Genomic DNA, 53,761 nt, shown 5'->3' on the forward strand with positions numbered 1-53,761 from the left:
GCGGACCACCACTACCGCTCCGCACTGGACCTGCACGCGCGGGGAACTGCGCGACCAGCCCCCACTCAGCCGCACCCGGCCGACGGCCCGCCCTGCCCCTACGGCGCTTCCCGGCCCCGGAACGCCTCCGCGTCCCAGCTTCCGTCCAGCCGCGGCGACAGCCAACTCGGCGCCACCGCACGGAAGTCGGCGGGGGAGAGGGCGCCCGCCCCGGCCGGCAGCGCACCCAGCAGCGGCGCCCCGGCCACCTCCGGCAGGTCGGCGACATTGCACCGCGACGCCAGATCGGGGGAGTCCGGCCAGCTGCCGATCACCACGCCCAGCAACTCCAACTCCCGGCGCCGCAGTTCACGGGCCGTCAGCTCGGTGGTGTTCAGCGTGCCGAGCCCGGCCGACGCCACCACCAGCACCGGCGCGTTCAGCAGCCGGGCCGCGTCCGCCAGTGTGCCGCCCGCCGCGTCGAACCGGACGAGCAGCCCGCCCGCACCCTCGACCAGCACCAGCTCGTGCTCGGTGGCCAGCTTGGCGGCGGCCTCGGCCACGTCCTGCGGCCGCACGGCGGCCAGCCCCGCCCTGCGGGCCGCCGTGCCCGGTGCCAACGGCTCCGGGAAACGGGCGACTTCGGCCGCCGTCACGGCACCCGCGAGCCGCGCGACCTCGTCGGCGTCCCCGCGCTCGTCGGGCCGTACCCCCGTCTGCGCGGCCTTCAGGACCGCCACCGAGCGGCCCGCCGCGAGCGCGGCGGCGGCGACCGCGGCCGTGGTGACCGTCTTGCCGACCTCCGTGCCCGTCCCCGTGATCACCAGGATCGGCATGCTCATCCCTCCCGCGCGGCGGCGCACACCGCGCGCGCGATCCGTGCCACGTCCGCGTCACCCGTGACGTACGGCGGCATCGTGTACACGAGGTCGCGGAACGGGCGCAGCCACACGCCCTCGCGCACGGCGGCGGCCGTGGCGGCCAACATGTCGACCTCGTGGTCCAGCTGGACCACCCCGATGGCGCCGAGGACCCGGACGTCCCGGACCCCGGCGAACTCCCGGGCAGGTGCCAGGCCCTCCCACAGCCCCGCCTCGATCCGCTTGACCTCCGCGAGCCAGTCCTGGCCGAGCAGCAGCCCCAGCGACGCACAGGCGACCGAGGCCGCGAGCGGGTTGCCCATGAACGTCGGCCCGTGCGCCAGCACCGGCACCTCGCCCCGCGAGATCCCGTCGGCCACCCGGGGAGTGCACAGGGTCGCGGCCATCGTCAGGTAACCGCCGGTCAGCGCCTTGCCGACGCACATCACGTCCGGGGTGACGGCCGCGTGGTCCGCCGCGAACAGCGCGCCGGTGCGCCCGAAGCCGGTCGCGATCTCGTCGAACACCAGCAGCACGTCGTGCGCGTCGCACGCCTCGCGCAGCACCCGCAGGTAGGCGGGGGAGTGGAAGCGCATCCCGCCGGCGCCCTGCACCACCGGCTCCACGATCACCGCGGCCAGTTCGTGCGCGTGCCGTTCGATCGTCGAGCGCAGCTGCTCGGCGTAGGACTCGTCGTACTCCGCCGGGGGCGCGTCCGCGAACACCTGGCGGGGCAGCACGCCGGACCAGAGCTCGTGCATCCCGCCCTCGGGGTCGCACACCGACATCGGCTGCCAGGTGTCGCCGTGGTAGCCGCCGCGCCAGGTCAGCAGGCGCTGCTTCGCGGGGCGGCCGAGGGAGCGCCAGTACTGCAGGCACATCTTCACCGCGACCTCGACCGACACCGATCCCGAGTCGGCGAGGAAGACGTGCTCAAGGCCGGCCGGCGTGATGTCGACGAGGAGCTTCGCCAGCCGGACGGCGGGCTCGTGGGTGAGCCCGCCGAACATCACATGGCTCATCCTGCCGAGCTGGTCGTGCGCGGCCTCGTTGAGCACCGGGTGGTTGTAGCCGTGGATCGCCGACCACCAGGACGACATCCCGTCGACCAACTCGCCGGAGCCGTCCGCGAGCCGCAGCCGGACCCCGCTCGCCGACTCCACGACGAGCGGTTCGGCCCGGCCGGGCATCGGGCCGTACGGATGCCAGACGTGCCGGCGGTCGAGCGCCAGCAGCTCGGGGACGCCGAGGCCGGGCTCAGGCATTGGGCGCGAGATCCGTTCCGGCGCCCCGGCGGCGGACCGCGACCAGGTCGGTGCGCGGTTCGTTGACGGCCGGGACGGCCGCACCCTCGGCGGCACCTTCATGGGAGCCGCACACCGAGCCGCAGCCGTCCTCGGCGTGGGATCCGCACCCGGCGCCCTCGGCCCCCTGCGACCCGCAGCCGCCCCGGACCTCGGCCCGGTGCTGCGGCAGCGTCACCTCTTCGGCGCCCTCCACCGTGAACCCGGCGTCCGCGATCATCTCCAGGTCGGCCTGGCCCGCCTGACCCTCGGTGGTCAGGTAGTCGCCGAGGAAGATCGAGTTGGCCAGGTGCAGCGCGAGCGGCTGCATGGTGCGCAGATGGACCTCGCGGCCGCCCGCGATGCGGACCTCCACGTCCGGGCAGACGAACCGCACCATCGCCAGGATGCGCAGGCAGCGCTGCGGGGTGAGGTTCCACTCCTTGGCCAACGGGGTGCCCTCGACCGGGATCAGGAAGTTCACCGGAACGGAGTCCGGGTCCAGCTCGCGCAGCGAGAAGACCACGTCGACCAGGTCCTCGTCGCTCTCGCCCATGCCGGCGATCAGGCCGGAGCAGGCCGACAGGCCCGCCGCGTGCGCCTTGTTGACCGTGTCCACCCGGTCGGCGTACGTGTGGGTGGTCGTGATGTCCCCGTACGTCCCCTCGGACGTGTTGAGGTTGTGGTTGTAGGCGTCCGCGCCCGCCTCGCGCAGCCGCTCCGCCTGGCCGTCGGAGAGCAGGCCGAGGCAGGCGCACACCTCGACGCCCTCGTTCTGCTCCTTGATGGCCTTGATGGTGCCCGCGACCCGGTCCACGTCCCGGTCGGTCGGACCGCGCCCGCTGGCCACCAGGCAGACCCGCTTGGCGCCCCCGGCCAGGCCCGCGGCGGCCGCCTTGGAGGCCTCGTCGGGTTTCAGCCAGCTGTACTTCAGGATCCCGGTGGAGGAGCCCAGCCGCTGCGAGCAGTAGGAGCAGTCCTCGGGGCACAGGCCCGACTTGAGGTTGACCAGGTAGTTGAGTTTCACGCGCCGGCCGAACCACTGCCGGCGCACCTTGCCGGCCGCGGCCACCACGTCGAGCACGTCGTCGTCGGAGGTCGCCAGAACGGCGAGCGCTTCCTCGCGGGTCGGCAGCTCGCGCCGAAGCCCCTTGTCCACCAGCGTGTTCAGCAGGTCCATGAGAGCCGATCCTGTACTACGAGGCTGCTCTGGGCCAAGGAGAGTTTGCACAACCCTGTCAGTTCGACGTGTGGGTATTGCCACACAGTGGGCGCCTGATGATCCCGCTAGGGTCTGTCCACTGCCTACAAATTCACCGGAGGGGCCATGGCGTTCGGCTGGATCGACGAACAGGCGGAACAGCGCCGCCGCGCCGGACTCGTACGGACCCTGCGCCCCCGCCCCGCCGACTCGCCGCTGCTGGACCTGGCGAGCAACGACTACCTCGGCCTCGCCCACCACCCGGAGGTCGCCGAGGGTGCCGCCGGGGCGGCCCGGACCTGGGGCGGCGGCTCCACCGGCTCCCGGCTGGTCACCGGCACGACCGAACTCCACACCGAGCTGGAGCGGGAGCTGGCCGGATTCTGCGGGTTCGAGGCCGCCTTGGTCTTCTCCTCCGGTTACGCGGCCAACCTCGCCGCCGTCACCACGCTCGGCCCGCACGGCTCCCTGATCGTCTCCGACGCCCTCAACCACGCCTCCCTGATCGACGGCTGCCGGCTGGCCCGGGGCGCCACCCAGGTCGTCGGACACGCCGACCCGGACGCCGTGCGCAAGGCCCTCGGGACGCACGAGGGGCCCGCCGTGGCCGTCTCCGACACGGTGTTCTCGGTCGACGGGGACGCGGCACCGCTGGCGGCGCTCGCCGAGGCGTGCCGGGAGCACGGCGCCGGGCTGCTCGTCGACGACGCCCACGGGCTCGGGGTGCTCGGGGACGGCGGGCGGGGCGCGCCGTACGCGGCCGGGCTCTCCGGGGCCGACGACGTGGTGGTCACGGCGACCCTGTCGAAGTCGCTGGGCAGCCAGGGCGGGGTGGTGCTGGGGCCGGCCCGGGTGATCGACCACCTGGTCAACGCGGCCCGGACCTTCATCTTCGACACCGGTCTTGCCCCCGCCGCGGCGGGGGCGGCGCTGGCTGCCCTGCGGCTGCTGCGCCGCGAGCCCGCGCGTGCGGCGCGGGCCCGGGAGGTGGCCGCGGAACTGCACGCACGGCTGACCGCCGCGGGTCTGGAAGCGGTACGTCCGGACGCCGCGGTGGTCTCCGTGCGGGCCCCGTCCCCGGAGCAGGCCGTGCGGTGGGCGGCCGACTGCCGGACGGCAGGCCTGGCCGTGGGCTGTTTCCGTCCGCCGTCGGTGCCGGACGGCATCTCACGGCTCAGGCTGACCGCCCGTGCGGACCTCTCCGGGGCCGAGATCGAACGCGCTGTACGTGTGATCGGCAAGACACGACCATGAGTCGGCGTGACACGGCCGGGCCTGGCTCGCGAGCGGATACGGAGTCGGGAACGGATGGATGTGAGTCTGATCGATCTCGTGCGTGTCCGGTCAGACTCTTCTGGGGCTGATCAGTCGGCGAATGCCGCCGTGAAACCCGCCCAGCTCTCGGGGGAGAAGAGCAGTGCGGGTCCGGCCGGAGCCTTGGAGTCGCGCACGGCGAGCAGTCCGGCCGACGGGCCGGAGCGCGGCCGTGCCGTCTCCACGCAGTTGTTCGCTCCGGTGCTGTAGCTGCTGCGCAGCCACCGCAGTCCGTGCAGATCAGCACTTGAAGGTACGTTCCGAGGCAGTGCAGTCATGGTGCCTCCTTACGCGCCGTCAGCTATTGCGGCGATGTAATCCAACGAGTCCTCGGGCGAAAGGGCGTGGATCCGGAGCGTGTCGAAGGCCTCCGTGTAGGCCTGGAGGTCTTCTTTCCGCTCCAGGTAGAGGCTACTCGTCAACTGGTCGATAACAACCACGTCCAGATCAGAAGTGCTCGGAAATGAGAAGATTACGAAAGGTCCGGTGATGCCGATATGCGCTCCGGCCGCGAACGGCAGCACCTGGAGCCGTACTTGGGGCAGCCGGGCCGCCTCCACCAGCCGCTCCAGCTGCCGTGCCATCACACCGGGACCGCCCACCTCCCGGCGCAGCACCGCCTCGTCCAGCACCGCGCTCAGCTCCAGCGGCGGATCGTTTCGCAGCACGTCCTGCCTGGCCAGGCGCACCTCCACCAGGGTGTCCAGGGAGTCGTCGGCGCGCCCGTCCATGGCCGCCCGGGTCACCGCGCGCGCGTACTCGGGGGTCTGCAGCAGCCCCGGTACGACCAGGGTCTCCAGCGTGCGCATCGTGCCGGCCTGTGACTCCAGGCTGATGAAATCGCGGTAGGCGGGCGGCAGGACCCCACGGTAGGCGTGCCACCAGTGGTGCCGGCCCGCCGTGTCCTCCGACCCCGCCAACACCAGGAGCAACTCGCGTAGTTGGCCCTCCACCACGCCGTAGGCGTCCAGAAGTAACCGCACATCGGCCGGTTTCACACCGCTGGCGCCGGTCTCGATCCGGCTCACTTTCGACTGATGCCAGCCCACCAGACGGGCGGCCTCACCGCTCGTGAGGCCGGCGCCGGTGCGCAGTGTGCGCAGTTCGGCGCCCAGTTTCCGGCGGCGTACCGCGGGACCGTTCTGCATGGGCTACTCCTTACTCCTTCCGAGCCGCCCAAATACGGTCTGAGGTCGCAGAGTTCACCGCTTCGAGCGACAGATATATGCATATCTTGGTGGATCGCTCCCCGTGACCGGCCCGGTAATGGCAGTCTGGCGAAGAAGCACCAGTCCGGGACCGTACTCGAACCATCCGCTCCGTGTCGGACTCCGGTCCCGAGGAAAGGGACGACGTCGCCATGGCAGACCACCAGGAAGCATCCGTCACCCTGCCGAGCGATCCCGCCTCGGTCTCCGCCGCCCGCTCCTACGTGCTGGACACCCTCGCGGAGTGGGGACTGCCACCGGAGACGGAGACCGCGGACACCGTCCGCCTCATCGTCTCCGAACTCGCCACCAACGCCGTGCAGCACACCTTCGGGCAGTCACCCACCTTCACCGTGGACCTCGTGCTCGACCGCGACGAACAGCTGAGCATCGGCGTCACGGACAGCCATCCGCGCTTCCCCAAAAGACTCCCCGCCGCGGTTCAGCAGGACAACGGGCGCGGCATGGTCATCATCCGCTGGCTGACCGCGGAGTGCGGCGGCAAACTCCGGGTACGGCCCACCCGGGAGGGCGGCAAGACCGTCTCCATCGAACTGCCCTGGACGGTCCCGGCGGGCACCGTCACGGCGGCCGGCCAGCAGGAACCGTAGCCCTGAGTTCCTGCCGGCCGGCCGACGCGGGAACGGGTCAGCTGACCCGGCCGTACCAGACGCTGCGCGTCCAGATCTTCTGGAGCTTGACCACGTCCCCGGTCTTCGGGGCGTGCCAGATCTTTCCCTTCCCGGCGTAGATGCCGACGTGGTAGACGCTGGACCCCGAGTGGAAGAAGACCAGGTCCCCGGCCTTGCGGTTGCCGGCCGAGATGTGACGGGTCTTGTTGTACTGCTGGGCCGCCGTACGCGGCAGGGTCTTGCCCGCCTTCTTGAACGAGTACAGCGTCAGCCCGGAGCAGTCGAACCTGTTCGGTCCGGTGGCGCCCCACCTGTAGGGCGAGCCCTTCTTCGAGGCGGCGATCTGCAGTGCCTTCGTCGCCATCGTGGCGGCCGAGGCGTCGGAGGCGACACCCGGTATCACGATCGAACCGCCCACGGCGGCGATGGTCAGTGCCGAGGCCGTACCGGCCCGGGCCATCAGCGACGGAACACGATTGAGCGCAGTCATGCGCAACCCTTCGTCAGCCGCCTGTGAAGGATGACCTGTCGGATTCGGGCTGGCGAAGTTGCCCGGCCGTGTCGCCACGGCTTCACCCCAAGGGCTGCTCGGCCCGGTCATGGCGCGACCGTGCCGGCGACCCGTCGTGCTTGGGTCCTCCACTCCTGCCGATGCACTTCTGTCGACGGGTCAATCCGGGCGGCGGCAGGACTCGGCGTCCGCCCGGACCGCCCCGCCGCTGTGGCGAGGGCTTGTCGTCAGACAGGGATCTTCACTCACGGGTGTCCGAAAATCCCAACGGAACCGGGGATTTGTGGGGTTACTCACCACCCACCCGTTCGGGTGGACAGCCCTGTGTTCGATTTTCCGTCAACTGCCCTGCGTAGCCCCGGACCTGCGCGGAAGCCGCCCGCGGGCACCCCCGCACAGGCAACCCGAGCGGCTTCCCCGGTCGGGTAAAACCACGCCACGCTCCGCCGAACGGCGGTAACCCCTTTGGGTCGTTTCGACTCCGCCCCGTCCGTCCCGTCGACGGCACGGACCGGAGTCCGGCGGGTGTCACCGTACGCAGTCGGGCGGGAGTACGACGCGAGCGGTCCGGCGCTCGCCGTCGAGCACCCGCAACGCGCGTGCCAGCGTGTCGCCGTGGAGCTCCGTCTCGCCCCGCAGATGCATCAGGGCCAGGGCGTCACGCAGCTCGGACGCCGCGCGTACCAGCGCCTGCGCGGCGCGCAGCCCGCGGTAGGTGTCCTCGTTGCGCGCCGGATTGATCCGGCCCAGTAAATCCACCACGTCCAGATAACGGTCGATCAGCTCGCCCTCGGCGCGGGTCAGCGCGGGCAGCGGCGGCAGCTCCGGCGGCAGCATCGGCCGCTCACCCCGCGTCCGGCAGGCCGGGCAGCGTCCGGCGGGTCGGCATCACCCGGTCCACCAGCCCGTAGGCCAGCGCCTGCGGCGCGTCCAGGACCAGGTCCCGCTCCAGGTCCTGGTGCACCTGTTCGGCCGTACGCCCGGTGTGCCGGACGAGCATCCCCTCGACCATCACCCGGACCCGGTCCAACTCCGCCGCCTGGATGGCCAGATCACTCGGCTGGCCCATTACCGGTTCCGGCAGCGACGGCTGCTGCAGCACGATGCGCGCGCCGGGCAGCACGGACCGCTTGCCCGGTGTGCCGGCCGCCAGCAGCACCGCGGCCGACGCCCCGGCCTGCCCGAGGCAGACCGTCTCCACGTCGCAGCTCACGTACTGGACCGTGTCGTAGACCGCGGCCATCGCGCTGTAGGACCCGCCCGGGGAGTTGATGTACAGCGAGATGTCCCGCTCCGGAGCCGCGTACTCCAGATACATGAACTGGGCCATCACGTCGTTGGCCGAGACCTCGTCGACGGGCGTGCCGAGGAAGACGATCCGCTCCTCCAGCAGCTTCGAGTACGGATCCAGGGTGCGCTGCCCCGAGGTCGTGCGTTCCGTGAACTCGGGCAGGACGTAGCGGGCGGACGGTCGGGTCATGGCGTACCCCTCCTCGCGACTGAGGCAGCCCGGGGGGCCGGGCTCTCTGTTGAAAATGTACAGGACGTACAGATCATCGAGAGGGGATTCCGCTGTCACCGAACAAGATGTGATGTCCGGGGTGCCCCGTAAGCTGGGTTCATGGCCTACGAGATTCCGGTGACCCAAGCCAGGGCTGAGCTCGCCGAACTGATCAACAGGGTGGTGTACGGCGGTGAGCGCGTCGTCGTGACGCGCCACGGCAAGCCGCTGGTCGCCCTCGTCTCCGCCGCCGACCTCGAACGCCTCGAAGAGCTCCCGGAACCGGCCGAGGAGCACGTGGACCACGTCGTCAGCTCGGTCTCCACGGTCCGCGAGACCGCCGCGGCCCGCCCCGAACGCGGCCGCTTCGGCATCGCGGCGGAGCACCGGGGGGCCGCGGGCTCCTGAACAGGCGACGCCCCTGAGGGAGCGCCCCCGAAGGGGCGCGAGGAACTGCGCGACCAGCCACGACGGCGCTGCGGACGAACAACTGCGCATCGTGGCACCCCTGGTTGAGCACCCGGTACGTATCAGGACGCGTCCCGCCGAGCTGCTCCTGCGCCCCCCGGACCATCCGGGTGAGGGCCGTTCAGGTGTCATGGGCCCGCGGGCGGCCTCCGGCGCGGTGAGACGCGCCTCTTCTCGCCCCCGCCGTGAGGCCCATGCGCCGGTCATGAAGTGATCAAGGTCCGGTTAACGTCGCCGAAACTCCGGCGAACTAGCCTGCCGATCCACGCCACCTGGGGTTTTCCCAGCCGGATCGGGTCCGTGAGCCCAATTCGTCGCGGTGGCCGCGGCAACCGGGCCCCGCACGGTCCGGAGCGAGGACTGTGAGGTGGGACGTGCAACTGACCCCGCACGAGCAAGAGAGGCTGCTGATCCACGTGGCGGCCGACGTGGCCGAGAAGCGCCGGGCCCGCGGGCTCCGGCTGAACCACCCCGAGGCGATCGCCCTCATCACGTCGCACATCCTCGAAGGCGCGCGGGACGGCCGAACCGTCGCCGAACTCATGGCCTCCGGGCGCAAGCTGCTCACCAGGGACGACGTCATGGAGGGCATCCCCGAGATGATCCACGACGTCCAGGTCGAGGCGACCTTCCCGGACGGCACCAAGCTCGTCACCGTCCACGACCCGATCGTCTGAGGAGGCCGCCGATGATTCCCGGAGAGGTGCTCTTCGCCGACGGGCCCGTCGTATTCAATGCGGGCCGTGAGGTCACCCGGCTGACCGTCCTCAACGCCGCCGACCGGCCCGTCCAGGTCGGCTCCCACTACCACTTCGCCGAGGCCAACCCCGGACTGGAGTTCGACCGCGACGCGGCCCGCGGCAAGCGGCTGAACGTCGCCGCCGGCACCGCCGTCCGCTTCGAGCCCGGCATCCCGGTCGACGTCGAACTCGTCCCGCTCACCGGCGCCCGGGTGGTCCCCGGGCTGCGCGGCGAGACCGGAGGTGCCCTCGATGCCTGAGATCTCCCGGGCCGCCTACGCCGACCTGTTCGGACCGACCACCGGTGACCGGATCCGGCTCGCCGATACCGACCTGATCGTCGAGATCGAGGAGGACCGATCCGGCGGCCCCGGACTCGCCGGGGACGAGGCGGTCTTCGGCGGCGGCAAGGTCATCCGCGAATCCATGGGCCAGTCGCGTGCTACGCGCGCAGACGGCACCCCCGACACGATCATCACCGGTGCCGTGATCATCGACCACTGGGGCATCGTCAAGGCCGACATCGGCATCCGCGACGGCCGCATCACCGGCATCGGCAAGGCCGGCAACCCCGACACCATGGACGGCGTCCACCCCGACCTGGTGATCGGCCCCGAGACCGAGGTCATCGCCGGCAACGGACGCATCCTCACCGCGGGCGGTGTCGACGCGCACGTCCACTTCATCTGCCCGCAGATCGCCGACGAGGCGCTGGCGGCCGGGATCACGACGCTGGTGGGCGGCGGCACCGGGCCCGCCGAGGGCTCGAAGGCGACCACCGTCACCCCCGGCCCGTGGCACCTCGCCCGGATGCTGGAGGCGATGGAGCAGTACCCGCTCAACATCGGCTTCCTCGGCAAGGGCAACACCGTCTCGCACGAGGCGATGCTCTCCCAGATCCGCGGCGGGGCACTGGGGCTGAAGCTGCACGAGGACTGGGGGTCGACCCCGGCCGTCATCGACGCGGCCCTCACCGTCGCCGACCGGACCGGCATCCAGGTCGCCATCCACACGGACACCCTGAACGAGGCGGGCTTCGTGGCGGACACCCTCGCCGCGATCGGCGGGCGGGGCATCCACGCGTACCACACCGAGGGCGCGGGTGGCGGGCACGCCCCGGACATCATGACCGTCGTCTCCGAACCGCACGTGCTGCCGAGCTCGACCAACCCGACCCGGCCGTACACGGTGAACACCGCCGAGGAACACCTCGACATGCTGATGGTGTGCCACCACCTCAACCCGGCGGTGCCGGAGGACCTGGCCTTCGCCGAGTCGCGGATCCGGCCGTCGACCATCGGGGCCGAGGACATACTCCACGACCTCGGCGCGATCTCGATCATCTCCTCCGACGCACAGGCCATGGGGCGGGTCGGCGAGGTGATCCTGCGGACCTGGCAGACCGCGCACGTGATGAAGCGGCGGCGGGGCGCGCTGCCGGGCGACGGGCGGGCCGACAACCACCGGGTACGGCGCTACGTCGCCAAGTACACGATCAACCCGGCGCTCGCACAGGGGCTGGCCCGCGAGATCGGCTCGGTCGAGACCGGGAAGCTCGCCGACCTCGTGCTCTGGGAGCCCGCGTTCTTCGGGGTCAAGCCACAGGTCGTCCTCAAGGGCGGCCAGATCGCCTACGCGCAGATGGGCGACGCCAACGCGTCGATCCCGACGCCCCAGCCGATCCTGCCGCGCCCGATGTACGGCGCGATCGGTCGGGCGCCGGCCGCCAACTCCTTCAACTTCGTCGCCCCGCTGGCGATCGAGGACGGCCTGCCGGAACGGCTGCAGCTCGGGAAGCGGTTCGTCGCCATCGAGTCGACCCGTGGGGTGACCAAGGCGGACATGCGGGAGAACGACGCGCGCCCGCACGTCCGGGTCGACCCCGACAGCTTCGCCGTGCACATCGACGGGGAGCTGGTCGAGGCGACACCGGCCGCCGAACTGCCCATGGCCCAGCGTTACTTCCTCTTCTGAGAGCGGGTGGGTGCGGTGTCCCGTGCAGCGTTGCTGGTGCTGGCCGACGGCCGTTTCCCCGCCGGAGGGCACGCGCACTCCGGCGGGGCGGAGGCGGCCGTCAAGGCCGGCCGGATCACCGGGGCCGCGAGCCTGGAGGAGTACTGCCGGGGGCGGCTGCACACGGCGGGGCTGGTGGCGGGTGCGGTCGCCGCGGCTGCGGTACTGGGCGCGGACGTACGGGAGCTGGACGCCGCGGCCGACGCGCGGACGCCGTCGGCCGCGCTGCGGGGCGCTGCGCGCAGGCTCGGGCGGCAGCTGCTGCGGGCCGCGCGGGTGGCCTGGCCGTGCGCCGAACTCGACGCCCTGGCCCGGGAGTTCCCCAAGGGAGCGCATCAGCCGGTGGTGTTGGGGGTGGTGGCCGGGGCGGCCGGGCTCTCGGCTCAGGACGCGGCGTACTGCGCGGCGTACGAGTGCGTGAGCGGGCCGGCGACGGCGGTGGTGCGGTTGCTGGGGCTGGATCCGTTCGAGGCGACGGGGGTGCTGGCGCGGCTGGCGGGGGAGGTGGACCGGGTGGTCGACCGGGGGGTGGAGGCGGCGCGGGGGGTGGTCGGCGGGGCTGGGGTCGAGGCGTTGCCTGCGGCTTCGGCGCCGTTGATGGAGATCGGGGCGGAGTGGCATGCGGGGTGGGCGGTGCGGTTGTTCGCGTCGTAGGGGTTTTCCCGCCCCCGCCGCCCCTACCCGTCCCGTCCTGCAGGGGGTGGGCCCCCTGCGACCGCCCGTTTCGGGGGCTGCCGCCCCCGGACCCCCGCATCGGCCTGCGGCCTCGTCCTCAAACGCCGGACGGGCTGGAGGATGGGGGCGGGCCGGTAGTTGTCCGCGAGGGGCGGGCGGGCTGAAACGCAGAGCTTGTTGAAAAGGAGCCGAATATGCATCTCGACCACGATCACCGGCACGGTCCGGCTGCGATCAGTGCCGACGCCCGGCGGCTCGACGGGTCCCGCCGTGCCCTCCGCGTCGGGCTCGGTGGGCCCGTGGGGTCCGGGAAGACCGCCACTGTCGCCGCGCTGTGCCGGGCGCTGCGGGCCGAGTTGTCGCTCGCCGTCGTCACCAATGACATCTACACCCGCGAGGACGCCGAGTTCCTGCTCCGGGAGGCGGTGTTGCCGCCGGAGCGGATCGCCGCCGTCGAGACGGGGGCGTGTCCGCACACCGCGATCCGGGACGACATCTCGGCCAATCTGGAAGCCGTGGAGGACCTGGAGGACGAGGTCGGGCCGCTGGACCTCATCCTCGTCGAGTCGGGCGGGGACAATCTCACCGCCACCTTCTCCAAGGGGCTCGTGGACGCGCAGATCTTCGTGATCGACGTGGCGGGAGGGGATGACATCCCGCGGAAGGGCGGGCCGGGGGTGACCACCGCCGATCTGCTGGTCGTCAACAAGACGGACCTGGCGCCCTACGTCGGATCGGACCTGGCGCGGATGGCCGCCGACGCCAAGGCGCAGCGGGCCGAACTGCCCGTCGTCTTCCAGTCGTTGCGCAGTGAGGCCGGCGTCGCGGAGGTGGCCGCGTGGGTGCGGGAGCGGCTCGTGGCGTGGGCCGTATGACGGCGACGGGCGTACGCGCCGTCGCTCGGATCGTCGCACGGGACGACGGGCGGGGCGGTACCTCGCTCCCGGTGCTGGAGGGCGAGGGGCCGCTCGCGCTGCGGCGTACCCGGGGGAGCGGGCCCGAGGCCCGGGTGATGGTCGTCGGGGCGATGAGCGGGCCGCTCGGCGGGGACCGGTTCGGGATCGAGGCCCGGGTCGAGGAAGGGGCCCGGCTGTCCGTCGGGTCGGCCGCCGCGACCATCGCCCTGCCGGGGCAGGGGAAGGAGGAGGCGCGCTACGACGTGCGCCTCGATGTCGCCGACGGCGGTGAACTGCGGTGGCTGCCGGAGCAGTTGATCTCGGCCAAGGGGAGTGAGCTGTGCGTGACGACCCGCGTCGAGGTCGGCGCGCGGGGGCGGCTCGTGGTGCGTGAGGAGCAGGTGCTCGGGCGGGTGGGGGAGGAGCCGGGGCGGCTCGGCAGCCGGCTCACCGTGCGGGTGGCCGGGAGGGCCGTGCTGGATCAGGAGCTGACCTGCGGGCCCGGGGCGCCGGGCGGCTGGGACGGGCCCGCCGTGCTGGCGGGACACCGTGCGGTCGGGCAACTCGTCGTCGTACGACCGGAGTTCGCGGAGCACCCGGTGGGGGCGCGGATGCTAGGGGAGGAGGCCGCGCTCACTCCGCTCGCCGGGCCCGCGGTGTTGGTGAGTGCGGTGGCCGGCGATGCGCTGCGGCTGCGCCGGGTCCTGGACGAGGCGTTGGCCCAATTGGGCGGTTGATCGCTCAGCGGGACCTCGACGTCCGGTTATCGGATTGGTAAAGACGGCTGTTGGGCCCTGTTCTCAGGGACCTCACAGCCGGAAGGATCTCCCCTGACCATTCGCCATGATGTACGGGGAGGGGCCCACTTGAGGGACAACTTCAGATCGAGGAGCCGGACGCTGGCGCTCGGTTCGGCCGGAGCGCTCGTCACGGCCGGCCTGATCGCCGGTGCCCTCGCGGCACCCGCCGCCGGCGCCGAGGCCCGGCACGGCGGCCAGGACCGCGCGCAGCAGGGCGCGGCGATCGCCGCCGCACGGGCCGCCAAGGCCGGGATCGACTGGGCCGACTGCCCGGCCGACTGGGCCCTGACCAAGCCCGTCCAGTGCGGCTGGGTCAGCGTGCCCCTCGACTACACCGAGCCCTACGGCAAGCAGATCAGGCTCGCCGTCGACCGAATAGGCAGCACGGGCACGCCGGCGGAGCGCCAGGGCGCGCTCGTCTACAACCCCGGTGGCCCCGGCGGCTCGGGCATGCGCTTCCCGCTCCGGGTCACCAACAAGAACCCCCTGTGGGTCAACGCCTCGAAGGCGTACGACTTCGTGGGCTTCGACCCGCGCGGCGTCGGCCACTCCGCGCCCATCTCCTGCGAGGACCCGCAGGAGTTCGTGAAGGCCCCCAAGGCCGACCCGGTGCCGGACACCGAGGCCGACAAGACCGCACAGCGGGGGCTCGCCGAGCAGTACGCGGACGGCTGTGCCGAGCGCACCGGCCGGGCGATGCTCCAGCAGATGACCACCGCGAACACGGCACGCGACCTGGACGTCATCCGGGCCGCGCTCGGCGAGCAGAAGCTCAACTACCTCGGTGTCTCCTACGGCACCTACCTCGGCGCGGTGTACGGGACGCTGTTCCCGGGCCACGTGCGCCGGATGATCGTCGACAGCGTGGTCAACCCGTCACGGAAGAACATCTGGTACCAGGCCAACCTGGACCAGGACGTCGCCTTCGAGGGCCGCTGGAAGGACTGGGAGGACTGGGTCGCCGCGCACGACTCCGCCTTCCACCTGGGGACCACGCGGGACGCCGTCCAGGCCAAGTGGCTCCAGCTGCGCGCCACCGGCAAGGCGAACCCGATCGGCGGGGTCGTCGGACCGGCCGAGCTGATCGGCTTCTTCCAGAGCGCGCCGTACTACGACTCCTCGTGGATCCCGGTCGCCACGGTGTTCGGCAAGTACTTCGCCGGTGACACCCAGGCCCTGGTCGACGCGGCCGGCCCGGACCTGACCGACACGGCAGGCAACATCACCTCGGAGAACGGCAACGCCGTCTACACCGCGGTCGAGTGCACCGACGCCAAGTGGCCCACCAGCTGGCGGAAGTGGGACCGCGACAACACCGAGCTCAACAAGCAGTACCCCTTCATGACCTGGGCCAACGCATGGATGAACCTGCCCTGCGCCACCTGGCCGGTCAAGCAGCAGACCCCGGTGAACGTCAAGACCCACAAGGGCCTGCCGCCGGTGCTGATCGTGCAGTCCACGCGTGACGCCGCCACCCCGTACGCCGGCGCCGTCGAACTGCACAAGCGCTTCAAGGGCTCCCGTCTCATCACCGAGCAGGGCGCCGGCTCGCACGGCGTGACCGGCCTGGTCAACCCGTGCATCAACAGCCGCGTCGACACCTACCTGCTCACCGGCACGCTGGACGGCGCGGACGTCACCTGCACCCCGCACGCCACCCCGCAGCCGTAACCACCGCTCCCGTACGACGACGAGGGGCGGCCGGAACAACTCCGGCCGCCCCTCACCGCTGCGTCCGCCACCTCAACTCAGCGGCGCCCGCGGGAACCTGCGCTCCTTCTCGCCCTTCGCCGCCGCCTGCCCGGCCTTGACGACGGCCGCGTACTCGTCGACGTACTCCTGCTCGGACAGCGACAGGATGGCGTACATGATCTCGTCGGTGATGGCACGCAGGACGGCCTTCTCGTGTTCCATCCCGGCGTACCGGGAGAACTCCAGGGGCTTGCCGAAGCGGATCACGACGGGGTGGACGTTCGGGATGACCTTGCCGGGCGGCTGCGCCTCGAAGGTGCCGATCATCGCGCAGGGGATCACCGGGACACCGGCCCGCAGCGCCATCACGGCCACCCCGACCTTGCCCTTGTACAGGCGGCCGTCGTGCGAGCGCGTGCCCTCCGGGTAGATGCCGAGCAACTCGCCCTTGGCCAGCACGCCGAGCCCCTCCCGGATCGCGGCCTGGCCGGCCTCCTTGCCGGAGCGGTCCACCGGGATCTGCCCGGCGCTGCGGAAGAAGAAGGCGGTCAGCCGGCCCCGCACCCCCGGCCCCGTGAAGTACTCGGCCTTGGCGAGGAAGGTGATGCGCCGCTTGAGGACGGCCGGCATCAGGAAGTGGTCGGAGAAGGAGAGGTGGTTGCCGGCGATGATCGCCGGTCCGGTCGCCGGCACATGTTCCAGGCCCTCGATCCGCGGCCGGAACACCACTCTCAACAGCGGCCCCAGCAGTACGTACTTGAGCAGGTAGTAGAACACGGCTCGCCCCTCAGTTCGCCGGCTCCCCTGTGAGCCGGTGTGTTTCGCCGTCCTCGAGCTGACCCTTGGCCGACCGGGGCGGATGCTGTTGAGATTTTCTGGATCTTCGGTTCAGTGTCCCAGCGATACGGGGCCGGGTCACTACAAGCGGACACCCTGGCGCACACCGGATGGCTGCCGACGACCCCCGGGCGCGTTCTCAGTCCGGCGGAGCAGGTTGCTGTTCCAGCCGGTACCCGTGCCCCCGCAACGTGGTGATGCGAGGCAGCCGGGCCGGCCGCCCGCCCGTCCGCGCCGCCTCGGTGAGTCTGCGGCGCAGCCCCGCCAGCGTCACGTCGAGGGTCTTGGTGGAGCCGAACCAGTTCTCGTCCCACACCTCGGCCATCAGCGTCTCGCGCGAGACCGCCTCGCCGACCCGCGCGGCCAGCACCGCGAGCAGGTCGAACTCCTTGGCCCGCAGCGGGACGTCGGCGCCGAGCAGGGCGCAGCGGCGGGCCGTCACGTCGACGACCAGATCGCCCAGCCGCACCGGCTCCCGGGCCGGCGCGGCTGTCACCTGCCGTCTGAGGTGCGCCCGCAGCCGGGCGAGCAGCACGGTCAGGCTGAACGGCTTGACCAGGTAGTCGTCGGCCCCGGCGTCCAGCCCGGCGATGATGTCGATGTCGTCGGTCCGCGCCGTCAGGACGACGATCAGCAGGTCGGGGAGGCGGGCGCGCAGCTGCCGGGCGACGTCCAGGCCGTCCATGTCCGGCAGCCCCAGGTCAAGCAGCAGTACCTCGTACGGTGCCCGCCCGGCCTCCGCCAGTGCGCCCGCTCCGGTGCGGCACCACGTCGGGGCGTAGTCGTGGCCGCGCAGGCCGGTTTCCAGGTGGCGGCCGATGGTGTCGTCGTCCTCGACGACGAGGACGCGCAGTCGGCTGCGGTCCGGTGCGGCGGGCGTGCGCATGGTCGACAGCCTAGGAGCCGCCGGGGCGAGGGGCTCGCCGTGGGGGCATGCCGCGTTCACAGGTCGCGGAGCTCCTCCACGGCCGGGCGGTGGCTGCCGCGGATGCCGTTGAGGGCCGCTGCCAGGATGGCGGCGACCGCGACTGCCCCGGTGAGTGCCAGGTAGGCACCGGGGATCGACAGGGCCGCGGGTGGCGGATCGAAGACGCCGGTGAGGACCTTGACCAGCATCTCGGACAGGGCCCAGCCGATGAGGGCGCCTCCGGCCAGGCCGGCGACGGCCAGCAACAGGGCCTCGGCGAGGACCATGCCACGCAGGTGCCGTGGCCGCGCGCCGAGGACGGTGGCGATGGCGAAGGTGCGGCGGCGTTCGGCGAGTCCGAGGGCGAGGACCAGGCCGCCGGCCCCGGCGGCGAGCAGGACGGCGAAGGCGAGCTCGATGCGGGTGAGCCCGGCCAGGTCGACGGAGGTCAGGCTGGTGCCGACGGTGCCGCGGGTCTGGGTGAGGTCGGTGACGGTGGCCCCGGTACCGAGCTGCTTCCGCAGGTGGGCGGCGATCTGCTGCTGGTTCGTGCCGCCGGTGTCGAGGAGGAAGGCACCGACCGAGTCGTCACCGGTGGCCCGGGCGATGTAGGCGGCGTTGGCGACGAAGAAGCTGTCCTTGGGAGCGGTGGGGAACTCCTTGGCGATGCCGGCGTAGTGGAAGGGGACCGTGCGCAGCGACTTGGTGCGCGCGTCCTGGATGCGCAGGTTGACGGTGTCGCCCGGGGAGAGCTGGAAGTCGTTGACGGTCTCGACGCTGACGAGGAGGTTGTCCGGCCGCTGGGCGAGGCGGCGCATCAGCTGGTCGGCGGTGCCGCCGGCGAAGTAGGCGTCCTGGAGCGAGGTGGCCCTGGCGACGCTGTCCGGCCGGACGCCGTAGAGGTCCTGCAGGTCGGAGCCGACGTAGGCGAAACGGTGCTGGAGGGGTTCCGCGTGCCGTACTCCGGAGACCTTCAGCGCTGCCCCGGCAGTGGGCGGGACCTGGGCGCCGGGCGGTTCGGTCACGGTGACGTCGGCGCCGTTGGTCAGCCGGGCGTCGACCTCGGCCTGCTGGTGGTAGGTGGCGTTGAAGACCGCGGTGGAGATCGCGAAGGAGACGGCGAGCGCGAGCAGCACCACCGACCGGGCGAACGGGCGGCGGCGCCGGGCCAGGACGGCGGCGGTCGTGCCGGCCAGGGTCGCGGTCAGCGGCCGGACCAGCCGGGCCAGGGCGGGCCGGCCGTGGGTGAGGGCGAGCAGGGTGAGACGCCACAGCAGCAGGGCCGCGCCGATCCACAGCAGGGCGGGACCGAGGAACGCCCAGTACGACACGGAGATGCTGGGGACGCCCTCCGGGGCGAGGACGAGTGCGTACTGGTTGCCGGAGGAGGCACGGAAGACGAGCCACGAGCCGATCAGGAGGGCGAAGTCCAGGCCGTAGCGCAGCCACCAGGGCGACCGGGAGCGTCGTACGGCCTCCTCCTGCTTGCGGGTGTCGGCGACGGTGACCGTGCGCAGGTCCCGCAGGGCGGGGACCAGGACCGCACCCGCGGCCACGGCAACCCCGAGTACGAAGGCGACGGCGTACCAGACGGACCAGGTGCCCGCGCTCGCCCCGAAGGAGGCCGTGCCGAAGGCGAGCCGGCCGGTGAGGGCGGCGATACCCAGCCCGGCGAGACCCCCGGCGAGGCCGATCAGGGCGGCCTCCAGACCGGCGAGGGCGGTGATCTGGCGAGGTCGCAGACCGCGCAGCCGCAGCAGCCCCTGTTCCTGCCTGCGCCGTTCGCCGCCGGCCGAGGCGACCGCCGCGGTGAGCGCGGCGGCCAGCACCGCGCCCGGCACACCGAGGAAGAGGAACAGGATCTGCGCGTACAGGGCGTCCTGGCGGGCCGAGTCGAGCGCCGCGCCGATGTTGTTGCCGACCAGGGCCGTACCGGCGGAGCGTGCTTCGAGGTTGTGGGCGGCTCCGGTGACGGCGGAGTAGGCGGAGGCCGGGTCGGAGGGCAGCCGGGTGTTGTCGCGAGCGGTGTGGATCTGGGTGGTGACACCGGTGGCGCCGCGAGTGAGGGCGGCGAACCGGGTGGCGGGCAGGAGGACGACGTTGTCGGGAGGCGCGGTCGGCTGGGACTGGCTCGGGGCTCCGACGGTCTGGAAGAGGGAGTCGGCCTGCGGCAGGTCGACCACGCCGTCCACCTTCACCTGGCGCAGACCGGCACCGGGAAACTGGATGCCGACGGTGTCGCCGGGTGCCGCGTGCAGGTTGGAGGCGGTCTGCTGGGCCAGCAGGACACCGGTGGACGAGCCGGAGAGCGTGCGGACGGCGTCGGGGAAGCGGGCGCGGTAGCCGTCGGGCAGGCCGAGGGCGATGCCCGGGCCGGTGGTCTGGGTGCTTCCCTGCACGCGGGCGGTGAAGCCGCTGGTGTGCGCGAAGCCGACGGGCAGGGCGGTACGGGTGCCCGGGGTCCTGGCCACCAGGGACAGGACCGTACGCGGGTCTGCGCCGGGCTGCACCTGGACCTGCCAGTCCACGGCGACCGAGCGCACGGCACGCTGGGTCATGGTCGCTTTCGACGCGGTGAGGAAGGAGCCGAGCGCGGCGACCAGGGCGACCGCGAGCGCGATGCCGGTCAGGGCGGCCAGCAGCCGTCCGGTGCGGTGACGGGCCAGTCCGCTCGCCCATGTGGTGATCACGACACTTCCTCGGGTGTGAGCAGTCGTCCGTCGCGCATGCTGCGGCGGACGGTGAGCCGGGCGGCGACGGTGGGGTCGTGGGTGGTGACGACGAGGGCCGCGCCGGTGCGGTCGGCGGCCGTCAGCAGTGCGTCCAGGACGTGGCTGCCGGTGGCGTGGTCGAGGCGCCCGGTGGGTTCGTCGGCGAGGATCAGACGTGGCGCCTGGGCCAGCACCCGGGCGGCGGCCACCCGCTGGGCCTGGCCGCCCGAGATCTCCTCGGGGAGCCGGTCGGCCAGGTCGGCGGCGTCCACCAGGGCGAGTGCCGCGAGCGCGCACCGTCGCGCCTCGCTCTCCGGACGATCGGTGAGGACCAGGGGCAGAGCGGTGTTCTCCGCCACGTTCAGGGCTGGTATCAGGCTGTCGCCCTGGAAGACCAGACCGATGTCGTTCGGCCCAAGGGCGGCCGTCCGGGTGACGGTGCCGCTGGTGGGCTGCTCCAGTCCGGCGAGCAGGTGCAGCAGCGAGCTCTTGCCCGACCCCGAGGGGCCGACGATCGCGAGCCGGTCACCGGCCCGGATCTCCAGGTCGGCCCCGTGCACGGCCACGACCGCCCGCGGCCCACGGCCGAAGGTCAGGGCCACGTCCGTGCAACCGACAAGTACCTCAACCGACGGCATCGTGTGCCTCCTCGTGGTCCTGCCGCCGGGCGTCGGTGGCCTTCCCGTCCGTCAGGGTGATCACCCGGTCCGCGATACGGACTGCTTCCCGGCTGTGCGTGACGATCAGCACCGCGCACCCCTCCGCGGCCCGCTCCCGCAGCATCGCCAGTACCAACTGCTCTGTCTCGCCGTCCAGTTCACCGGTCGGTTCGTCGGCGAGCAGGACGGCGGGCGAGTTGGCCAGCGCGACGGCGAGCCCGGCCCGCGCCAGCTCTCCGCCGGACAGCCGGCGCGGCAGGGTGTGCGCCCGGTCGGCGAGGCCTACCCGGGCCAGTAGTTCGCCGGCCGGGACGGGGGCCCTGCGGCCCTGTGCCCGCTGCGGCAGGCGGACGTTGTCGCGCACGCTGAGGTGCGGCAGCAGGTTGCGGGTCTGCAGCAGAACGCCGATGTGCCGGGCCCGCAGCCGGGCTCGCTCGGTCTCGGGCCGGTGGCTGATCCGTACGCCGTCGACGCGGACCTCGCCGCCGGAGGGCTCGTCGAGTCCGGCCAGGCACGCCAGCAGGGTCGACTTGCCGGCCCCGGACGGGCCCACGACCGCGACCGTCTCCCCCCGCCCCACTCTCAGCGACACCCCGCGCAGCGCGAGTGTCTCCTCCTCGCCGGCCCGGTAGAAGCGGTACAGCTCGCGGGCCGTGAGGACGTCGCCGGCGCCGCCGGTCCGGGTGCCGTCGGACATGGCGCTCACCGCCACGTGAAGGAGTCGCTGACGATGCGCCACGGATCGACGTTGTCGGCCTTGACCGGTCCGGACAGGGTCAGGTCCACCTCGTGCCCCGCGCGGTGGAACGCGTACCGCTCGAAGGCGTCCCTTACGACCTTGCCGGTGACCGGGTCCTTCGCCGAGTCGCCCTGATAGGTCAGCAGGACCACCCGGCCGGCGTGCCGGTTCACCTCACTCACCTTGGGCGAGGAGAACTTCGGTACCTGGGAACGGAGTTGGGGCACGACCGTGTTGGTGACCGAGCCGGTCGTGGGCGCGCCGGAGGCGGAAACGGCGGTGATCTTCACGGTGTTGAGCTTGTCGGTGAACGCGGTGGTGGAGCCCTGGCTGGTGCGGGCCCAGCCCTCGGGTACCTTCACGGTGAAGCCGGTGAAGGTACCGCCGGTGGGCCGGTAGGAGACGTACGCCTGGTTGTCGGGGATGTCGCCGGGCGGGTTGGACTCGGTGGGTGCCGGCTGCTGCTGGCCGCTGACGGTCGTCGACCCGGACGCCGGGCTGCCGGAGCCGGCGTGCGACCCGGATCCGGAACAGCCGGCGGTCACCGCCGCCGCGAGGGTGAGCCCGACGACCGCGTACGTCCTTGCGCGTGCTGCCATGGTCACTGCCCTCCAGAGGAGCCTCGGACCGGACGGTCATGGCACCGACGCTAGGAAGCGGCCGGTTAACGCCCCGCCCACCGCGGGTTAGACGACGGCAAAACCGTGTGGCGCAGTGCATCCGCCCAGGTGAGCGGCCCGCATGATGAGGGCATGAGACAGCGCGTGGTGCGAGTCGCCCTGACCGCCGCTCTGGTCGCCGTCGTCCTCCTCGCCGTCCCGCTGGCCCTGGCGATCAGATCGTCCCTGTACGCCGACCAGCGCGACACCCTGGAACGGTCGGCCCTGGCCGCGGCCGTACGGGTGAGCCCGGACTTCGTGACCGGCGACCCGGTGGAACTGCCCGCGCCACCGGCCGGCGGGCGGCTGGGCCTGTACGACCCGCACCTGCGACTGCGTGCCGGCAGCGGCCCGCGGCCCGGCGACACCCCGGTCCGTCAGGCCCTCGGCGGTGAGCTGGTGAGGGGCCGGGCGGGCGCCGACCTGGTGGTGACCGTGCCGGTCTCGCACGCCGAGAAGGTGATCGGCGTCGTACGGGCCTCGTCCAACGCCGTCGCCGTGCGCGACCGGGTCCTCGTCGCCTGGACGCTGCTGCTCGGTGTGTCCGCTCTCGCGCTGAGCGTCGCCGTCCTCGTCGCCCGCCGGCAGGCCCGGGCGCTGGCCGCCCCGCTGGAGGACCTCTCCCGCCACTGCCGGGCCGTGACCGAGGGCGACCTGACGGCACGGGCCGCCCCGAGCAGCGTCGCCGAGATCGACCAGGTCGCCCGCACCCACAACGAGATGCTGCACAGCCTCTCCGAACTCCTGCGCCACGAGCGCGACTTCACCGCCAACGCATCCCACCAGCTGCGCACCCCGCTCACCGGCCTGCAACTCGCCCTGGAAGCGGGCCTCGCCCAGGACGACGACGCCCGGCTGCGGCCCGTGCTGACCGAGGCGCTGGCCACCACCGAGCGCCTGCACCACACGGTGGAGGAGGTGCTGCGCCTGTCCCGCTCCCGGGAGACGGCCCGCCCCACCGCCGGGACGATTGCCGTACGACAGCTGCTGCGGGAGACGGAGGAACGGTGGCACGGCCTCTTCGCCCGGGACGGCAGACGCCTGGCGTGCGCAGGCCAGGACGTACCCGCCGATCTCCGCGTTCCGGGCGCGGCCGTGTCCGAAGTGCTCGGCATCCTGCTGGACAACGCCCGGGTGCACGGGCGCGGCACCGTCCGCGTGTCGGTGCGGGACCTGGACGACGCCCTCGCCTTCGACGTGAGCGACGAAGGTGCCGTGACGGGCGAGCCGTCCCGGCTCTTCGACCGCGGCCGCACCGGGGACGGGCACGGAACGGGCATCGGCCTGGCCCTCGCGCGTGACCTGGCCGTCTCCCTCGGCGGCAGGCTCTCCCTGTCCAGCAGACACCCGGCCACGTTCACCCTGCTCCTTCCTGTCGGACAGGACGGGACGCACGGGGCGGCGACGAGCGGGTGAGCATGCCGCGGGGCCGCCCCGGTCGATGTCACCTGGGCGGCCCCGTCCGGTGGGGATCAGCCGGTCGGTCCTGCCGGCGTCGTGGTGGTCTTGAAGCCCTCCGTCTTGTTGGCCTGGAAGGCGAAGTCGTTGGTGAACGTCTTGCTGAGGTCCACCGACCCCTTCACGTTGCCGACCAGCTGCTCCGTTGCAAGGGAGGTCTTCGGACCGCCGGCCGGCATGATGCCGTCCGGGAGGAACTGGCCCTTGTCCTCGGTCAGGGCGGTGATGTAGTCGGCCTTGGTCACCAGCTGGTTCGAGACGAACGACGCCGGCAGCTTGTTCGCGATGTCGGCCGCGCTGTGCGAGTTGATCCAGTGCATGGTGGCGACCAGCGCGTCGACGACCTTCTGCACCGTGTCCTTGTGCGCGTTCACCCAGTCGGTGCGGGCGAGCACACTGGCCGCGGGGTAGGCACCGCCCATCGCCGCCGTGGCGCCCTGCGTGGTGGCCAGGTCGATCGCGGAGGTGCCGACCCCCTTCTTCTGGATCGCGGCGACCGTCGGCTGCGTCGTCATCACACAGTCGACCTTGCCGTTCTGCAGCGCGGCGATGGCCGTGGAGCCCGCGCCGACCCCGATGCGGTGGAACTGGCTGGTCTTGACGCCCTTCTTGGCGGCCAGGAACTGGGTGAGCGTGTCGGTGCCCGAGCCCAGGTCGGTGACGCCCAGGGTCTTGCCCTTGAAGTCGGCGCCCGAGGCGACGCCCGACTTCTTGGTGCACATCTCCCGCTCGCCCGGCGCGCCGGACAGCTGGACGACGTCCTCGACCGCCTTGCCCTTCGCCTGGAACTCGATCGTGTGGTTGTACCAGGCACCCGCCATGTCGACCTGCCCCGAGGCCATGGCCTCCTCGGCGCCGACACCGCCGTCCTGCTCGGTGCTGAGCTGGACGTCGACGCCGTACTTCTTGTAGAAGCCGAGGTTCTGGGCGAGCTGGTAGGGCAGGTAGATCTGCTTGTCTATGCCGCCGACCATGAGCTTCACGGTCGGTGTGCCGCCGGAGCCGCTGCTCGCGGTGGTGCTGCCGGAGTTGCTCGAACAGGCGCTGACCGCGCCGAGGGCGAGAACGGCGAGGACGGACGCGGCAACGGTGGCGGGTCGTCTGGACATGGCTGGCCACATTCCTTTTCTGAGGTCTTCTGAGGTCGAACAGGGAAGAGCGGAGGAGGGGAAGGGAGGAGTCAGAGGGCGTTGGACGCCTCGGAGGGGGCCGGCGGACGCCAGGACAGCAGCCGGCGTTCGAGCTTGCCGATCACCCACTCGGCGCCGAGCACGATGACCGAGATGACGAGCATCGTCGCGAACACCCCGTTGGGATCGAAGTTGTTCTGCGCGGTCTTGATGACCAGGCCGAGGCCGCTCTGCGCGCCGAGCACCTCCCCGACCAGCGCGCCGACGATGGCGAAGCCGAAGGCGCTGTGCAGGCTGGCGATGATCCACGTGAGCGCGGAGGGCACGGTGACATGCCGGATGATCTGCAGCTGGGAGGCGCCGAGCACCCTGGCGTTGGCGAGGATGTTGCGGTCGACCTCGCGCACGCCCTGGAAGGCGTTGAAGAACACGATGAAGAACACCAGCACCGCGGCGAGCAGGATCTTCGGCAGCACGCCGATGCCGAACGCGACGATGAAGATCGAGCCGAGGACGATCCGCGGGATCGCGTTGACCATCTTGATGTAGGGACCGAGGACGTCGGCGAGGAAGCGGCTCTGGCCCAGCGCGACACCGAACACCACACCGGCGACGGCCCCGAGGGCGAAGCCGACGAGTGCCTCCTGGATCGTCGTCCAGATGTTCGCGTAGAAGGACCCGAACTCGGTGCCGTGCCGGAAGAGGTCGACCAGCCGCTTGGCGATGCCGGAGGGCTGCCCGAAGAAGAACGGGTCGACGATCCCCCAGGTGGTGAACGCCTGCCAGCCGCCTATGACCAGGACCGCGAGGCCGACGCGGCCCGCCCAGACCAGGGCGACGCGGCGCCGACGGGCGCGTTTGGCGACGGCTGCGGCCGAGGGAGGGGCGCCACCCTTGACGGGAGCGGGGGAAACAGCGGACGCCGTGCTCATGCGGTACCTCCTGCGGTGCGTGCGTAGGCGCGCTCCACCTCCTCGCGCAGCGAGTCCCAGATCTGGTGCTGAAGTTCGATGAAGCGGGGCTGGAAGCGGATCTCCTGGACCGAGCCGCGCGGGCGCGGCAGGTCGATGTCGAAGACCGCCTTGACCGAACCGGGGCTGGACGTCATGACGACGACCCGGTCGGCGAGCGCCACGGCCTCGTCGAGGTCGTGGGTGATGAAGATGACCGACGGGCGGATCTGCTCCCACAGGCCGAGCAGTTCGGTGGACATGATCGCCTTGGTCTGCACGTCCAGGGCGCCGAACGGCTCGTCCATGATCAGGATCCGGGGTTCGTTGATCAGCGCCGCGGCCATCGCCACGCGCTTGCGCATACCGCCGGAGAGCTGGTGCGGATAGCGGTCCTCGAACCCCGCGAGGCCCACCCGGCGCAGCCAGTCGCGTGCCGATGCCTGGGCCTGCTGCTTGGGTACCTTGCGGAAGACGGGGCCCATCAGGACGTTGCCGAGCACGGTCTTCCAGGGCAGCAGCGCGTCGGCCTGGAACATGAAGCTGACGCCGTCGGTGACGCCGTCCACCTCACGGCCGCCGACCTTGACCGAGCCCTCGCTGGGCCGGTCGAGCCCGGACACCATGCCCAGCGTCGTGGACTTCCCACAGCCGGTCGGGCCCACCACCGCGCAGAACTGGCCGGGCTCCACGGTGAACGAGACGTCCTGCAGCGCCGTGAACACCTCACCGGCGGGAGTCAGAAACCGTTTGGTGAGCCCGGAGATCTCGACTCGCGCGCTGTCCGGGCCGGCCTTCCCGGCGACCGGACTCACCGCGGCGTCGTTTCGCGAAGCCATCTGAGTTTGTCTCCTTCCTGACCTCGGGGGTCGAACCTCGGGGGTCGAGGAAGGCAGACGCTAGAGGCCCCCTGGTGTTACGTCGCTGTTTCCTCCGTATCTCGCGTAAGCCGTGTTAGCCGGACTTCTGCTCGTTCTGCTCAGCGAACCGGGGGTGGGCAGCAGACCGAGGCCGGGGGCACAATCACGCCACCACGGGTACGGCGCAGAGGCCGCATCCGGCAGCCGTACGACAGGCGAGAGACACGAGGGACCCTGGTGAAACCGATCCGTATCCCGGTCGGACGTGGCGGGAAGGGACGGCTCTCCGCGCGGATTCTGGCCAACCAGCTGGCCATACTGGCGCTGACCGGGCTGATCGGTTTCGTGCTGTTCGCCTTCGCGCAGCGCGGCGAGATCGACCGCGCCTACGAGCAGCGGGCGCTGGACATCGCGCAGATCACGGCCGCCGACCCGCAGATCCGGCACGCCATGGAGTACGGGGGCGGCGGCGACGTGGTGCAGACCGTGGCCCAGCGGATCCGCAGGGCGTCGAGGGCGTCGTACGTGGTCGTGCTCGACCTGCGCGGCATCCGCCACTCCCACCCCGACCCGGCGCTGGTCGGCGAACCGACGGGTGATCCGATCGTGGTGCTGGACGGCAGGACGCACGTCGGCACCGACCAGGGCGCGACCGGGCGGTCCGCCAACGGCAAGGCTCCGCTGCGCGGGCCCTCCGGCAAGCTGGTCGGCGAGGTGTCCGCCGGCATTCCCGAGCAGTACGTGCTGGGCGAGCTGTGGCACGAGCTGCCGACCTTCGGCCTGTACAGTGCCATCGCCGTGGCGCTCGGCTCGGCGGCCGCGTTCCTGCTGGCCGGGCGGCTCAAGCGGACGACGTTCGGGCTGGAGCTGGAGGAGATCGCCGGGTTGTTGCAGGACCGCGAGGCGATGCTGCACGGCATCCGTGAGGGAGTCGTCGCCTTCGACCCGGACGGCAGGATCACGGTCGTCAACGACGAGGCCCGCGACCTGCTCGGCCTCGGCACCGCGCTGGGCAGCACGCTGGCGGAGGTGCTGCCGGACGGGCGGCTGCGCCGCGCCCTGGACGGCACCCTGACCGGCAGCGACATCAGCGTGCTCACCGACGACCACTGCCTGGTCGTCAACCGGATGCCGGTGGCCCTGCACGGCCGTGAGCTGGGCGCCGTGGTCACCGTGCGCGACCGCACCGAGCTCATCGGGCTGCTGCGCGAACTGGACTCGGTGCGCGGGCTCACCGACGCGCTCCGCGCCCAGCAGCACGAGTTCACCAACCGGATGCACACGGTGGCCGGCCTGCTGGACATCGGCGACCACGACGCCGCCTACGAGTTCGCCGTCGAGACGGCCGGCGCCGAGCAGGCGCTGGCCGAGTCCGTACGGGAACGGATCGGCAACCCGCTGCTCGTGGGGCTGATCGTCGCCAAGACCACGGTGGCCGCGGAACGCGGGGTGCGGATCGTCCTCAGCGAGGACTCCGCGCTGGGCGAGGAGCCGCCGCATCTGCGCCGGCTGCTGACCATCGTCGGCAACCTGCTGGACAACGCGATCGACGCGTCGACGAACGGACCGGCGCGGCCGAGCGGCTGTGAGGTGCGGTTGTCGCTGATCGAGGCCGTCGACGTGGTGCGGGTGGAGGTGGCCGACACCGGGCCGGGCATTCCGCCGGGCGCCACCGAGTCGATCTTCGAGGACGGCTGGTCGACCCGTCCGGACCGGGGCACCGCCCGACGCGGCCTGGGACTCGCCCTCGTCCACCGGCTGGTGCAGCGGCACGGCGGCACGATCACGGTCAGCGAGGGGCCGGGCGCGGTCTTCACCGTGACGCTGCCCGTGCCCGACACCGCCCCCGCCCCGGGAGGCGCCCTGTTCACCACGGTTCTGCCGGTGCCGGTCGGCGCGGCGGAAGGCAGCGCGGGAGGTGACCGCTGGTGATCCGGACCCTGGTGGTGGACGACGACTTCCGGGTCAGCCGCATCCACTGCGACTACGCGTCCCGCGTCCGGGGCTTCGAGGTGGTCGGCCAGGCGGCGACCGTGGACGCCGCGCTCGACGCGGTGCGCACCCTCCACCCGGACCTGCTGCTGCTCGACATCTTCCTGCCCGACGGCAGCGGACTGGACGTCCTGCGCCGCCTGAGCGGGGACGAGGGCGGCGACCGGCCCGACGCCATCATGATCACCGCCGACCGGGACATCACCTCGGTACGGACCGCGATGAAACTGGGCGCCGTCGGCTACCTGGTCAAACCCTTCGGCGCGCCCGACCTCGCCGAACGGCTCACCGCCTACCGTGAGCTCCAGCACCGTATGGACGCCCTCGGTACCGTCCCGGAGACCGACCAGGCGGACGTGGACGCCCTGTTCAGCGCCGCCCGCCCGCCGGCCGTGCCCCGCGTCCCCGCCAAGGGCCACTCCGCACCGACCCTCGCCCTCCTGCACCAGACCCTGCGCACCACGCACGACGCCCTGTCGGCCGCGGAGGCCGCCGAACGTACCGGGGTCTCCCGTGCCACGGCCCAGCGCTATCTCTCCTACCTCGTCAAGGAGGGCATGGTCCGGCTCGAACTGCGCTACGGAGCCACCGGACGCCCCGAGCACCGTTACCGCGCCGCGCACTGAGGAGGATCAGGGCAGGGCGGCGGGAGCGAGCGCCGGGTGCGTGTCCGTGGCGCCGGTCGGGCGAGACGGCGCGAGGCAGCCGCCCGTCCCGGACATGGGGCGGCGGAGACTGTTGGGTCCTCGGCTACGCCGAGGTGGGCGGGTGCGGGGAGCGGAGTACGAGCAGGGTGATCTCGCTGGGCGCGAAGACGCGGAACGGCGGCCCCCAGAAGCCGGTGCCGCGGCTCGTGTAGAGGAGAGTGCGGGCGCCGTGCCGGCTCAGGCCGGCGAGGGCGGGCTGGTCGAGGCGGACCAGGTGGTGGAAGGGCCAGATCTGGCCGCCGTGGGTGTGGCCGGAGAGCTGGAGGTCGACGCCGGCGGCTGCCGCCCGGTCGACGAACTTGGGCTGGTGGGCCAGGAGCAGCACGGGCAGGTCGGGGTCGGCGCCGTCCAGGGCTCCGGCGAGGTGGGCGCGGTGGCCGGCCAGACCGGAGGACTCGGCGGTGACGTCGTCCACGCCGGCGACCACGAGGGTGTCGCCGCCGCGTTCGAGCAGCAGGTGGCGGTTGCGCAGCGGCTCCCAGCCCAGCTCGTCCATCAGGTCGACCCAGCCCTGGGCCTCGCTGTAGTACTCGTGGTTGCCGGTGACGTAGACCCGGGCCCGGGTGGCCCGCACGGTACCGAGGGGGGTGGCCTGGGCGCGGCGGCGTTCGGCCGTGCCGTCCGCGATGTCGCCCGTGTGGCAGACCACGTCGGCCTCCAGGGTGTTCACCGTCTCGCACACCCGTGCCGACCAGCGCGCGCGGTCGAGCGGGCCGTAGTGCGTGTCGGTGATGAGGGCGACGCGCAGGCCGTCCAGCCCGGCACCGAGGCGGGGGAGTTGCACGTCGAGGCGGCGCACGCGTGGCACCCGGCGGGCTTCGGCGTATCCCCAGGCGAGCAGTACGGCGGTCGTGCCGAGGACGGCCCACGTGACGATGCGGGCCCGGTCCTGGCCCCCGCCGACGCCGGCCACGGCCAGGGCGAGCCGCAGCAGGACGCCGAGCAGGACGGACCAGGTGAACAGGACCCAGCTGGTGCCCAGCAGGGTGTCGCCGGCTATCGCCGCCCGGTCCTGCTGGCGCCGGCCGTGGCCGCGCACCATCGCGAGCGGCATGCCGACGAGGCCGAGGGCGAACAGCGCGGTGCCGGCCGACGTGACGGGCAGCGGCCAGTGCTGGCCGGCGTACAGGAGCAGCCAGCAGGGCACGGCCCACAGCAGGACGGGGGCGATCAGGGGGAGAAAGCGCATCAGGCGGAGCAGCCGGCTCTGCCGTGGGGCCCGCGCTTCGCTGTCGGCGGGTCGGGTGCTGCTGGTGTCGGTCACGCTTGCCCTCTCTGCCCAGGCTGCCGTACCGCGCACTGTATCCGGTCGTCCGCGGGGCGTCTCCGCCCCGTGACCGCGGTCCGCTGCCGAGGTGCCGCCACCGCGATCCGCGACGGCACCGACCCACATCTCACGTTCTGCGGGCGGCGTACGTCTACCGGTCAGGAGAAGGGAGACGCCGATGAGCACGCGGCACCTCGTGACCGAGACCGCCTCGGACCGCGCACGCTCGTCGCCCAGGGCGACTCGTTCCGGCCCCGCCGTCGGCACCGGACGGTCGTTCTGATCCGAAAGCAACTGGAAAAAAGCTTTTGGCACCATAGGCACGTCTTCAATGGGATGGACATGAAACAACCGTTCGAGAACGTGGTCGCGCGGCACGGTACGACCGTGCTGCGCGTCTGCCGGGTCGTCCTCGGCCCGCACGACGCGGACGACGCCTGGTCGGAGACCTTCCTCTCCGCCATGCGCGCCTATCCCGACCTGCCCGGGACGGCGAACGTGGAGGCGTGGCTCGTGACGATCGCGCACCGCAAGGCGATCGACGTGCTGCGGGCCGCGCAACGGAACCCCCTGCCCGTCGACGAGGTGCCGGAGAGCCCGACCGGGCGGGGCATCCCGGACGCCGGGGACTGCGACCTGTGGGCCGCGGTGAAGGATCTCCCGCACAAGCAGCGCCAGGCCGTCGCCTACCGCTACGTGGCGGGACTGGCGTACGCCGAGATCGCGGAGATCCTCGGCGGCTCCGCCGACGCCGCCCGCCGGGCCGCCGCGGACGGGCTCAGGAACCTCAGGAAGGCATATCCGGGCGCGATCACGAAAGGAGCATCATCATGAACGGCATTCGCCACGACGACGACATGACCGCCCTGCTGTCGACGCCCGTGGACGCCGACACGCTCGGCCGGCTCCACCGCCGGCTGGAGCAGGCGGCCGAGCGAGCCGGTCTCGTGGACGTCGCGTACACCACCGTCGACTCACCCGTCGGCAGGCTGCTGCTCGCCGCCACCCCCCAGGGGCTGGTCCGCGTGGCGTACGCCGGCGAGGACCACGACCGGGTGCTGGAAGTCCTCGGCCGGCAGCTCAGCCCGCGCATCCTGCGCGCCCCGAAGCGGCTGGACGCGGCGGCCCGCGAGATCGACGAGTACTTCGCCCGGCGCCGCCAGGTCTTCGACCTGACGCTGGACCTGTCCCTGTCCCGCGGGTTCCGGCGCCTCGTGCAGACACGTCTGCCCGAGATCGGCTACGGCCAGACGCGCAGCTACCGGGAGATGGCCGAGCTCGTCGGCAACCCCAGGGCCGTCCGGGCGGTGGGCACCGCCTGTGCCACCAACCCGCTGCCGATCGTCGTCCCGTGCCACCGCGTGCTGCGTGCCGACGGCACCCTCGGCGGTTACGTCGGCGGAGTCGAGGCCAAGACCACGCTGCTGAACCTGGAGGCCGCGGCATGACCACCGCGAAGACGCCCGGGACGGAGACGGACCCGTGGGCCGGCCGCGTCGAGTCCGGCGACTGGGACGCGATCACCGCCGAGGTCGACGAGTACGGCGGAGCACTGCTGCCGCAGCTGCTGACCCCCGAGGAGACCGTCGAGATCAGGGAGCTGTACGGACAGGACGCCCTGTTCCGCAGCACCGTCGACATGGGCCGGCACCGCTTCGGCGAGGGCCGGTACCGGTACTTCGGCACGCCGTACCCGGAACCGGTCGAGCGGCTCAAGCAGGCGCTGTACCCGCGGCTGCTGCCCATCGCCCGCGACTGGTGGACCAGGCTCGGCCGGCCCGCGCCATGGCCGGACTCGCTCGACGAGTGGCTCCGGATGTGCCACGACGCCGGCCAGACGAAGTCCACGGCGATCCTGCTCCACTACGGCGAGAAGGACTGGAACGCCCTGCACCGCGACCTGTACGGCGACCTCGTCTTCCCGCTCCAGGTCGTGATCAACCTCAACGAGCCCGGAGTGGATCACACGGGCGGCGAGTTCCTGCTGCTGGAACAGCGCCCGCGCGCCCAGTCCCGGGGCACCGCCACGCTGCTGCCGCACGGCCACGGATACGTGTTCACCACCCGTGACCGGCCCGTCGCGTCCGCCCGCGGATGGTCCGCCGCGCCGGTCCGGCACGGCGTGTCCGCCATCCGCTCCGGCGAACGCCACACCCTCGCCCTCGTCTTCCACGACGCCGCGTGAGCGGCGCACGACCGAGACGACGGGGGGCTGCTGCCGGCCTGCCGGGTACCGACATGCCCCGCCGCCAACGGCACCCCACCGCACTGGGGGTCATCCAGCGATGTTTCGGCCTCCCCCTGCCCCGCAGACAGGTCCACGGGTCCCCCCGGCCGGCGCGGCTACCGTCCGTTGCCCGCCTGCTCCAAGGCGGCTTCGTAGGCGTGCAGGGCGGTGATGACCGTGGCGCGTTCCGCGGGGGCGAGGGTGCGCATGACGCCTTCCCAGGCGGAGGCGCTGCCGGACAGCCATTCGGTGATGGGAGCGGCGTAGGCGGGGGCGATGGCGACGATGCGGCGGCGGCGGTCGGCTGGATCGGCGGTGCGCTCCAGGACGCCCGGGCGTGACAGCTCGCTGACCATGAGGCTGACGGTCGTCGGGGCCACCTCCAGCCGGGCGGCCAGTTCGTTGACGCTGGTGGGGCCGTCGTACTCCAGGTGGGCCAGCAGTGCGAGATGCCGTGGTGCCAGGTCCAGGCCCCGGAGCGCCGGAGGGACGGGCAGGCGCTTGGCGCGGCCGACGAGCCGCGGCATGAGCAACAGCAGGGTGCGGACGGCCTCGTCGACGGCTGGACCGTCCGATTCCGTGGACATCGGCGACCTCTTCCAACTACCTTTAAATACAAAGGCTTTGAGTCCAAAGGGAACGGGGTCCACTATGCCGCACCTGACCGCCCACCTTCCAGAGAGCAGGCTGACCGGCAAGGAGGCCGTGCTCGTTGCCGCGCTCACCGACGCGATCGTCGGCGTCTACGGCGAATGGGCCCGCGACCTCGTGAGCATCCGCCTGGCCGGAGTCCCCGCGGGGCGTTACGCGCAGGGCGGCAGGGCCGTGGACACCAACGCCTCGGTGGTCCTGGGTGTCCGCGCCGGCGTCTTCGACCGCCCCGACGCCGCCCGGATCACCGCACGCCTCGGCGCCGCCCTCACGGACGCGATCGTGCGCGTCGCCGGCGACGACCTCCGCGCCGGCACCATGGTCGAACTCGTGGCGTCACCACCGGACCGGACCTTCCTCGGGGGCGTCCTCGCCGTGTGAACCCCTTTCCGGGCACCTTCACGACCGGTCCTGTCGCAAAGCGGTCGGCGGGGTCGGCCGGGGCGTGCCTGGGGCGGCCGGTTCTCAGGGTGTGCATAGGATGGGGCCGATGCGCCCCACCGAGCCGCAAGCCCCCCGACCGCCGCACCGGCGTCGGCGTGCCCTGCTCGTGCTGGGGCTGCTGGCCGGGCTGTTCGGCATGCACGCGTTGGCGCCCGGCGGCCTCATGGGCATGGGAGGCGGCCACGAGCGGACCGCTCCCCGTCCCGCGGTCGTGGTCACCGCGTACGACGGCTGCTCCGGCGGCGACGGTCACTGCGGCGGCGACCACGCGCACCACGCCGACGCGACCTGCGCCTCCGGGGCGGTGAGCGGCGGGCCGGCGCTGCCCGCGCCGGTCCCGGACCCGTTCCCCGTCCCCACGGCCGCCTGCCTGGCCACCGCCCGCCCGGCCACCGCGCCGGACGGCGCCCGAGCACCCCCCGACCTGGCCGAACTCCAGCTCCTGCGGATCTAGAGGCACCCGAGCCGGCCGTGCGCACACAGCGCAGCGGTCGTGCTCCCGCGTGCCCACTCACACTCACCGCAGGAGATCCAGCATGACCAGCACACGTACCCGTGCCGTCCTCGTCGCGCTCGCCGCGACCGCCGCCCTCGCGCTCACCGCGTGCGGCAGCGGCGACGACGGCGCCGACACCGCGCACGCGTCCCACTCGGCGGCGGCCGGCGCCACCGCCTCCGCCACCGCAGGTGCCCACAACGCGCAGGACGTGTCCTTCGCGCAGAGCATGATCCCGCACCACCAGCAGGCCCTGGAGATGGCCGGCCTCGCCGTCGACCGCGGCTCCTCCGCCCAGGTGCGCAGCCTCGCCGCCCGGATCGAGAAGGCCCAGGACCCGGAGATCAGGACCATGACCGGCTGGCTCAAGGCCTGGGGCGAGGACGTGCCCATGGCGGGCATGGACCACAGCGGCCACGCCGGCATGACCGGCATGATGTCCGACAAGGACATGACCATGCTGAAGCAGGCCAAGGGGACGGACTTCGACACGATGTTCCTGACCATGATGGTCCAGCACCACCGGGGCGCGGTCGAGATGGCCGGCACCGAGAAGGCCAAGGGCGCCTACGGCCCCGCCACGACCATGGCCGACGCCATCATCACCGCGCAGAACGCCGAGATCAAGGAGATGAACAAGCTCCTCGGCAAGGGCTGACAGGTGCCGGGGTGGCCGCGCCCACGGGTGCGGCCACCCCTGGCTCAGGCCGCCAGCACCTTCTCCAACGCCCCCAGCGCCGACCGCAGTTCCTCCGCCGTGACGGTCAGCGGCGGGGCCAGCCGGATCGTGGAGCCGTGGGTGTCCTTGACCAGGACGCCCTCCCGCATCAGGCGCTCGCCGATCTCCCGCCCGGTGCCGATCGCCGGGTCCACGTCGACGCCCGCCCACAGGCCGCGCGAGCGGAAGCCGACCACGCCGTTGCCGACCAGCTCCGTCAGGCCGTCCCGCAGGACCACGCCCAGCTCCGCGGCCCGACGCTGGAACTCGCCGCTCTCCAGCAGCTCGACGACCGCCGTGCCGACCGCCGCCGCGAGCGGGTTGCCGCCGAACGTCGAGCCGTGCTCGCCCGGGTGCAGGACCCCGAGCACCTCCCGGCGGGCCACCACCGCGGACACCGGCACGATCCCGCCGCCCAGCGCCTTGCCCAGCAACAGCACGTCCGGCACCACGTCCTCGTGGTCGACGGCGAGGGTGCGGCCGGTGCGGCCGAGGCCGGACTGGATCTCGTCGGCGACGAACAGGCAGCCCTTGCGGCGGGTCAGCTCGCGTACCCCGGTCAGATAGCCGTCGTCGGGGATGAGTACCCCGGCCTCGCCCTGGATCGGCTCGATCAGCACCGCAGCCGTGGTCTCGTCGACCGCCGCCTCCAGCGCGGCCAGGTCGTTGTACGGCACGATCCGGAAGCCCGGAGTGAACGGGCCGAAGCCCGCGCGGGCCGTCTCGTCGGTGGAGAAGCTGACGATCGTGGTCGTACGGCCGTGGAAGTTGTCGGCGGCGACGACGATGGTGGCCCGGTCGGCCGGGACGCCCTTCACGTCGTAGGCCCACTTGCGGGCCACCTTGATGCCGGACTCGACCGCCTCGGCCCCGGTGTTCATCGGCAGCACCATGTCCAGGCCGGTCAACTCGGCGAGCCGTTCGGCGAATTCGGCCAGCCGGTCGTTGTGGAAGGCGCGCGAGGTGAGGGTGAGGCGGTCCAGCTGGCGGTGCGCGGCCTCGATCAGCGCCGGGTGGCGGTGGCCGAAGTTGAGGGCCGAGTAACCGGCCAGCATGTCGAGGTAGCGGCGGCCCTCGACGTCCTCCACCCAGGCGCCCTCGGCGCGGGCGACGACGACGGGCAGCGGGTGGTAGTTGTGCGCGAGGACCGGGCCCTCCGCCTCGATCAGCTCGGCGGAGGTGCGTGCGCGTGCGGGTGCGGTCATCAGGGGGATCTCCTGGTCCTCAGCGGATTTCCTGGGTGCAGCACTTGATGCCGCCGCCTGCCTTGTGGAACTCCGACAGGTCGACGGGGACGGGCTCGTAGCCCTGGTCGGCGAGCCGGGCGGCGAGCGCCTCGGCCTGCGGCGCGATGAAGACGTGGCGGCCGTCGGAGACCGAGTTCAGGCCCCACGCCAGCGCGTCGTCGCGGGTGGCGAGCACCGCCCGGGGGAACAGCCGGCGGAGCACCTCGCAGCTGCCGGGGGAGAAGGCCTCCGGGTAGTACACGATGTTCTCGTCGTCGAGAACGAACAGCGCGGTGTCCAGGTGGTAGAAGTACGGGTCCACCAGGGTCAGGCTGATCACCGGATGCCCGAAGAACTCCTGGGCCTCCCGGTGCGCCTCGCGGGTGGTGCGGAAACCGGTCCCGGCGAGCAGGTAGCGGCCCGTCCAGACCAGGTCGCCCTCGCCCTCCACCACCGAACCGGGGCGGTACACGTCGTAGCCCGCGGTCTTGAACCAGAGGTCGTAGTGGGAGGACTCCGGGCGCCGCTCCGGGGCGTGGAAGAGCGAGCCGAAGACCCGGCCGCCGACGACGACCGCCGAGTTCGCGGCGAACACCATGTCGGGCAGGCCGGGGACCGGCTCCAGCCGGTCGATGCTGTGGCCATGGCTGCGGTAGGCGCTGATCAGCGCGGTCCACTGCTCCTGGGCGAGGTCGACGTCGACCCTGGTGTCGGGGTTCATCCAGGGATTGATCGCGTACTGCACGGCGAAATGTCTGGGTTCGCAGACAAGAAAGCGCCTGAGGCGCGGCACACGGCTTTCGGACACAGAGGGGTTCCTCCGCTTTCCCGCGGTGTCGACTGAGGGTTGACACCAAGGTAGAAAGCGTCGGATACGGGCGACAAGCAATAAATGCTGCGTGTCTGCGCAGGAACGCTGCGTCTCCGGTCGTACAAACGCAGCATCGGTGCGTTTACTCCGGTACGGGGTGCGTGGCCCCGGCCTCCGGGCTCTCCGGCAGCAGATGTGACAGCACCATCACGCTGATCGTCTTGCGGATGAACGGCTCCACCCGGATCCGCTCCAGCACCTCCTCGAAGTGGTCCACGTCCCGGGCCCGCACGTGCAGCAGCGCGTCCGCGCCGCCGGTCACCGTCATGGCCGCGGTGATCTCGGGATGGTTGCGGACCACCTCCGCGAGCCGCCGGGGCGGGGCCGCGCCCTCGCAGTACACCTCGACGTACGCCTCCGTGCGCCAGCCGAGCGCCGCCGGTGTCACGGTGGCCGTGAACCCGGTGATCACACCGGTCTCGCGCAGCCGGTCGACCCGCCGCTTCACGGCCGTCGCGGAGAGCCCGACGGCCGCGCCGATCTCCGCGAAACTGGTCCGCGCGTTCGCCATCAACGCGGTGGTGATCTTCCGGTCGAGGTCGTCGAAGGGGGCGGTGCCGCTGTTCATGCCCGCACTGTAACCAGGGGCAGGACGGTTCGGGAGCACCACGTCGTCCGGCGCGAACGTCCACGTCCGGTACATGTCCAGCGCCGCGTCGGGCCGCCTACACTCCGTTCATGCTGCGCGCCCTCGCCGTCGACGACGAACGCCCCTCGCTGGAGGAGCTGCTGTATCTGCTGAACGCCGATCCGCGCATCGGCAGCGTCGAGGGCGCCGGGGACGCCACCGAGGCGCTGCGCCGCATCACCCGGGCCCTGGAGTCCGGACCGCAGAGCACCGAGGCCATCGACGTCGTCTTCCTCGACGTCCAGATGCCCGGCCTGGACGGCCTGGACCTGGCCCGGCTGCTCACCGGTTTCGCCCGCCCTCCGCTGGTCGTCTTCGTCACCGCCCACGAGGACTTCGCGGTCAGGGCCTTCGACCTCAAGGCGGTCGACTACGTCCTGAAGCCGGTCCGCAAGGAACGCCTCGCGGAGGCCGTGCGCCGGGCCGCCGAACTGCGCGGCGCCGCACCCCGGATACCCGTGCACGAACCCGACCCCGACCACATACCCGTCGAACTCGGCGGCGTGACACGGTTCGTGGCGGTGGACAACATCACGCACGTCGAGGCCCAGGGCGACTACGCCCGCCTGCACACCGAGCGCGGCAGCCACCTGGTCCGCATCCCGCTGTCCACCCTGGAGGACCGCTGGCGCTCCCGCGGCTTCGTCCGCATCCACCGCCGCCACCTCGTCGCCCTCCGCCACGTCGGCGAACTCCGCCTGGACGCGGGCACGGTGAGCGTCCTGGTCGGTGCCGAGGAGCTGCAGGTCAGCCGGCGCCACGCCCGCGAACTGCGGGACCTGCTGATGAGGAGGACCTGACGATGGCCGCCGACCCCGCCGAGCGCCGGGTCACCGTCACCGGCCCGCCCCGCCGCAGCCGCCGTACCTCCGGCTACTACCGCCCGCGCACCGAGATCGACGAGCAGACCACCCTCGGCCACACCTACGTCCGCTCCCTCATGCGCAGCCAACTGCGCGTCGCCCTCGTCGTGTTCGCCGTCCTCGTCCTGCTCGTCGGCCCGCTCCCGCTGGTCTTCGCCGCCGCCCCCGAGGCCCGCCGCCTGGAGTGGCTGGTGCTCGGCTTCTGCCTCTACGCCCCGCTGATCCTGCTCGCCCGCTCGTACGTGCGCCGCGCCGAACGCAACGAGGAGGACTTCGTCCGCCTCGTCGAGGACCGGTGGGACCGATGAACTCCAGCCGCGACGACGCGCGATGAACCGCGACGAGGCCAGATGAACTCCAGTTACGCCGTCCCGGCGGTCGCCCTCGTGGTCGTCGCGACCGTCCTCGTCGGCGCCTTCGGACTGCGCATCTCCCGGACCACCTCCGACTTCTACGTCGCCTCGCGCACCGTGGGCCCCCGCCTCAACGCGGCCGCGATCAGCGGCGAGTACCTCTCCGCCGCCTCCTTCCTGGGCATCGCGGGACTGGTCCTCGTGCAGGGCCCCGACATGCTCTGGTACCCGGTCGGCTACACCGCCGGCTACCTCGTGCTCCTCCTCTTCGTCGCCGCCCCACTGCGCCGCTCGGGCGCCTACACTCTCCCCGACTTCGCCGAGGCCCGGCTCGCCTCGCAGACCGTACGGCGGCTGGCCGGGGCGTTCGTCGTCGGTGTCGGCTGGCTCTACCTGCTGCCCCAGCTCCAGGGCGCCGGACTCACGCTGGCGGTCCTCACCGGCGCCCCCGACGCACTCGGCGGGCTCATCGTCGCCGTGGTCGTGGTGGCCACCGTGGCCGCCGGCGGCATGCGCAGCATCACCTTCGTGCAGGCCTTCCAGTACTGGCTGAAGCTCACCGCGCTGCTCGTCCCCGCCCTCTTCCTCGTCCTCGCCTGGCAGCGCGCCGGCGCCCCCGTCCACGCCTTCGACGAACCGGCCACCTTCCGCGCCCAGCGCCTCGTGGACGTCCAGGACACCCTCAACCTCCGGCTCGACCGCCCGCTCACGGTCACCGTCTCCGGCACGGTCGACGGCCGCCCCCTCCGGGACACCCGGGTCACCCTCCCCGAGGGAACCCACCGCATCGCCGCCGGCACCCGCCTGGCCTTCGCCAAGGGCACCCGCGTGCCGGCCACCGACAGGGGCACCAACGGCGGCATGTCCACCTCGCTCGCCGAGAGCCGCGAGGAACGCCCGCTGTACGCCACGTACGGCCTGATCCTCGCCACCTTCCTCGGCACCATGGGACTGCCGCACGTCGTCGTCCGCTTCTACACCAGCCCGCACGGCGTCGCCGCCCGCCGCACCACGGTCGCCGTCCTCGCCCTGATCGGCCTCTTCTACCTCCTGCCGCCCGTCTACGGCGCCCTGGGCCGCCTCTACACGCCCGAGCTCACCCTCACCGGCGAGACGGACGCCGCCGTCCTGCTGCTGCCCGACCGGGTGGTCGGCGGCCTCGGCGGCGACCTGCTCGGCGCGCTGGTCGCGGGCGGTGCCTTCGCCGCGTTCCTCTCCACCGCCTCCGGCCTCACCATGGCGGTCGCCGGGGTCCTCACCCAGGACGTCCTGCCGTCCCGCGGCGTACGGCACTTCAGACTCGGGACCGTCCTCGCCATGGCCGTACCGCTCGCCGCCAGCGTTCTGGTGGGCGGTCTGCCGGTCGCCGACGCCGTCGGCCTCGCCTTCGCCGTGTCCGCCTCCTCCTTCTGCCCGCTGCTGGTCCTCGGCATCTGGTGGCGTCGGCTCACCCCGCCCGGCGCGGCCGCAGGGATGCTGGCCGGCGGCGGCTCGGCGTTCTGCGCGGTGGCCGCGACGATGGCCGACCTGCCCGGCACCGGTGACCTGCACGCCCTGCTGGCCTGGCCGGCGCTCTGGTCGGTCCCGCTCGGGTTCCTCGCCATGATCCTGGTCTCCCTGGCGACCCCGGGCCGGGTGCCGCCCGGCACGGCCGCGATCCTGGCCCGCTTCCACCTGCCGGAACAGCTGCGCGCGGAGGTGAAGGCGTGACCGGGTTCCTGGCGGGCCTCCTCGTGGCCGTCCTCCCGCTCCTCGCGGCGGGCTTCTGGCTCGGCCGCCGCACCGCCCGCCCCGAGAACCTCGGCGGCCTCGGCACCCCCGTCGAGCACGCCACCTTCGAGACCCTGCACACCGCCTCCCTCGCCGCGCCCCCGCTGCGCGCCGGCCTGACCGAGGAGACCGCCCGCCGCTCGGCCCGCCGGCTGCGCACCCTGCTCGGCACCGACGCGCTCTGCCTCACCGACCACGAGAACCTGCTGGTCTGGGACGGCGTCGGCGACCACCACCGCGCCGAGATCATGGAGCGGCTCGCAGGGCCGCTGGAGTCCGGCCGCGGCGAGGCCTTCCCGCTGCACTGCGAGACCCCCGACTGTCCGGTCCGCTGGGCCGTGGTCACTCCGCTCACCGTCGACGACCGCGTGCACGGCACCCTGGTCGCCTGCGCGCCCCGCGAGTCCGCCGTGCTGGTCCGGGCGGCCGGCGAGGTCGCCCGCTGGGTCAGCGTCCAGCTGGAGCTGGCCGACCTGGACCGCTCCCGCACCCGGCTCATCGAGGCCGAGATCCGCGCCCTGCGCGCCCAGATCTCCCCGCACTTCATCTTCAACTCGCTCGCGGTGATCGCCTCGTTCGTCCGCACCGACCCCGAGCGCGCCCGCGAGCTGCTGCTGGAGTTCGCCGACTTCACCCGCTACTCGTTCCGCCGGCACGGCGACTTCACCACCCTCGCCGACGAGCTCCACGCCATCGACCACTACCTGGCACTGGTCCGGGCCCGCTTCGGCGACCGCCTCACGGTCACCCTCCAGATCGCCCCCGAGGTCCTCCCGGTGACGCTGCCCTTCCTCTGCCTCCAGCCCCTGGTCGAGAACGCCGTCAAGCACGGCCTGGAGGGCAAGACCGGCACCTGCCACATCCAGATCACCGCGCAGGACGAGGGCGCCGAGGCCCTGGTCGTCATCGAGGACGACGGCGCGGGCATGGACCCGGTGCTGCTGCGCCGCATCCTCGCGGGCGAGACGAGCCCCTCCGGCGGGATCGGCCTGTCCAACGTGGACGACCGGCTCCGCCAGGTGTACGGGGACGACCACGGGCTCGTGATCGAGACGGCGCCCGGGGCGGGGATGCGGATCACCGCGCGGCTGCCGAAGTACCAGCCCGGGGTGCACTAGCGGTCCGCGGGGCGCCGTTGGTCGGGCGCGCCGCCGTAGGGGCTGGCCGCGCAGTTCCCCGCGCCCCTACGGGGCGCTGTGTCAAGTGCTCTGGGTGACCACCATCGCCAGGGTCAGCAGGCCCAGGACCACCCAGCCGAACCAGAGCCAGCCGTTGCTGCCGAGGGCCACCGTGTAGGCCGTCACCACGACGAGGCCGCCGACGGTGAGCACCCCCATCGCCTTGGTGGCACCGTTCGAGCCGTTCGCAGAACCGGGCATCGCGACACCCTCCTCGTGGTCCGACTCCCTCCATGGTGCCCCGGTCAGCCCTCGCGTGCGTTCAAGGAGGCCAAATACGCGTTGTACGCCTCGAGCTCCTTGTCGCCGTCCCGGTCGGCGGCCCGGTCCGTGCGCCGGGCCTGGCGCTGCTCGGAGCCGTACCACTGGAACAGCAGGGCGATCAGCACCAGGACGGACGGGACCTCACTGAACGCCCAGGCGATCCCGCCGGCCGCGTTCTGGTCGGAGAGCGCGTCGATGCCGAGCGAGGCGGGCGGGTTCTTGAAGGTCCCCACCATCGGCTCCGACGCCATCATCAACGCGATGCCGAAGAACGCGTGGAACGGCATGCCCGCGAACAGCTCCAGCATCCGCATGAGATACCCCGGGCGGTGCGGCCCCGGGTCGACGCCGATGATCGGCCAGAAGAAGACGACACCGACGGCGAGGAAGTGCACCATCATCGCGATGTGCCCGGCCTTGGAGCCCATCAGGAAGTCGAACAGCGGGGTGAAGTAGAGCGCGTACAGGCTCGCGATGAACAGCGGGATGGTGAAGGCGGGGTGGGTGATGATCCGCATGTACCGGCTGTGCAGCAGGGCCAGCAGCAGCTCACGCGGCCCCTTCCGGCCCCGCCCGGCGACGGGCAGCGCGCGCAGCGCCAGGGTCATGGGGGCGCCCAGCAGGATCAGGATGGGCGACAGCATGCTGATGATCATGTGCTGCACCATGTGCACGCTGAACATGACCATCCCGTAGTCGTTCAGCCTGGTGCACATCACGAGCATGATCGTGAGCACCCCGACGACGAACGACACGGTCCGCCCCACGGACCAGGCGTCCCCGCGCCGCCACAGCCGCACCACACCCCACCCGTACAGCGCCAGCCCCGCGAGGCAGGCGACGAGAAAGAAGGGATCCGCCGACCACTCCAGCCCGCGCCCCAGCGTGAACGGCGGCAGATCCATCGTCATGCCGTGCCCGCTGTGATCCATCCGGCGGCTCCTGATTCGTGGGGGTATTTCTATCGACCCCACATTAGAACCGCGGCCGACCCAGCCTGTGAGCGGGGTGCACGATCCCTACCTAAAGGGGCGCTGGGGGTACCCCCGGCCGGAGGCTGGGGGAGGAACTGCGCGACCAGCCACAACTCACCCGCACCTGACACACGACCGCACCCCCTAGAGCACGGTCTCCGCCTCGTCGTACCGCTGCGCGGGAACCGTCTTCAGCGTCTCCACCGCCTCGGCCAACGGCACCATCACGATCTCCGTCCCCTGCAGCGCCGTCATGTGGCCGAACCTCCCCCCGTGCACCGCCTCCACCGCATGCCACCCGAACCGCGTCGCAAGGACGCGGTCGTACGCCGTCGGCGTCCCACCCCGCTGCACGTGCCCGAGGATGACCGGCCGTGCCTCCTTGCCGAGCCGCTGCTCCAGCTCGATGGAGAGCTGCCGGGCGATCCCGGCGAACCGCTCGTGGCCGTAGATGTCCTTGCCGCCCTCGTCGAAGGCCATCGTGCCCGGCTTCGGCTTGGCCCCCTCCGCCGCGACGACGATCGCGAACCGCTTGCCCGCCTCGAACCGCTCGCCGACCCGGCGAGTCAACTCGTCGATGTCGAAGGGCCGTTCGGGGACGACGATGGCGTGGGCGCCGGCCGCCATGCCGGAGTGCAGGGCGATCCAGCCGGTGTGCCGGCCCATGACCTCGACGACCAGCACCCGCTGGTGGGACTCGGCGGTGGTCTTCAGCCGGTCGAGGGCCTCCGTGGCGACCCCCACGGCCGTGTCGAAGCCGAAGGTCACGTCGGTGACAGCGATGTCGTTGTCGATGGTCTTCGGGACGCCGACGATCGGCAGGCCGGCGTCGGACATCAGCCGGGCCGCCTTCAGCGTGCCCTCACCGCCGATCGGGATGATCGCGTCGAGGCCGAGCTCGGCGACATGGCCCCTGGCCCGCTCCACGCCGTCCCGCAGATGCGAGGGCTGGACCCGGGACGATCCGAGGATGGTGCCGCCGCGGGCCAGGATGCCGGCCACGGCGTCGAGGTCGAGCTTGAGGTAGTCGCACTCCAGGAGGCCCTTCCAGCCGTCCCGGAAGCCGATGACCTCGTCGCCGTGGTCGACGACGGCGCGGTGCACGACGGACCGGATGACGGCGTTCAGGCCGGGGCAGTCGCCGCCGGACGTGAGGACACCAATGCGCATAGCCCGAAACAACCTTCTCCACGTGGGCCGGAGACCGGACCACGCTGTCCGGCTGACATCGCGGCCACCCTACCGGCGCAAGGGGGTCATTCCGTACCGGGCGTCCGCCTGCTGGACGCGCCCGCACATGTGAGCGGACACCCTGTCAGGCGGGCCCGGAACCGGCCGTTCCGAGGCAGCTCAGGCGGGCTGCTGGGCGGCCGCGATGCGCTCGTTGCGGAGCGCCTCGTACCAGCGGTCGTCGATCGGCGGCAGCGCGTTCACGTCGAGCGCCAGCTTCAGCAGCAGGTCCGCGATGAGCGGGTTGCGGGCGAGCACCGGACCGTGCATGTACGTGCCGAAGACGGTGTCGTTGTACGCGCCCTCCGTGCCGTCCCCGGTGCCGTTGCCCTTGCCCAGCTGGACCCGGGCGAAGGGGCGGGCGGTGGGGCCGAGCTGGGTGACGCCCTGGTGGTTCTCGAACCCGGTGAGCGGGGGCAGCCCGAGGCGCGGGTCGATGTCGGCGAGGACGTCACCGACGCACCGCTCGCCGGTGCCGCGCACGGTGGTCACGTCGAGCAGGCCGAGACCGGGCTCGCGCTGCCCGAGGTCGTTGATGAACTCGTGCCCGAGGATCTGGTAGCCGGCGCACACCGAGAAGACGATCGCGCCGTTCTCCACCGCCCGGTACAGGTGCCCGTCGCGGCGCAGCCGCTCGGCGGCGAGCCGCTGCGGACGGTCCTCACCGCCGCCGATCAGGTAGATGTCGCCGGAGGTCGGGATCGGCTGGTCGCTGCGCACGTCCAGCCGGGCCACGTCGAGACCGCGCTGCCGGGCCCGGCGCTCCACGACGAGCGCGTTGCCCTGGTCGCCGTAGGTGCTGAGCAGGTCGGGGTAGATCCACACCAGCCGCAGTTGGTTGTCGCTCATGAACGGTTCGTCCTTCGTGGTCAGTTGCCGACGCGGCGGCGCAGGTCCTGGAACGCGGTGTAGTTCGCGATGACCTCGATGCGGCCCGGCGGGCACATCTGGACGGCCTGGTCGAGGGAGTCGCAGACCTGGAAGTGCTGGTTCGCGACCTCGAGACGCACCGCGAGGTCCAGCTTGCGGTCGCCGAGCACGAAGATCGGGTGGCCGGTCAGGCGCGTGTAGTCGACGTCCCACAGCCAGGAGGTGTCGGTGCCGTCGGCGCCGCGGGCGTTCACGGAGAGGATGACCGGCGCCGGCGGCGGGTCGATCAGCGAGAACGTCTCCAGCCAGCCGGCCGGGTTCTTGGCGAGGAGCAGACGCAGGTCGCGCCCCTGGAACTGTACGACGTCGTAGCGTCCCGCGACGGCCTGCACCTGGTACATCCGCTCCAGGGCGACCTGCGGTGGCACTCCGAAGACGGCGGCCACGGCGGCCGAGGAGGCGGCGTTCGCCTTGTTGGCGCGGCCCGGCAGCTGCAGGTGGATCGGCCAGGCGGAGCCGTGCGGGTCGAGCACGTGGTCCCCGGAGAGCACCCAGCTCGGCGTCGGCCGCCGGAACCCGCACTCGCCGCAGAACCAGTCGTCGCCGGGCCGCTGCATCACGCCGCCGCAGGACGGGCAGGACCAGGCGTCGTCCTTCCACATCTGCCCGGCGGCGACCCAGATCACGTTGGGGGAGGAGGACGCGGCCCACACCACCAGCGGGTCGTCGCAGTTCGCCACGATGACGGCCTTCGACCCGGCCAGTCCCTCCCGCCAGTTCTCGGCGAGCATGCGGGTCTCGGCGGCGCGGTCGAGCTGGTCGCGGGAGAGGTTGAGCAGGGCGATGCACTTCGGGTCGGTGTCCCGGGCCACCCCGGCCAGGTACTTCTCGTCGACCTCGATGACGCCGAACTTGGACTCCGTGCCACCTGCCAGTGCCGACGTGATGCCGGCCGGCATGTTGGCCCCGAGCGCGTTGGAGACGACCGGACCCGCGGCCTTCAGCGCCTCGGCGATGAGCCTGGTGGTCGTCGTCTTGCCGTTCGTCGCCGAGACGAGGGTCACGTCCAGGTTCTGGGCGAGCCGGGCGAGAAGGTCGGGGTCGAGTTTGAGCGCGACCCGGCCGCCGATCACGGATCCGCTGCCGCGACCCGCTGCCCGGGACGCCGCCGCGACCGCCTTGCCCGCGGTCACGGCCAGCTTGGCCCGCGGCGTGAGCGGGTCCGAGTTGCCTGCCATCAGTTCTCGATCCTCCTTGCGTACGCGCCGCGCCTGAGCCATCCGGCAACGTGGTGTGCACCTCAGCCTATCGAGATCCATTCGCACACCCGAATTCCGGCCCATGCCTGCGCGGCGAGCAGGGGCCCATCCGAACCGTACCCTTGCGGCCATGCGACACGGTTCCATTCCGGGCGCCCACGGGCGGGTCCGGCCCCTCACCCTGCTCGGCGACCCCGTCCTGCACGCCCGCTGTGCGGAGGTCACCGAGTTCGGCCCCGAACTCTCCCGGCTCGTGGAGGACTTGTTCGCGACGATGTACGCGGCGGAGGGCGTGGGCCTGGCGGCGAACCAGGTGGGCGAGCCGCTGCGGGTGTTCGTCTTCGACTGTCCCGACGACGAGGACGTCCGCCACCTGGGTCACGTCGTGAACCCCCGCCTGGTGACCGCGGACGGCGTGACCCTCCGCGGCCCGGAGGGCTGCCTGTCCCTGCCGGGCCTGGAGGCGGGCACGGAACGCCACGACCACGCGGTGGTGGAGGGCTTCACGGCGACGGGCGAGCCGATCACGATCCACGGCACGGGCTTCTTCGCGAGATGCCTCCAGCACGAGACCGACCACCTGGAGGGCCGCGTGTACGCCGACCACGTGACGGGCTGGCGCAGGCGCAAGCTGATGCGCCAGGTGGCGAAGTCCTCTTGGCGCCGGTGAGGAGAGATACCTAGGGGCGCGGGGCTGTATTCGATGTGCGGCTACCGCCGGGTGGGCGCGACAAGCCCCCACCGGCGGCCAGCCGAAACTCGACCCTCAGAACCCCGGACCGCCGATCTTGTCCCCGGCCGCAGCGAGCCGCCCCCACAAAAGGTCCGCGAGACTCTTCACGAGTTCCGCACGAGAACAGGGCCGTTCCCCCAGCCACCAGTCACCCGCGGCATGCATCATCCCGACGATCCCGTGCCCCCACACCCGCGCCAGCTGCTGGCTCCCGGGCCCGAGATCCAGCCGGTCCTCGATGACCTGCGCCAGCTCCTCGCCCATCCGCCGCAGCAGCGGAGCCGAGTGCTTCCCCACGTCGAACCCCTGGTCGGCCCCCGTGCCGCCCTCCGCGGGATGCATCAGGAACCGGTACACCTGAGGCCGCGCCTCGATCGCCGCGAGGTACGTGTCCAGGGTCGCCTCGACGCGCTCACGGCGCTCCGCCGGAGCGTCCAGCGCAGCCCGCAACGAGTTCAGCAGCGCGTCCGTGTGCCGCTTGGCCAGTGCCGCGTACAGCCCGCTCTTGTCGCCGAAGTGGCGGTAGAGGATGGGTTTGGTGATGCCCGCCTCCGCCGCGATGGCGTTCATGGAAGCCTGTGGGCCGTCGCGCAGCACCACCCGGTCGGCGGCTTCCAGCAGCTCGCGCCGTCGGCGGTCGGCGGACCGTTGCTGTTCGGTCCGCTGCGTGGTGTCCATGTGCTCTCCCCACCCCGTGCTCTTTTCGGTGACGCCTGCGCAAACTAACACCTGACAGCCATCTGCTCTCGAACTGGCTGCCGAGGTGACCTTGGGAGTTGACTTTTCCTACCGACGAGTAACAGACTCGGGTTACCGCTAGTAACACATTATGCGCCGCCGCTGGAGGGGTCATGGCCGAGTTCACCATGGAACTCAACGACGAACAGAAGGAGGTCCGGGACTGGCTGCACGGTTTCGCCGCCGACGTCATCCGTCCCGCGGCAGCCGAATGGGACGAGCGTGAGGAGACTCCCTGGCCGGTCATCCAGGAGGCCGCGAAGGTCGGCATCTACTCCCTGGACTTCTACGCCCAGCAGTACTTCGACCCCACCGGCCTCGGTATCCCGATGGCCATGGAGGAGCTGTTCTGGGGTGACGCGGGCATCGCCCTGTCCATCGTGGGCACGGGCCTCGCCGCCGTCGGCGTCCTCGCCAACGGCACCGAGGAGCAGATCGGCACCTGGATCCCCCAGATGTACGGCGACACCAACGACGTCAAGGTCGCCGCGTTCTGCTCCTCCGAGCCCGACGCCGGCTCCGACGTGGCCTCCATGCGCACCCGGGCCGTCTACGACGAGGCCAAGGACGAGTGGGTGCTCAACGGCACCAAGACCTGGGCGACCAACGGCGGCATCGCCAACGTCCACGTCGTCGTCGCGGTCGTCGACCCGGAGCTCGGCTCCAAGGGCCACGCCTCCTTCATCGTCCCGCCGGGGACGCCCGGGCTGTCCCAGGGCCAGAAGTTCAAGAAGCACGGGATCCGGGCCTCGCACACCGCCGAGGTCGTCCTGGACAACGCCCGGGTGCCCGGGTCCTGCCTGCTCGGCGGCAAGGAGAAACTGGACGAGCGCCTCGCCCGGGCCCGGGAGCGGGCGAAGTCGGGCGGTGAGCGCGTGAAGAACGCGGCGATGGCCACGTTCGAGGCCTCGCGGCCCGCCGTCGGTGCGATGGCCGTCGGTACGGCACGCGCCGCCTACGAGGTCGCCCTCGACTACGCCGTGACCCGGGAGCAGTTCGGGCGGCCGATCATCGACAACCAGGGCGTGGCGTTCCAGCTCGCCGACATGCGGACGGCCGTCGACGCGGCCCGGCTGCTGGTGTGGCGGGCGTCCTGGATGGCGGTGAACGGGAAGCCGTTCACCGCGGCCGAGGGGTCGATGTCGAAGCTGTTCGCGAGCGAGACGGCGAAGAAGGTGACGGCCCAGGCGATCCAGATCCTGGGCGGGAACGGGTACACGCGGGAGTATCCGGTGGAGCGGATGCACCGGGACGCGGCGATCTACACAATCTTCGAGGGGACGAGCGAGATCCAGCGGCTGGTGATCGCCCGTACCTTGTCGGGGAAGCCGATCCGGTAGCGCCGTGGGGGTGCGGGTGCGTCGCGGGCCGGCCGTGCGTGGGGGTTGCTCGCGCCCACGCGGCGGAGCCGCATGTCGACAACGCCCCGCGCCCCCGAACGCGTGGGCACAGTCACCGGTGCTTCAGAGGTGTCAGTTGCTCGATGTCGTAGCGCTTGCGGAGGATCTCGATCGCCTCGTGGTCCGGGGGGCCGCCGCTGCCCAGGATCTCCAGGAGCTCCTCGAAGTAGCGCTCGTGGTCGGGTGGCGGTGAGGACTGGAAGAACATCCGCGCGGGGGCTTCCGTCGGGTTGGCGAAGGCGTGCGGGCAGCCGGGAGGTACGGCGATCAGCGTGCCCGGGGTCGCCCGTACCACCCTCGTGCCCGAACTCGACTCCCACTTCTGCCAGTTGTCAGGAGTGCGGATGCGTGGCTCGAAGGCGAGGACGTCCAGCTCGCCTTCGAGGACGTAGAACAGCTCCTCGCTGCGGGTGTGCACATGGGCGCCCACGTCGAAGCCCGGCGGGACGTCCACCTCGAAGGTGGAGGCCATCCGCGAGTGCGTTCCCGTCACCTTGAAGGTGACGCGCTGGGCCGGCGTGTGGACCACGCGCCCGTGTCCTGGCGGGACGAGGAGTCCCTCGGCTGTCGTCATGGGCTACTCACCAGGTCACCGGTAGTGCTTCGGGTCCCCGGATCAGCGCGCCCTTTCTGAAGGGCACCTGCTCCGGAGGAACGGCGAGCCGCAGCCCGGGCAGCCGGTCGAGCAGGGCGTCGACGAGGAGTTCCTCCTCCAGCCTGCCGAGCTGGCCGCCGGGGCAGTAGTGCGGGCCGAACCCGAAGGAGACGTGTGGGTTGGGACTGCGGGTGAAGTCGATCGTCTCGGGGTCCGGGAAGACGTCCGGGTCGCGGTTGGCGGCCAGGTACGAGACGTAGACCGCGTCGCCCGCGCGGATCCGTACGCCCTTGATCTCCACGTCCCGCGTGGCGATCCGGGACAGCCCGACCGCGCTGCGGTGCGGGATCCAGCGCAGCAGCTCGTCGATCGCCCGGGGGCGGATCGCCGGCTCGGTGCGCAGCCGGTCGAGGAGGTCGGGGCGGGTCAGCAGCAGGTAGAGCATCTGCCCGCTGTTGTTGGTGACCGCCTCGCCGCCGATCTGGAGGAGGACGGCGAGACCGACGGCCTCCTCCAGCGCGACCTCGCCGCGGCCCACGGCGGCGCCCAGCAGCGAGCACACGTCCTCGCCCGTGCTGTTCTCACGCAGCTCGATGAGGTCGGCGAAGTAGGCGCTCATCTCGCGCTTGGCCTTCTCGCTGACCTCCTTGCCGTGGCTGGAGGACAGGATCAGCTGGGTCCAGATGTGCATGGTGTGCCGGTCGGCGGCCGGTACGCCCATCACCTCGCAGATCACCGCGATGGGGAACGGGCTCAGCACCGTCGCCGTGAGATCGGCGGGCGGGCCGTCCCGGACCAGCTCGTCGACGATCTCGTCCAGCATCAGGCGGGCCTTGTCCCGGACCCGCTCCACGCCCTTGGAGGTGAGCGCGGGGGCCACCGTGCGGCGCAGCCGCGTGTGGTCGGGCGGATCCAGGAAGCCGACCGCGCCGCGGTCCGGGATGAAGTGCGGGGCGAGCCGGGTGACCGGCTGCGCCATCACCGCCGCACGGCTGAACCGGGGGTCGTTGGCCACCATCCGCACGTCGTCGTACCGGGTGACCAGCCACGCCCAGCCCTCGCCGTTGGGAAGCCGGATCCGGGTGACCGGACCCTCCCGCATCAGCTCGGCCAGGGTGGGGTCGAATTCCAACCCCGCCAGGTCCGGCACCTCCCAGTGCCGGACCTGCCAGGCGGCCTCACCGGTGGCCGCGCAGGTGGCCGCGCCGGCGGCCTCCCCGGCGGCCTCACCGGCGGGGTCGAGCGGTTCGGTGAGCGCCATCTCTATCGCGCCGCCTCTCCGCCCCGACGCCGCCAGCGACCCAACGACATCTCCGCGGTGATGCCGGGACCGAACCCGGCCAGCAGGCCGCGCGCCTGGTGCTCGGCGCCGCCCTCGTCGAACATCCGGCGCAGCGCGTCCAGGACGACGGCGCTCGCGATGTTGCCGTACTCGGTGAGCGTGGACCGGCTGAACCGGAAGGCGTGCGGATCGACCTGGAGGAACTTGCTCAGGTCGTCCAGGATTCGCGGCCCGCCCGCGTGGACTATGTAGAAGTCCAGGTCGGACGCGTCCCAGCCGTGCAGCCCCGCCAGGTCCTGGAGGGCCGGCGCCAACGGCTCCATGGTCGCCGGGACCCGCTTGTCCAGCAGGAAGTGGAACCCGGTGGCCCGCACGTCGTACATGATCCACTCTTCGGTCTTCGGGATCAGGTACGAGCCGTTGCGTTCGAGTTCGACGCCCGTGCCGCCCTGGCCGCGGACCACGGCGGCGGCGATGCCGTCACCGAAGAGGCCGTTGGAGAGCAGCGAGCCGACGCCGAGGTCGGTCGGCTGGTAGCACAGCGAGCAGAACTCGCAGGCCACGATGAGGGCGTTGGCGTTCGGGTACGCCGAGCAGAAGTCGTGTGCCCGGTTGATCGCCGCTCCGCCGGCCGCGCAGCCGAGCTGCGCGATGGGGATCTGGCGGGTGGTGGAGTCGAAGTCCATCTCGTTGATCAGCCAGGCCGTGAGCGACGGCATCATGAAGCCCGTGCACGAGACGTAGATGATCACGTCGATGTCGGTGGTGAGCAGTTCGGCCTCGTCGAGCGCCCGCTGGATGACTGCGGGGACCCGGGCCTTGGCCTCGGTCTCGTAGAGCTTGTTGCGCTCCTCGAAGCCGGGGTGCTTCAGGGTTTCCTCGATCGGCTGCACGATGTGCCGGGTGCGTACGCCCGTGTTCTCGATCAGTCTCAGCGCCAGTGGCAGCTGCGGGTGGTTCTCGTGGTGGGAGCGCGCCAGTTCCAGCGTCTCCTCCATCGTGATCACGTACTCCGGGACCGACACTGAGGGTTTGCACAAAGTCGCCATGAACCGTGCCTGCTTTCAGCCTTCCGGCGGGTTTGGCCCGACCGGTCAGAGAGGTGGTTCACCTCAGGAGGTGGTTCCTTCACGATCACCCTTGAGGGCGACGATCTCTCGCCGGACTACTCCGAACCGGTGACCCCGTGTCAGGGTCGGAGCAGCACAGAGCTATCCCGGACGAGGAGGACGCGATGCCCGGCAAGGCCGCGGAAATGCTGGAAACGACCAGGTCAGAGGTTGCCCCGGACCCGAACACCAATCCGTTGGTCCCCCTCGTCGCCGGCGGCCGGGCGAGTCTGGAGACACTCGCCGCACTGGCCCTGGAACAACACCGCGTGATCCCCGCCGACCGGCGCGCGTTCCTGCATCTGGCGCAGCGCGCCTCCGGGGACCCGGCGGCCGCCGGGTTCTTCACGCTGCTGGCCGAGGGCGAGGAGCTGGCGGCGGAGCGGCTGGGCGCGTTCACCGAGGCGTGCGGGGTGGATGCCGAGCGCATGCAGGCGTACGTCCCCCTGCCGGGCTGCCAGGCGTACCCGGCGTACATCTCCTGGCTGGCCCTCAACGCGGTCCCGGCGGACGCAGTCCTGGCCATCACGGCCAACTTCGCGACGTGGGGCACGTATTGCGCGGCCATCGCGCAGGGCCTGCGCACCCACTACGGCTTCACCGACGAGGCCTGCGCCTTCTTCGACCTCTTCGCCGAACCAGCCCCGGCCCTGGACGAGCAGGCGGAGGCAGCAGTACAGGCGGGACTGGACTCAGGCCGCCTGGACGAGAGGCGCGTGTACACGTACGGCCGCCTGCTCCAGGCATACGAGGAGATGTTCTGGAGCGCGCTCAGCTGATTGCTTTCAGGGGCGCTGGGGGTACCCCCGGCCGAAGGCTGGGGGAGGAACTGCGCGAGCAACCACGAACCACCCGCACCCGCCGAACGCCCCCTACTCCCCACTGCTGTGGGCGATACAGGCCACGTCGATCCGATCAGCGAGCTTCGCGAGCTCGATGGTCAGTGCAGCCACCGTGTCCTCGTCCAGCCCACCCTCGTCGGCCTCCACCAGACGCAGCCACCGTGCCCCCAACGTCCGCAACAACTTACTCACGTCGGCCGCGGCCACCTGCAAGGTCCCGCGGTCGTCGACGATCAGAGGCAAGGTCACTTCGCGGTTCACACTCGGGATCGTAGTCGTGCAACCGTCACGCACCCTGCCAAACGGTCGTGATGTTGCAGAACTCCCGGATTCCGTGCCCGGACAGCTCACGGCCGTATCCGGACCGCTTCACCCCGCCGAACGGAAACGC

General features: G+C 71.8%; 59 protein-coding genes and 1 riboswitch (1 of these 60 cut by a window edge). Of the genes, 26 read left to right on the forward strand and 33 right to left on the reverse strand.

Going from position 1 to position 53,761, the window contains the following annotated elements; translation table 11 throughout:
* Window positions 1-98: 98 nt before the first annotated feature.
* From bioD to bioB, 3 genes are read right to left on the reverse strand one after another with little or no spacing between them, the layout of a single operon-like run.
* Window positions 99-815, reverse strand: coding sequence for a dethiobiotin synthase (gene bioD / locus ACFY0K_RS00225; protein WP_390638820.1), 717 nt, complete (start codon window positions 813-815; stop codon window positions 99-101).
* A 2-nt stretch (window positions 816-817) separates the two neighbouring features.
* Window positions 818-2,104, reverse strand: coding sequence for an adenosylmethionine--8-amino-7-oxononanoate transaminase (locus tag ACFY0K_RS00230; protein ID WP_390637870.1), 1,287 nt, complete (start codon window positions 2,102-2,104; stop codon window positions 818-820).
* Window positions 2,097-3,302, reverse strand: coding sequence for a biotin synthase BioB (bioB, locus tag ACFY0K_RS00235; protein WP_390637871.1), 1,206 nt, complete (start codon window positions 3,300-3,302; stop codon window positions 2,097-2,099). The genes ACFY0K_RS00230 and bioB overlap by 8 nt, the downstream gene beginning before the upstream one ends.
* Window positions 3,303-3,449: 147 nt before the next feature.
* On the opposite strand from bioB, the gene ACFY0K_RS00240 reads away from it, so the two are divergent.
* Window positions 3,450-4,577 (forward strand): 8-amino-7-oxononanoate synthase, encoded by a 1,128-nt coding sequence (locus ACFY0K_RS00240; RefSeq protein WP_390637872.1) that lies wholly within the window; start codon window positions 3,450-3,452, stop codon window positions 4,575-4,577.
* A gap of 110 nt (window positions 4,578-4,687) precedes the next feature.
* On the opposite strand, the gene ACFY0K_RS00245 is transcribed toward ACFY0K_RS00240, so the two are convergent.
* Both ACFY0K_RS00245 and ACFY0K_RS00250 read right to left on the reverse strand, forming a co-directional pair.
* The gene (locus ACFY0K_RS00245) at window positions 4,688-4,915 is read right to left on the reverse strand and encodes a DUF397 domain-containing protein (protein WP_390637873.1); all 228 of its coding nucleotides are present in this window, start codon (window positions 4,913-4,915) and stop codon (window positions 4,688-4,690) included.
* 9 nt (window positions 4,916-4,924) lie between these two features.
* Window positions 4,925-5,785, reverse strand: a complete 861-nt coding sequence (locus tag ACFY0K_RS00250; RefSeq protein WP_382724777.1) for a helix-turn-helix domain-containing protein — start codon at window positions 5,783-5,785, stop codon at window positions 4,925-4,927.
* A gap of 212 nt (window positions 5,786-5,997) precedes the next feature.
* Here ACFY0K_RS00250 and ACFY0K_RS00255 point away from each other — a divergent pair, with 212 nt between their 5' ends.
* A complete protein-coding gene (locus ACFY0K_RS00255) occupies window positions 5,998-6,456 on the forward strand; it encodes an ATP-binding protein (RefSeq protein WP_390638821.1) in 459 nt (152 codons plus the stop codon).
* Between the two features lie 37 nt (window positions 6,457-6,493).
* Here the strand turns inward: ACFY0K_RS00255 and ACFY0K_RS00260 are convergent, their stop codons facing one another.
* The 3 genes from ACFY0K_RS00260 to ACFY0K_RS00270 all read right to left on the reverse strand — a co-directional run bounded on the left by ACFY0K_RS00260 (window position 6,494) and on the right by ACFY0K_RS00270 (window position 8,468).
* Window positions 6,494-6,967, reverse strand: a complete 474-nt coding sequence (locus ACFY0K_RS00260) for a C40 family peptidase (protein WP_351955699.1) — start codon at window positions 6,965-6,967, stop codon at window positions 6,494-6,496.
* 3 nt (window positions 6,968-6,970) lie between these two features.
* Window positions 6,971-7,155, reverse strand: a riboswitch (cyclic di-AMP (ydaO/yuaA leader).
* Between the two features lie 361 nt (window positions 7,156-7,516).
* Window positions 7,517-7,825 (reverse strand): hypothetical protein, encoded by a 309-nt coding sequence (locus ACFY0K_RS00265; protein ID WP_093505863.1) that lies wholly within the window; start codon window positions 7,823-7,825, stop codon window positions 7,517-7,519.
* Window positions 7,826-7,832: 7 nt separating this feature from the next.
* Window positions 7,833-8,468: an ATP-dependent Clp protease proteolytic subunit gene (locus ACFY0K_RS00270; RefSeq protein WP_390637874.1), complete on the reverse strand. Its 636-nt coding sequence runs from the start codon at window positions 8,466-8,468 to the stop codon at window positions 7,833-7,835.
* 141 nt (window positions 8,469-8,609) lie between these two features.
* On the opposite strand from ACFY0K_RS00270, the gene ACFY0K_RS00275 reads away from it, so the two are divergent.
* The 8 genes from ACFY0K_RS00275 (at window position 8,610) to ACFY0K_RS00310 (ending at window position 15,752) form a co-directional block, all read left to right on the forward strand.
* Window positions 8,610-8,897, forward strand: a complete 288-nt coding sequence (locus ACFY0K_RS00275; RefSeq protein WP_390637875.1) for a type II toxin-antitoxin system Phd/YefM family antitoxin — start codon at window positions 8,610-8,612, stop codon at window positions 8,895-8,897.
* A gap of 434 nt (window positions 8,898-9,331) precedes the next feature.
* Entirely contained in the window at window positions 9,332-9,634 is a 303-nt protein-coding gene (locus ACFY0K_RS00280) for an urease subunit gamma (protein ID WP_037672587.1), read from the forward strand.
* Between the two features lie 11 nt (window positions 9,635-9,645).
* Window positions 9,646-9,957, forward strand: a complete 312-nt coding sequence (locus ACFY0K_RS00285; RefSeq protein WP_351955696.1) for an urease subunit beta — start codon at window positions 9,646-9,648, stop codon at window positions 9,955-9,957.
* Window positions 9,950-11,671, forward strand: a complete 1,722-nt coding sequence (locus tag ACFY0K_RS00290; protein WP_351955695.1) for an urease subunit alpha — start codon at window positions 9,950-9,952, stop codon at window positions 11,669-11,671. The genes ACFY0K_RS00285 and ACFY0K_RS00290 overlap by 8 nt, the downstream gene beginning before the upstream one ends.
* 15 nt (window positions 11,672-11,686) lie before the next feature.
* Window positions 11,687-12,364, forward strand: a complete 678-nt coding sequence (locus ACFY0K_RS00295) for an urease accessory protein UreF (protein WP_390637876.1) — start codon at window positions 11,687-11,689, stop codon at window positions 12,362-12,364.
* A 215-nt stretch (window positions 12,365-12,579) separates the two neighbouring features.
* Entirely contained in the window at window positions 12,580-13,260 is a 681-nt protein-coding gene (ureG, locus tag ACFY0K_RS00300; RefSeq protein ID WP_390637877.1) for an urease accessory protein UreG, read from the forward strand.
* Entirely contained in the window at window positions 13,257-14,018 is a 762-nt protein-coding gene (locus tag ACFY0K_RS00305; protein ID WP_390637878.1) for an urease accessory protein UreD, read from the forward strand. The genes ureG and ACFY0K_RS00305 overlap by 4 nt, the downstream gene beginning before the upstream one ends.
* A gap of 129 nt (window positions 14,019-14,147) precedes the next feature.
* The gene (locus ACFY0K_RS00310; RefSeq protein ID WP_390637879.1) at window positions 14,148-15,752 is read left to right on the forward strand and encodes an alpha/beta hydrolase; all 1,605 of its coding nucleotides are present in this window, start codon (window positions 14,148-14,150) and stop codon (window positions 15,750-15,752) included.
* Between the two features lie 72 nt (window positions 15,753-15,824).
* Here ACFY0K_RS00310 and ACFY0K_RS00315 read toward each other — a convergent pair whose 3' ends face one another.
* From ACFY0K_RS00315 to ACFY0K_RS00340, 6 genes are all read right to left on the reverse strand, one after another.
* Window positions 15,825-16,550: a lysophospholipid acyltransferase family protein gene (locus ACFY0K_RS00315; RefSeq protein ID WP_351955690.1), complete on the reverse strand. Its 726-nt coding sequence runs from the start codon at window positions 16,548-16,550 to the stop codon at window positions 15,825-15,827.
* 199 nt (window positions 16,551-16,749) lie between these two features.
* Window positions 16,750-17,496 carry a response regulator transcription factor gene (locus ACFY0K_RS00320; protein WP_390637880.1) on the reverse strand — a complete coding sequence of 249 codons (747 nt, stop codon included), beginning with the start codon at window positions 17,494-17,496 and terminating at the stop codon, window positions 16,750-16,752.
* A gap of 56 nt (window positions 17,497-17,552) precedes the next feature.
* Entirely contained in the window at window positions 17,553-20,207 is a 2,655-nt protein-coding gene (locus tag ACFY0K_RS00325) for an FtsX-like permease family protein (RefSeq protein ID WP_390637881.1), read from the reverse strand.
* On the reverse strand, window positions 20,204-20,866 hold the full coding sequence (locus ACFY0K_RS00330) for an ABC transporter ATP-binding protein (RefSeq protein ID WP_390637882.1): 663 nt from the start codon (window positions 20,864-20,866) through the stop codon (window positions 20,204-20,206). Before ACFY0K_RS00330 ends, ACFY0K_RS00325 begins: the two co-directional genes overlap by 4 nt.
* Window positions 20,853-21,584 (reverse strand): ABC transporter ATP-binding protein, encoded by a 732-nt coding sequence (locus ACFY0K_RS00335; RefSeq protein ID WP_390637883.1) that lies wholly within the window; start codon window positions 21,582-21,584, stop codon window positions 20,853-20,855. Before ACFY0K_RS00335 ends, ACFY0K_RS00330 begins: the two co-directional genes overlap by 14 nt.
* A gap of 5 nt (window positions 21,585-21,589) precedes the next feature.
* A complete protein-coding gene (locus ACFY0K_RS00340; RefSeq protein WP_390637884.1) occupies window positions 21,590-22,225 on the reverse strand; it encodes a hypothetical protein in 636 nt (211 codons plus the stop codon).
* 153 nt (window positions 22,226-22,378) lie between these two features.
* Here ACFY0K_RS00340 and ACFY0K_RS00345 point away from each other — a divergent pair, with 153 nt between their 5' ends.
* Window positions 22,379-23,701, forward strand: coding sequence for a sensor histidine kinase (locus ACFY0K_RS00345; protein WP_390637885.1), 1,323 nt, complete (start codon window positions 22,379-22,381; stop codon window positions 23,699-23,701).
* 56 nt (window positions 23,702-23,757) lie between these two features.
* On the opposite strand, the gene ACFY0K_RS00350 is transcribed toward ACFY0K_RS00345, so the two are convergent.
* The 3 genes from ACFY0K_RS00350 to ACFY0K_RS00360 all read right to left on the reverse strand — a co-directional run bounded on the left by ACFY0K_RS00350 (window position 23,758) and on the right by ACFY0K_RS00360 (window position 26,662).
* Window positions 23,758-24,852, reverse strand: a complete 1,095-nt coding sequence (locus ACFY0K_RS00350) for an ABC transporter substrate-binding protein (RefSeq protein WP_390637886.1) — start codon at window positions 24,850-24,852, stop codon at window positions 23,758-23,760.
* Between the two features lie 71 nt (window positions 24,853-24,923).
* Window positions 24,924-25,805 carry an ABC transporter permease gene (locus tag ACFY0K_RS00355; RefSeq protein WP_133024889.1) on the reverse strand — a complete coding sequence of 294 codons (882 nt, stop codon included), beginning with the start codon at window positions 25,803-25,805 and terminating at the stop codon, window positions 24,924-24,926.
* Entirely contained in the window at window positions 25,802-26,662 is an 861-nt protein-coding gene (locus ACFY0K_RS00360) for an ABC transporter ATP-binding protein (RefSeq protein WP_351955681.1), read from the reverse strand. The genes ACFY0K_RS00355 and ACFY0K_RS00360 overlap by 4 nt, the downstream gene beginning before the upstream one ends.
* A 258-nt stretch (window positions 26,663-26,920) precedes the next feature.
* On the opposite strand from ACFY0K_RS00360, the gene ACFY0K_RS00365 reads away from it, so the two are divergent.
* Window positions 26,921-28,615, forward strand: a complete 1,695-nt coding sequence (locus ACFY0K_RS00365) for an ATP-binding protein (RefSeq protein ID WP_390637887.1) — start codon at window positions 26,921-26,923, stop codon at window positions 28,613-28,615.
* The gene (locus ACFY0K_RS00370) at window positions 28,612-29,301 is read left to right on the forward strand and encodes a response regulator (RefSeq protein WP_351498275.1); all 690 of its coding nucleotides are present in this window, start codon (window positions 28,612-28,614) and stop codon (window positions 29,299-29,301) included. Before ACFY0K_RS00365 ends, ACFY0K_RS00370 begins: the two co-directional genes overlap by 4 nt.
* Window positions 29,302-29,425: 124 nt before the next feature.
* Here ACFY0K_RS00370 and ACFY0K_RS00375 read toward each other — a convergent pair whose 3' ends face one another.
* The gene (locus ACFY0K_RS00375; protein ID WP_390637888.1) at window positions 29,426-30,646 is read right to left on the reverse strand and encodes a metallophosphoesterase; all 1,221 of its coding nucleotides are present in this window, start codon (window positions 30,644-30,646) and stop codon (window positions 29,426-29,428) included.
* Window positions 30,647-30,991: 345 nt separating this feature from the next.
* Here ACFY0K_RS00375 and ACFY0K_RS00380 point away from each other — a divergent pair, with 345 nt between their 5' ends.
* The 3 genes from ACFY0K_RS00380 to ACFY0K_RS00390 are packed head-to-tail and all read left to right on the forward strand — an operon-like array spanning window position 30,992 to window position 32,834.
* Window positions 30,992-31,483: an RNA polymerase sigma factor gene (locus tag ACFY0K_RS00380; RefSeq protein ID WP_390637889.1), complete on the forward strand. Its 492-nt coding sequence runs from the start codon at window positions 30,992-30,994 to the stop codon at window positions 31,481-31,483.
* Window positions 31,480-32,097: a methylated-DNA--[protein]-cysteine S-methyltransferase gene (locus ACFY0K_RS00385; protein ID WP_390637890.1), complete on the forward strand. Its 618-nt coding sequence runs from the start codon at window positions 31,480-31,482 to the stop codon at window positions 32,095-32,097. The genes ACFY0K_RS00380 and ACFY0K_RS00385 overlap by 4 nt, the downstream gene beginning before the upstream one ends.
* Window positions 32,094-32,834 carry a 2OG-Fe(II) oxygenase gene (locus tag ACFY0K_RS00390; RefSeq protein WP_390637891.1) on the forward strand — a complete coding sequence of 247 codons (741 nt, stop codon included), beginning with the start codon at window positions 32,094-32,096 and terminating at the stop codon, window positions 32,832-32,834. The genes ACFY0K_RS00385 and ACFY0K_RS00390 overlap by 4 nt, the downstream gene beginning before the upstream one ends.
* 158 nt (window positions 32,835-32,992) lie before the next feature.
* Here ACFY0K_RS00390 and ACFY0K_RS00395 read toward each other — a convergent pair whose 3' ends face one another.
* Window positions 32,993-33,463, reverse strand: coding sequence for a MarR family winged helix-turn-helix transcriptional regulator (locus tag ACFY0K_RS00395; RefSeq protein ID WP_390637892.1), 471 nt, complete (start codon window positions 33,461-33,463; stop codon window positions 32,993-32,995).
* A gap of 64 nt (window positions 33,464-33,527) precedes the next feature.
* On the opposite strand from ACFY0K_RS00395, the gene ACFY0K_RS00400 reads away from it, so the two are divergent.
* From ACFY0K_RS00400 to ACFY0K_RS00410, 3 genes are all read left to right on the forward strand, one after another.
* Complete coding sequence (locus ACFY0K_RS00400; RefSeq protein WP_390637893.1) at window positions 33,528-33,908, forward strand: 4-oxalocrotonate tautomerase family protein; 381 nt, start codon at window positions 33,528-33,530, stop codon at window positions 33,906-33,908.
* A gap of 109 nt (window positions 33,909-34,017) precedes the next feature.
* On the forward strand, window positions 34,018-34,425 hold the full coding sequence (locus tag ACFY0K_RS00405) for a DUF6153 family protein (protein ID WP_390637894.1): 408 nt from the start codon (window positions 34,018-34,020) through the stop codon (window positions 34,423-34,425).
* An 82-nt stretch (window positions 34,426-34,507) separates the two neighbouring features.
* Window positions 34,508-35,125 carry a DUF305 domain-containing protein gene (locus ACFY0K_RS00410; RefSeq protein WP_390637895.1) on the forward strand — a complete coding sequence of 206 codons (618 nt, stop codon included), beginning with the start codon at window positions 34,508-34,510 and terminating at the stop codon, window positions 35,123-35,125.
* A 44-nt stretch (window positions 35,126-35,169) separates the two neighbouring features.
* Here ACFY0K_RS00410 and rocD read toward each other — a convergent pair whose 3' ends face one another.
* The 3 genes from rocD to ACFY0K_RS00425 form a co-directional block, all read right to left on the reverse strand.
* Window positions 35,170-36,390, reverse strand: coding sequence for an ornithine--oxo-acid transaminase (rocD, locus tag ACFY0K_RS00415; RefSeq protein ID WP_351955670.1), 1,221 nt, complete (start codon window positions 36,388-36,390; stop codon window positions 35,170-35,172).
* A 19-nt stretch (window positions 36,391-36,409) separates the two neighbouring features.
* Window positions 36,410-37,219: a dimethylargininase gene (gene ddaH, locus ACFY0K_RS00420; RefSeq protein WP_351955669.1), complete on the reverse strand. Its 810-nt coding sequence runs from the start codon at window positions 37,217-37,219 to the stop codon at window positions 36,410-36,412.
* Window positions 37,220-37,364: 145 nt separating this feature from the next.
* Window positions 37,365-37,850 (reverse strand): Lrp/AsnC family transcriptional regulator, encoded by a 486-nt coding sequence (locus ACFY0K_RS00425; RefSeq protein ID WP_093505900.1) that lies wholly within the window; start codon window positions 37,848-37,850, stop codon window positions 37,365-37,367.
* A gap of 110 nt (window positions 37,851-37,960) precedes the next feature.
* Here ACFY0K_RS00425 and ACFY0K_RS00430 point away from each other — a divergent pair, with 110 nt between their 5' ends.
* From ACFY0K_RS00430 to ACFY0K_RS00445, 4 genes are read left to right on the forward strand one after another with little or no spacing between them, the layout of a single operon-like run.
* Window positions 37,961-38,710 carry a LytR/AlgR family response regulator transcription factor gene (locus ACFY0K_RS00430; RefSeq protein ID WP_390637896.1) on the forward strand — a complete coding sequence of 250 codons (750 nt, stop codon included), beginning with the start codon at window positions 37,961-37,963 and terminating at the stop codon, window positions 38,708-38,710.
* Between the two features lie 2 nt (window positions 38,711-38,712).
* A complete protein-coding gene (locus tag ACFY0K_RS00435) occupies window positions 38,713-39,081 on the forward strand; it encodes a hypothetical protein (protein WP_390637897.1) in 369 nt (122 codons plus the stop codon).
* A 42-nt stretch (window positions 39,082-39,123) separates the two neighbouring features.
* The gene (locus ACFY0K_RS00440; protein WP_390637898.1) at window positions 39,124-40,836 is read left to right on the forward strand and encodes a cation acetate symporter; all 1,713 of its coding nucleotides are present in this window, start codon (window positions 39,124-39,126) and stop codon (window positions 40,834-40,836) included.
* Entirely contained in the window at window positions 40,833-42,014 is a 1,182-nt protein-coding gene (locus ACFY0K_RS00445) for a sensor histidine kinase (protein ID WP_390637899.1), read from the forward strand. The genes ACFY0K_RS00440 and ACFY0K_RS00445 overlap by 4 nt, the downstream gene beginning before the upstream one ends.
* Window positions 42,015-42,095: 81 nt before the next feature.
* Here the strand turns inward: ACFY0K_RS00445 and ACFY0K_RS00450 are convergent, their stop codons facing one another.
* From ACFY0K_RS00450 to ACFY0K_RS00470, 5 genes are all read right to left on the reverse strand, one after another.
* A complete protein-coding gene (locus tag ACFY0K_RS00450) occupies window positions 42,096-42,275 on the reverse strand; it encodes a hypothetical protein (RefSeq protein WP_351955663.1) in 180 nt (59 codons plus the stop codon).
* 44 nt (window positions 42,276-42,319) lie between these two features.
* Window positions 42,320-43,270, reverse strand: coding sequence for a cytochrome c oxidase assembly protein (locus ACFY0K_RS00455; RefSeq protein ID WP_390637900.1), 951 nt, complete (start codon window positions 43,268-43,270; stop codon window positions 42,320-42,322).
* A gap of 186 nt (window positions 43,271-43,456) precedes the next feature.
* On the reverse strand, window positions 43,457-44,482 hold the full coding sequence (locus tag ACFY0K_RS00460) for a 6-phosphofructokinase (protein WP_390637901.1): 1,026 nt from the start codon (window positions 44,480-44,482) through the stop codon (window positions 43,457-43,459).
* Between the two features lie 180 nt (window positions 44,483-44,662).
* Window positions 44,663-45,391 carry a type 1 glutamine amidotransferase gene (locus ACFY0K_RS00465; RefSeq protein WP_382724809.1) on the reverse strand — a complete coding sequence of 243 codons (729 nt, stop codon included), beginning with the start codon at window positions 45,389-45,391 and terminating at the stop codon, window positions 44,663-44,665.
* Window positions 45,392-45,411: 20 nt separating this feature from the next.
* Complete coding sequence (locus ACFY0K_RS00470; RefSeq protein WP_390637902.1) at window positions 45,412-46,650, reverse strand: MurT ligase domain-containing protein; 1,239 nt, start codon at window positions 46,648-46,650, stop codon at window positions 45,412-45,414.
* A gap of 151 nt (window positions 46,651-46,801) precedes the next feature.
* Here ACFY0K_RS00470 and def point away from each other — a divergent pair, with 151 nt between their 5' ends.
* Entirely contained in the window at window positions 46,802-47,341 is a 540-nt protein-coding gene (gene def / locus ACFY0K_RS00475; protein WP_390637903.1) for a peptide deformylase, read from the forward strand.
* A 96-nt stretch (window positions 47,342-47,437) separates the two neighbouring features.
* Here def and ACFY0K_RS00480 read toward each other — a convergent pair whose 3' ends face one another.
* Window positions 47,438-48,082: a TetR family transcriptional regulator gene (locus ACFY0K_RS00480; RefSeq protein ID WP_093505920.1), complete on the reverse strand. Its 645-nt coding sequence runs from the start codon at window positions 48,080-48,082 to the stop codon at window positions 47,438-47,440.
* Between the two features lie 173 nt (window positions 48,083-48,255).
* Here ACFY0K_RS00480 and ACFY0K_RS00485 point away from each other — a divergent pair, with 173 nt between their 5' ends.
* Window positions 48,256-49,482, forward strand: a complete 1,227-nt coding sequence (locus ACFY0K_RS00485) for an acyl-CoA dehydrogenase family protein (RefSeq protein WP_351955657.1) — start codon at window positions 48,256-48,258, stop codon at window positions 49,480-49,482.
* Window positions 49,483-49,594: 112 nt separating this feature from the next.
* Here the strand turns inward: ACFY0K_RS00485 and ACFY0K_RS00490 are convergent, their stop codons facing one another.
* The 3 genes from ACFY0K_RS00490 to ACFY0K_RS00500 are packed head-to-tail and all read right to left on the reverse strand — an operon-like array spanning window position 49,595 to window position 52,468.
* Window positions 49,595-50,116, reverse strand: a complete 522-nt coding sequence (locus ACFY0K_RS00490; protein WP_390637904.1) for a cupin domain-containing protein — start codon at window positions 50,114-50,116, stop codon at window positions 49,595-49,597.
* A 7-nt stretch (window positions 50,117-50,123) separates the two neighbouring features.
* Window positions 50,124-51,398: a cytochrome P450 gene (locus tag ACFY0K_RS00495; RefSeq protein WP_390637905.1), complete on the reverse strand. Its 1,275-nt coding sequence runs from the start codon at window positions 51,396-51,398 to the stop codon at window positions 50,124-50,126.
* A gap of 2 nt (window positions 51,399-51,400) precedes the next feature.
* Complete coding sequence (locus tag ACFY0K_RS00500; RefSeq protein ID WP_390637906.1) at window positions 51,401-52,468, reverse strand: type III polyketide synthase; 1,068 nt, start codon at window positions 52,466-52,468, stop codon at window positions 51,401-51,403.
* Between the two features lie 185 nt (window positions 52,469-52,653).
* Here ACFY0K_RS00500 and ACFY0K_RS00505 point away from each other — a divergent pair, with 185 nt between their 5' ends.
* Entirely contained in the window at window positions 52,654-53,307 is a 654-nt protein-coding gene (locus ACFY0K_RS00505) for a transcriptional regulator (RefSeq protein WP_390637907.1), read from the forward strand.
* A gap of 93 nt (window positions 53,308-53,400) precedes the next feature.
* Here the strand turns inward: ACFY0K_RS00505 and ACFY0K_RS00510 are convergent, their stop codons facing one another.
* Window positions 53,401-53,631 (reverse strand): DUF6213 family protein, encoded by a 231-nt coding sequence (locus ACFY0K_RS00510; protein WP_089105419.1) that lies wholly within the window; start codon window positions 53,629-53,631, stop codon window positions 53,401-53,403.
* 25 nt (window positions 53,632-53,656) lie between these two features.
* A protein-coding gene (locus ACFY0K_RS00515) for an NADP-dependent succinic semialdehyde dehydrogenase (RefSeq protein ID WP_390637908.1) crosses the window boundary here: on the reverse strand, window positions 53,657-53,761 show its 3' portion. 1,281 nt of this gene lie beyond the right edge of the window; the window shows 105 of its 1,386 coding nt (coding positions 1,282-1,386); the start codon falls outside the window, past its right edge; its stop codon occupies window positions 53,657-53,659.

The organism is Streptomyces sp. NPDC001507, from assembly GCF_042894765.1.
Lineage (GTDB): Bacteria > Actinomycetota > Actinomycetes > Streptomycetales > Streptomycetaceae > Streptomyces.

Coding starts and splice junctions, on each gene's coding strand:
- ACFY0K_RS00395 (WP_390637892.1), bottom strand. CDS start 33,463: ATGTCCACGGAATCGGACGGTCCAGCCGTCGACGAGGCCGTCCGCACC.
- ACFY0K_RS00490 (WP_390637904.1), bottom strand. CDS start 50,116: ATGACGACAGCCGAGGGACTCCTCGTCCCGCCAGGACACGGGCGCGTG.
- ACFY0K_RS00400 (WP_390637893.1), top strand. CDS start 33,528: ATGCCGCACCTGACCGCCCACCTTCCAGAGAGCAGGCTGACCGGCAAG.
- ACFY0K_RS00335 (WP_390637883.1), bottom strand. CDS start 21,584: ATGTCCGACGGCACCCGGACCGGCGGCGCCGGCGACGTCCTCACGGCC.
- ACFY0K_RS00305 (WP_390637878.1), top strand. CDS start 13,257: ATGACGGCGACGGGCGTACGCGCCGTCGCTCGGATCGTCGCACGGGAC.
- ACFY0K_RS00240 (WP_390637872.1), top strand. CDS start 3,450: ATGGCGTTCGGCTGGATCGACGAACAGGCGGAACAGCGCCGCCGCGCC.
- ACFY0K_RS00330 (WP_390637882.1), bottom strand. CDS start 20,866: ATGCCGTCGGTTGAGGTACTTGTCGGTTGCACGGACGTGGCCCTGACC.
- ACFY0K_RS00230 (WP_390637870.1), bottom strand. CDS start 2,104: ATGCCTGAGCCCGGCCTCGGCGTCCCCGAGCTGCTGGCGCTCGACCGC.
- def (WP_390637903.1), top strand. CDS start 46,802: ATGCGACACGGTTCCATTCCGGGCGCCCACGGGCGGGTCCGGCCCCTC.
- ACFY0K_RS00500 (WP_390637906.1), bottom strand. CDS start 52,468: ATGGCGACTTTGTGCAAACCCTCAGTGTCGGTCCCGGAGTACGTGATC.
- ACFY0K_RS00505 (WP_390637907.1), top strand. CDS start 52,654: ATGCCCGGCAAGGCCGCGGAAATGCTGGAAACGACCAGGTCAGAGGTT.
- ACFY0K_RS00270 (WP_390637874.1), bottom strand. CDS start 8,468: ATGACCCGACCGTCCGCCCGCTACGTCCTGCCCGAGTTCACGGAACGC.
- ACFY0K_RS00455 (WP_390637900.1), bottom strand. CDS start 43,270: ATGGATCACAGCGGGCACGGCATGACGATGGATCTGCCGCCGTTCACG.
- ACFY0K_RS00410 (WP_390637895.1), top strand. CDS start 34,508: ATGACCAGCACACGTACCCGTGCCGTCCTCGTCGCGCTCGCCGCGACC.
- rocD (WP_351955670.1), bottom strand. CDS start 36,390: ATGACCGCACCCGCACGCGCACGCACCTCCGCCGAGCTGATCGAGGCG.
- ACFY0K_RS00430 (WP_390637896.1), top strand. CDS start 37,961: ATGCTGCGCGCCCTCGCCGTCGACGACGAACGCCCCTCGCTGGAGGAG.
- ACFY0K_RS00265 (WP_093505863.1), bottom strand. CDS start 7,825: ATGCTGCCGCCGGAGCTGCCGCCGCTGCCCGCGCTGACCCGCGCCGAG.
- ACFY0K_RS00360 (WP_351955681.1), bottom strand. CDS start 26,662: ATGGCTTCGCGAAACGACGCCGCGGTGAGTCCGGTCGCCGGGAAGGCC.
- ACFY0K_RS00250 (WP_382724777.1), bottom strand. CDS start 5,785: ATGCAGAACGGTCCCGCGGTACGCCGCCGGAAACTGGGCGCCGAACTG.
- ACFY0K_RS00260 (WP_351955699.1), bottom strand. CDS start 6,967: ATGACTGCGCTCAATCGTGTTCCGTCGCTGATGGCCCGGGCCGGTACG.
- ACFY0K_RS00440 (WP_390637898.1), top strand. CDS start 39,124: ATGAACTCCAGTTACGCCGTCCCGGCGGTCGCCCTCGTGGTCGTCGCG.
- ACFY0K_RS00255 (WP_390638821.1), top strand. CDS start 5,998: ATGGCAGACCACCAGGAAGCATCCGTCACCCTGCCGAGCGATCCCGCC.
- ACFY0K_RS00320 (WP_390637880.1), bottom strand. CDS start 17,496: ATGCGCACGCCCGCCGCACCGGACCGCAGCCGACTGCGCGTCCTCGTC.
- ACFY0K_RS00485 (WP_351955657.1), top strand. CDS start 48,256: ATGGCCGAGTTCACCATGGAACTCAACGACGAACAGAAGGAGGTCCGG.
- ACFY0K_RS00435 (WP_390637897.1), top strand. CDS start 38,713: ATGGCCGCCGACCCCGCCGAGCGCCGGGTCACCGTCACCGGCCCGCCC.
- ACFY0K_RS00465 (WP_382724809.1), bottom strand. CDS start 45,391: ATGAGCGACAACCAACTGCGGCTGGTGTGGATCTACCCCGACCTGCTC.
- ureG (WP_390637877.1), top strand. CDS start 12,580: ATGCATCTCGACCACGATCACCGGCACGGTCCGGCTGCGATCAGTGCC.
- ACFY0K_RS00425 (WP_093505900.1), bottom strand. CDS start 37,850: ATGAACAGCGGCACCGCCCCCTTCGACGACCTCGACCGGAAGATCACC.
- ACFY0K_RS00385 (WP_390637890.1), top strand. CDS start 31,480: ATGAACGGCATTCGCCACGACGACGACATGACCGCCCTGCTGTCGACG.
- ACFY0K_RS00290 (WP_351955695.1), top strand. CDS start 9,950: ATGCCTGAGATCTCCCGGGCCGCCTACGCCGACCTGTTCGGACCGACC.
- ACFY0K_RS00380 (WP_390637889.1), top strand. CDS start 30,992: ATGAAACAACCGTTCGAGAACGTGGTCGCGCGGCACGGTACGACCGTG.
- ACFY0K_RS00245 (WP_390637873.1), bottom strand. CDS start 4,915: ATGACTGCACTGCCTCGGAACGTACCTTCAAGTGCTGATCTGCACGGA.
- ACFY0K_RS00480 (WP_093505920.1), bottom strand. CDS start 48,082: ATGGACACCACGCAGCGGACCGAACAGCAACGGTCCGCCGACCGCCGA.
- ACFY0K_RS00350 (WP_390637886.1), bottom strand. CDS start 24,852: ATGTCCAGACGACCCGCCACCGTTGCCGCGTCCGTCCTCGCCGTTCTC.
- ACFY0K_RS00390 (WP_390637891.1), top strand. CDS start 32,094: ATGACCACCGCGAAGACGCCCGGGACGGAGACGGACCCGTGGGCCGGC.
- ACFY0K_RS00340 (WP_390637884.1), bottom strand. CDS start 22,225: ATGGCAGCACGCGCAAGGACGTACGCGGTCGTCGGGCTCACCCTCGCG.
- ACFY0K_RS00345 (WP_390637885.1), top strand. CDS start 22,379: ATGAGACAGCGCGTGGTGCGAGTCGCCCTGACCGCCGCTCTGGTCGCC.
- ACFY0K_RS00470 (WP_390637902.1), bottom strand. CDS start 46,650: ATGGCAGGCAACTCGGACCCGCTCACGCCGCGGGCCAAGCTGGCCGTG.
- ACFY0K_RS00495 (WP_390637905.1), bottom strand. CDS start 51,398: ATGGCGCTCACCGAACCGCTCGACCCCGCCGGTGAGGCCGCCGGGGAG.
- ACFY0K_RS00355 (WP_133024889.1), bottom strand. CDS start 25,805: ATGAGCACGGCGTCCGCTGTTTCCCCCGCTCCCGTCAAGGGTGGCGCC.
- ACFY0K_RS00450 (WP_351955663.1), bottom strand. CDS start 42,275: ATGCCCGGTTCTGCGAACGGCTCGAACGGTGCCACCAAGGCGATGGGG.
- ACFY0K_RS00275 (WP_390637875.1), top strand. CDS start 8,610: ATGGCCTACGAGATTCCGGTGACCCAAGCCAGGGCTGAGCTCGCCGAA.
- bioD (WP_390638820.1), bottom strand. CDS start 815: ATGCCGATCCTGGTGATCACGGGGACGGGCACGGAGGTCGGCAAGACG.
- ACFY0K_RS00405 (WP_390637894.1), top strand. CDS start 34,018: ATGCGCCCCACCGAGCCGCAAGCCCCCCGACCGCCGCACCGGCGTCGG.
- ACFY0K_RS00285 (WP_351955696.1), top strand. CDS start 9,646: ATGATTCCCGGAGAGGTGCTCTTCGCCGACGGGCCCGTCGTATTCAAT.
- ACFY0K_RS00460 (WP_390637901.1), bottom strand. CDS start 44,482: ATGCGCATTGGTGTCCTCACGTCCGGCGGCGACTGCCCCGGCCTGAAC.
- bioB (WP_390637871.1), bottom strand. CDS start 3,302: ATGGACCTGCTGAACACGCTGGTGGACAAGGGGCTTCGGCGCGAGCTG.